The 57,671-nt window shown below is 46.1% G+C and carries 48 protein-coding genes, 1 tRNA gene and 1 pseudogene (1 of these 50 running past the window's edge); 34 read left to right on the forward strand and 16 right to left on the reverse strand.

Features of this window, described 5'->3' with window-relative positions; all coding sequences use genetic code 11:
• Positions 1–179 precede the first annotated feature (179 nt).
• The gene (locus NF543_RS10435) at positions 180–977 is read left to right on the forward strand and encodes a cold-shock protein (protein ID WP_257668071.1); all 798 of its coding nucleotides are present in this window, start codon (positions 180–182) and stop codon (positions 975–977) included.
• A gap of 25 nt (positions 978–1,002) precedes the next feature.
• On the opposite strand, the gene NF543_RS10440 is transcribed toward NF543_RS10435, so the two are convergent.
• A complete protein-coding gene (locus NF543_RS10440) occupies positions 1,003–1,647 on the reverse strand; it encodes a TonB-dependent siderophore receptor (protein WP_257668072.1) in 645 nt (214 codons plus the stop codon).
• Here NF543_RS10440 and NF543_RS10445 point away from each other — a divergent pair.
• Positions 1,597–2,475 (forward strand): annotated as a pseudogene (locus NF543_RS10445) (IS256 family transposase); the annotation flags it as partial. The gene NF543_RS10440 and the pseudogene NF543_RS10445 sit on opposite strands and share 51 nt — an antisense overlap.
• A gap of 494 nt (positions 2,476–2,969) precedes the next feature.
• Here the strand turns inward: NF543_RS10445 and NF543_RS10450 are convergent.
• The 3 genes from NF543_RS10450 to NF543_RS10460 all read right to left on the reverse strand — a co-directional run bounded on the left by NF543_RS10450 (position 2,970) and on the right by NF543_RS10460 (position 4,600).
• Positions 2,970–3,605, reverse strand: a complete 636-nt coding sequence (locus NF543_RS10450; protein ID WP_257668073.1) for an NAD(P)-dependent oxidoreductase — start codon at positions 3,603–3,605, stop codon at positions 2,970–2,972.
• Between the two features lie 9 nt (positions 3,606–3,614).
• On the reverse strand, positions 3,615–4,067 hold the full coding sequence (locus NF543_RS10455) for an antibiotic biosynthesis monooxygenase family protein (RefSeq protein WP_257668074.1): 453 nt from the start codon (positions 4,065–4,067) through the stop codon (positions 3,615–3,617).
• An 80-nt stretch (positions 4,068–4,147) separates the two neighbouring features.
• Complete coding sequence (locus NF543_RS10460; protein ID WP_257668075.1) at positions 4,148–4,600, reverse strand: MarR family winged helix-turn-helix transcriptional regulator; 453 nt, start codon at positions 4,598–4,600, stop codon at positions 4,148–4,150.
• Between the two features lie 318 nt (positions 4,601–4,918).
• Between NF543_RS10460 and NF543_RS10465 the strand changes: the two genes are divergently transcribed.
• Both NF543_RS10465 and NF543_RS10470 read left to right on the forward strand, forming a co-directional pair.
• Positions 4,919–5,065: a hypothetical protein gene (locus NF543_RS10465; protein ID WP_257668076.1), complete on the forward strand. Its 147-nt coding sequence runs from the start codon at positions 4,919–4,921 to the stop codon at positions 5,063–5,065.
• Between the two features lie 354 nt (positions 5,066–5,419).
• Positions 5,420–6,925 (forward strand): MFS transporter, encoded by a 1,506-nt coding sequence (locus tag NF543_RS10470; RefSeq protein WP_257668077.1) that lies wholly within the window; start codon positions 5,420–5,422, stop codon positions 6,923–6,925.
• A 226-nt stretch (positions 6,926–7,151) separates the two neighbouring features.
• On the opposite strand, the gene NF543_RS10475 is transcribed toward NF543_RS10470, so the two are convergent.
• The 4 genes from NF543_RS10475 to NF543_RS10490 all read right to left on the reverse strand — a co-directional run bounded on the left by NF543_RS10475 (position 7,152) and on the right by NF543_RS10490 (position 11,086).
• Positions 7,152–8,033: a site-specific integrase gene (locus NF543_RS10475; protein ID WP_257668078.1), complete on the reverse strand. Its 882-nt coding sequence runs from the start codon at positions 8,031–8,033 to the stop codon at positions 7,152–7,154.
• A 94-nt stretch (positions 8,034–8,127) separates the two neighbouring features.
• Positions 8,128–8,334: an Arm DNA-binding domain-containing protein gene (locus NF543_RS10480; protein ID WP_257668079.1), complete on the reverse strand. Its 207-nt coding sequence runs from the start codon at positions 8,332–8,334 to the stop codon at positions 8,128–8,130.
• Between the two features lie 419 nt (positions 8,335–8,753).
• Positions 8,754–8,840 (reverse strand) — tRNA-Ser (locus NF543_RS10485).
• Positions 8,841–8,938: 98 nt separating this feature from the next.
• Positions 8,939–11,086, reverse strand: a complete 2,148-nt coding sequence (locus NF543_RS10490; RefSeq protein ID WP_257668081.1) for an HD family phosphohydrolase — start codon at positions 11,084–11,086, stop codon at positions 8,939–8,941.
• Positions 11,087–11,267: 181 nt separating this feature from the next.
• Between NF543_RS10490 and NF543_RS10495 the strand changes: the two genes are divergently transcribed.
• From NF543_RS10495 to NF543_RS10505, 3 genes are all read left to right on the forward strand, one after another.
• Positions 11,268–11,474: a hypothetical protein gene (locus NF543_RS10495; protein WP_257668082.1), complete on the forward strand. Its 207-nt coding sequence runs from the start codon at positions 11,268–11,270 to the stop codon at positions 11,472–11,474.
• A gap of 119 nt (positions 11,475–11,593) precedes the next feature.
• Positions 11,594–12,274, forward strand: coding sequence for a ribulose-phosphate 3-epimerase (rpe, locus tag NF543_RS10500; protein WP_257668083.1), 681 nt, complete (start codon positions 11,594–11,596; stop codon positions 12,272–12,274).
• 195 nt (positions 12,275–12,469) lie between these two features.
• A complete protein-coding gene (locus NF543_RS10505; protein WP_257668084.1) occupies positions 12,470–14,740 on the forward strand; it encodes an aconitate hydratase in 2,271 nt (756 codons plus the stop codon).
• 59 nt (positions 14,741–14,799) lie between these two features.
• Here the strand turns inward: NF543_RS10505 and NF543_RS10510 are convergent, their stop codons facing one another.
• Positions 14,800–15,642: an MBL fold metallo-hydrolase gene (locus NF543_RS10510; protein WP_257668085.1), complete on the reverse strand. Its 843-nt coding sequence runs from the start codon at positions 15,640–15,642 to the stop codon at positions 14,800–14,802.
• Between the two features lie 249 nt (positions 15,643–15,891).
• Here NF543_RS10510 and pckA point away from each other — a divergent pair, with 249 nt between their 5' ends.
• The 9 genes from pckA (at position 15,892) to NF543_RS10555 (ending at position 24,785) form a co-directional block, all read left to right on the forward strand.
• Positions 15,892–17,514 carry a phosphoenolpyruvate carboxykinase (ATP) gene (gene pckA / locus NF543_RS10515; protein ID WP_257668086.1) on the forward strand — a complete coding sequence of 541 codons (1,623 nt, stop codon included), beginning with the start codon at positions 15,892–15,894 and terminating at the stop codon, positions 17,512–17,514.
• Between the two features lie 274 nt (positions 17,515–17,788).
• A complete protein-coding gene (locus NF543_RS10520) occupies positions 17,789–18,919 on the forward strand; it encodes a phosphotransferase enzyme family protein (protein ID WP_257668087.1) in 1,131 nt (376 codons plus the stop codon).
• 28 nt (positions 18,920–18,947) lie between these two features.
• Positions 18,948–19,592, forward strand: a complete 645-nt coding sequence (locus NF543_RS10525; RefSeq protein ID WP_257668088.1) for a carbohydrate-binding family 9-like protein — start codon at positions 18,948–18,950, stop codon at positions 19,590–19,592.
• A 222-nt stretch (positions 19,593–19,814) separates the two neighbouring features.
• The gene (locus tag NF543_RS10530) at positions 19,815–20,063 is read left to right on the forward strand and encodes a type B 50S ribosomal protein L31 (RefSeq protein ID WP_257668089.1); all 249 of its coding nucleotides are present in this window, start codon (positions 19,815–19,817) and stop codon (positions 20,061–20,063) included.
• Positions 20,064–20,143: 80 nt separating this feature from the next.
• On the forward strand, positions 20,144–21,334 hold the full coding sequence (locus tag NF543_RS10535; RefSeq protein WP_257668090.1) for a putative sugar nucleotidyl transferase: 1,191 nt from the start codon (positions 20,144–20,146) through the stop codon (positions 21,332–21,334).
• Between the two features lie 38 nt (positions 21,335–21,372).
• Positions 21,373–22,140 carry a triose-phosphate isomerase gene (gene tpiA, locus NF543_RS10540; protein ID WP_257668091.1) on the forward strand — a complete coding sequence of 256 codons (768 nt, stop codon included), beginning with the start codon at positions 21,373–21,375 and terminating at the stop codon, positions 22,138–22,140.
• Between the two features lie 24 nt (positions 22,141–22,164).
• On the forward strand, positions 22,165–23,007 hold the full coding sequence (gene prmA, locus NF543_RS10545; protein WP_257668092.1) for a 50S ribosomal protein L11 methyltransferase: 843 nt from the start codon (positions 22,165–22,167) through the stop codon (positions 23,005–23,007).
• A 2-nt stretch (positions 23,008–23,009) separates the two neighbouring features.
• Complete coding sequence (locus NF543_RS10550; protein ID WP_257668093.1) at positions 23,010–24,368, forward strand: UDP-N-acetylmuramate--L-alanine ligase; 1,359 nt, start codon at positions 23,010–23,012, stop codon at positions 24,366–24,368.
• A 78-nt stretch (positions 24,369–24,446) separates the two neighbouring features.
• Positions 24,447–24,785, forward strand: coding sequence for a helix-turn-helix domain-containing protein (locus NF543_RS10555; RefSeq protein WP_257668094.1), 339 nt, complete (start codon positions 24,447–24,449; stop codon positions 24,783–24,785).
• 205 nt (positions 24,786–24,990) lie between these two features.
• On the opposite strand, the gene NF543_RS10560 is transcribed toward NF543_RS10555, so the two are convergent.
• From NF543_RS10560 to NF543_RS10575, 4 genes are all read right to left on the reverse strand, one after another.
• A complete protein-coding gene (locus NF543_RS10560) occupies positions 24,991–25,188 on the reverse strand; it encodes a hypothetical protein (RefSeq protein WP_257668095.1) in 198 nt (65 codons plus the stop codon).
• 169 nt (positions 25,189–25,357) lie between these two features.
• Positions 25,358–25,918 (reverse strand): SMC-Scp complex subunit ScpB, encoded by a 561-nt coding sequence (scpB, locus tag NF543_RS10565; protein ID WP_257668096.1) that lies wholly within the window; start codon positions 25,916–25,918, stop codon positions 25,358–25,360.
• A 13-nt stretch (positions 25,919–25,931) separates the two neighbouring features.
• Positions 25,932–27,056 carry a CofH family radical SAM protein gene (locus NF543_RS10570; protein ID WP_257668097.1) on the reverse strand — a complete coding sequence of 375 codons (1,125 nt, stop codon included), beginning with the start codon at positions 27,054–27,056 and terminating at the stop codon, positions 25,932–25,934.
• A 39-nt stretch (positions 27,057–27,095) separates the two neighbouring features.
• Positions 27,096–28,253 carry a PQQ-dependent sugar dehydrogenase gene (locus NF543_RS10575; RefSeq protein WP_257668098.1) on the reverse strand — a complete coding sequence of 386 codons (1,158 nt, stop codon included), beginning with the start codon at positions 28,251–28,253 and terminating at the stop codon, positions 27,096–27,098.
• 485 nt (positions 28,254–28,738) lie between these two features.
• Here NF543_RS10575 and NF543_RS10580 point away from each other — a divergent pair, with 485 nt between their 5' ends.
• The 5 genes from NF543_RS10580 to NF543_RS10600 all read left to right on the forward strand — a co-directional run bounded on the left by NF543_RS10580 (position 28,739) and on the right by NF543_RS10600 (position 37,248).
• Positions 28,739–29,323 carry an RNA polymerase sigma factor gene (locus NF543_RS10580; protein ID WP_257668099.1) on the forward strand — a complete coding sequence of 195 codons (585 nt, stop codon included), beginning with the start codon at positions 28,739–28,741 and terminating at the stop codon, positions 29,321–29,323.
• A gap of 106 nt (positions 29,324–29,429) precedes the next feature.
• A complete protein-coding gene (locus NF543_RS10585; RefSeq protein ID WP_257668100.1) occupies positions 29,430–30,482 on the forward strand; it encodes a FecR family protein in 1,053 nt (350 codons plus the stop codon).
• 479 nt (positions 30,483–30,961) lie between these two features.
• Positions 30,962–34,453, forward strand: a complete 3,492-nt coding sequence (locus tag NF543_RS10590) for a TonB-dependent receptor (protein ID WP_257668101.1) — start codon at positions 30,962–30,964, stop codon at positions 34,451–34,453.
• A gap of 53 nt (positions 34,454–34,506) precedes the next feature.
• Positions 34,507–36,240 (forward strand): RagB/SusD family nutrient uptake outer membrane protein, encoded by a 1,734-nt coding sequence (locus NF543_RS10595; RefSeq protein ID WP_257957469.1) that lies wholly within the window; start codon positions 34,507–34,509, stop codon positions 36,238–36,240.
• Between the two features lie 12 nt (positions 36,241–36,252).
• A complete protein-coding gene (locus tag NF543_RS10600) occupies positions 36,253–37,248 on the forward strand; it encodes a sugar phosphate isomerase/epimerase family protein (protein WP_257668103.1) in 996 nt (331 codons plus the stop codon).
• A 62-nt stretch (positions 37,249–37,310) separates the two neighbouring features.
• On the opposite strand, the gene NF543_RS10605 is transcribed toward NF543_RS10600, so the two are convergent.
• A complete protein-coding gene (locus NF543_RS10605) occupies positions 37,311–38,408 on the reverse strand; it encodes a mandelate racemase/muconate lactonizing enzyme family protein (protein WP_257668104.1) in 1,098 nt (365 codons plus the stop codon).
• On the reverse strand, positions 38,405–39,415 hold the full coding sequence (locus NF543_RS10610) for a D-alanine--D-alanine ligase family protein (RefSeq protein ID WP_257668105.1): 1,011 nt from the start codon (positions 39,413–39,415) through the stop codon (positions 38,405–38,407). The genes NF543_RS10605 and NF543_RS10610 overlap by 4 nt, the downstream gene beginning before the upstream one ends.
• Before the next feature lie 320 nt (positions 39,416–39,735).
• Here NF543_RS10610 and NF543_RS10615 point away from each other — a divergent pair, with 320 nt between their 5' ends.
• A complete protein-coding gene (locus NF543_RS10615; RefSeq protein WP_257668106.1) occupies positions 39,736–40,983 on the forward strand; it encodes a DUF819 family protein in 1,248 nt (415 codons plus the stop codon).
• A 137-nt stretch (positions 40,984–41,120) separates the two neighbouring features.
• Positions 41,121–42,017, forward strand: a complete 897-nt coding sequence (locus tag NF543_RS10620) for a helix-turn-helix domain-containing protein (RefSeq protein WP_257668107.1) — start codon at positions 41,121–41,123, stop codon at positions 42,015–42,017.
• 47 nt (positions 42,018–42,064) lie between these two features.
• Here the strand turns inward: NF543_RS10620 and NF543_RS10625 are convergent, their stop codons facing one another.
• Positions 42,065–42,697, reverse strand: coding sequence for a DUF6266 family protein (locus tag NF543_RS10625; RefSeq protein WP_257668108.1), 633 nt, complete (start codon positions 42,695–42,697; stop codon positions 42,065–42,067).
• Between the two features lie 99 nt (positions 42,698–42,796).
• Here NF543_RS10625 and NF543_RS10630 point away from each other — a divergent pair, with 99 nt between their 5' ends.
• The 11 genes from NF543_RS10630 to NF543_RS10680 all read left to right on the forward strand — a co-directional run.
• The gene (locus NF543_RS10630; RefSeq protein ID WP_257668109.1) at positions 42,797–43,000 is read left to right on the forward strand and encodes a hypothetical protein; all 204 of its coding nucleotides are present in this window, start codon (positions 42,797–42,799) and stop codon (positions 42,998–43,000) included.
• A 117-nt stretch (positions 43,001–43,117) separates the two neighbouring features.
• Positions 43,118–44,278, forward strand: a complete 1,161-nt coding sequence (locus NF543_RS10635) for a serine hydrolase domain-containing protein (RefSeq protein ID WP_257668110.1) — start codon at positions 43,118–43,120, stop codon at positions 44,276–44,278.
• Positions 44,279–44,298: 20 nt separating this feature from the next.
• Positions 44,299–45,513 carry a dipeptidase gene (locus NF543_RS10640; protein WP_257668111.1) on the forward strand — a complete coding sequence of 405 codons (1,215 nt, stop codon included), beginning with the start codon at positions 44,299–44,301 and terminating at the stop codon, positions 45,511–45,513.
• A gap of 12 nt (positions 45,514–45,525) precedes the next feature.
• Positions 45,526–47,160 (forward strand): serine hydrolase, encoded by a 1,635-nt coding sequence (locus NF543_RS10645; RefSeq protein WP_257668112.1) that lies wholly within the window; start codon positions 45,526–45,528, stop codon positions 47,158–47,160.
• 296 nt (positions 47,161–47,456) lie between these two features.
• Entirely contained in the window at positions 47,457–49,121 is a 1,665-nt protein-coding gene (locus NF543_RS10650; RefSeq protein ID WP_257668113.1) for a serine hydrolase domain-containing protein, read from the forward strand.
• 47 nt (positions 49,122–49,168) lie between these two features.
• Positions 49,169–49,732 carry a collagen-like protein gene (locus NF543_RS10655; RefSeq protein WP_257668114.1) on the forward strand — a complete coding sequence of 188 codons (564 nt, stop codon included), beginning with the start codon at positions 49,169–49,171 and terminating at the stop codon, positions 49,730–49,732.
• A 50-nt stretch (positions 49,733–49,782) separates the two neighbouring features.
• Entirely contained in the window at positions 49,783–52,875 is a 3,093-nt protein-coding gene (locus tag NF543_RS10660; protein WP_257668115.1) for a SusC/RagA family TonB-linked outer membrane protein, read from the forward strand.
• A 47-nt stretch (positions 52,876–52,922) separates the two neighbouring features.
• A complete protein-coding gene (locus tag NF543_RS10665) occupies positions 52,923–54,365 on the forward strand; it encodes a RagB/SusD family nutrient uptake outer membrane protein (protein WP_257668116.1) in 1,443 nt (480 codons plus the stop codon).
• Positions 54,366–54,431: 66 nt separating this feature from the next.
• Positions 54,432–55,640: a serine hydrolase domain-containing protein gene (locus NF543_RS10670; RefSeq protein ID WP_257668117.1), complete on the forward strand. Its 1,209-nt coding sequence runs from the start codon at positions 54,432–54,434 to the stop codon at positions 55,638–55,640.
• A gap of 129 nt (positions 55,641–55,769) precedes the next feature.
• Positions 55,770–56,870 (forward strand): dipeptidase, encoded by a 1,101-nt coding sequence (locus tag NF543_RS10675; RefSeq protein WP_257668118.1) that lies wholly within the window; start codon positions 55,770–55,772, stop codon positions 56,868–56,870.
• Positions 56,870–57,671, forward strand: partial view of a serine hydrolase gene (locus tag NF543_RS10680; protein ID WP_257668119.1) — the 5' portion only. It continues 785 nt past the right edge of the window; the window shows 802 of its 1,587 coding nt (coding positions 1–802); its start codon is at positions 56,870–56,872; its stop codon lies off the right edge, out of view. The genes NF543_RS10675 and NF543_RS10680 overlap by 1 nt, the downstream gene beginning before the upstream one ends.

A 57,671-nucleotide genomic window follows, 5' to 3' on the forward strand; every position in this document is an offset into this window, starting at 1 on the left:
ATATTACTTTGCGGCGGAATATCCTGTCGGGCGTTTGCCGATGGGCATATATATATATACGGATGGTGAAGCCCAGAACATGACCTGACTCCACAAAATCACTGGCACCGATAACCAGGTGCCGATCTTACGCAAAGCAGCTACTCGCTTCCCCATTCCGCCTAAATACATCAGTGTATATGCTGCTTGGAAAAATAACTTGGTTCAATAATGACAAAGGCTTCGGAATGCTGGCATGCCCATTCGGGGATGAGGTGTTTGTGCATACAAAAAATTTCAGGACGGCTTCGGGTGTACTCAGCAAGAACCAATTCTTGTTTTTCAACAAGAAGCATGACCCGCAGCGAAACCGGAGCGTGGCGATAGATTGCCGAATGGTAAGCGGATTGGATGGCTGGGCGGGCCTTGTGGGAATGCTTTCCGGGGATCAACCCACTAATTTCCTTCCATTACTAGAGCAAGCAGCCGTCCAACTGATTAAGGGCAAAAACCCCGAAGCCATTTTTGATTTGGTAGCAGGATTTTTCGACAATGGGCTGGAAGAGTACCAATTCCCGGGCTATTGTGCGCTGGTGGAAAGAACTATAGTACAATATCTTGGGGAAGCCAAAGGGCAGGAACTGATGGAGCGCTTAGTCCGCCATTTCAATGAACACCTGACCATGGAACTGCTGTTTGAAGTATGGCTGACCCGGTGCTTCCGGTATATCGGATACACGGCGGAAGGTGACTATGAGATTCCCCGTGACGTACTGGAAGAATTTTCACCGGAACTCGGCCTACCGGAGCTGGAACGGATACGGCACTATTCCTTCGGGGAGGAATGCTGCGCCGTACTTGCGTTGGAAAGACTGGAAGGCGCAGTAGGAGGAGCCGTAGAGGAAGTAAAAGAGGTACATGCATATCTGGAATATTTGGGTGAAGCGGACAGGAAGCGGTGGATGAGGCAACATCCAGACTTTAAAATTTATAGCTGAAACTGGCCGCAAAATTCCTTAAACGTTAAGGATTAACGGACCAATAACCGATATAGTACTCCTTATTGGTCAAGTTGTTCAGATTAAATGAAATCCGGTAGTGATCCAGGTTATAAAACAGGCCCGCATTGAGCAATAGATAACTCGGCAGGTCAAATTCTCCGGTTATGCTATTATCTATAACCCGGTATTTGCCAGCATAATTTCCGCCAAAACCGATGCCCAAGTTATGTAACTTACCGTTGGGGAATTTATAGCTTGCCCATAGGTTAGCCAAATTTTGCGGACCCTGTCCACCAATACTCCTGCCAGGCTCGCTATAGAAGTCATCTTCATCACCTGCTATAACCTCCGTTTCATTATGGCTATATCCAGCTATCAGATGGAGCCCAGTGAAGGGACTGGCGTTCAGTTCGAACTCAAATCCCTTGCTTCGGACCTTTCCTCCCTGTAATGCATTGTTGATATTTGCAGGATCCGGTGATACCCTATTTGATACCTTAATGTTATACAATGAAATAGTGGTGCTCAACTTATCATTGAATAAGTTGGTTTTTATTCCGTATTCAAGCTGATCGGCCCGTTCGGGTCTGAACGATTTTATTCGATGATTGCTGCCATCATCGGCATGTACGGTCTTGGGATGAGCCTTAGAGATATCTCTGCGCATATTAAAGAGATGTATGACATGGACATCTCACATGATGCGTTAAGCGGTATAACGGACCGGGTAGTGCCGCTGGTCAAAGAATGGCAAAGCCGTCAATTAGAGGAGCTTTATTGCATCGTTTGGCTTGACGCGATGCATTATAAAGTAAAGGACGACGGGAAGGTGAAGCATCGCGCCGTCTATAATGTCTTGGGTATCAACCAGGAAGGCAGAAAGGATTTATTGGGCGTATATGTATCGGAAAGTGAAGGTGCCAATTTTTGGCTTAGTGTACTTACCGATCTCCAAAACAGAGGGGTAAAGGATATTCTGATTGCCTGCATTGATAATCTAAATGGCTTTGAGCAAGCCATCCTGAGTGTTTTCCCAAAGACGGAAGTTCAGACTTGTGTGGTTCATCAAATCCGCAATTCTTTGAAGTATGTAGTTTCCAAAGACCAAAAGGAGTTCATGGGAGAATTGAAGTCTGTTTATAAAGCGACAACTAAAGAACTTGCTGAATTGAATCTGGAAAAGCTGGGTGAAAAATGGGGAAAGAAATACCCACTCGTTATGCGTTCCTGGCAAGAAAACTGGCCTAAGCTTTCGACCTTTTTCAAGTATTCGGAGTCGATACGGCGTATTATTTACACCACCAATACCATAGAAGGTTTTCATCGTCAGGTGAGGAAAGTCACCAAAACGAAAGGGGTATTCCCCTCTGACGAGGCACTGCTAAAATTGGTCTTTTTAGCTTACCGGAATATTAGTAAGAAATGGACACAGCCTCTGCAAAACTGGGGCCTTACCGTATCCCAACTGGCTATCCATTTTGAGGGAAGGCTGAATTTAATGTGCCGACTTGGGCTGACGCCCAAAGGTTTTCTAAGGCATAAAACCGAAAGAATGACTTATTTATTAACTTTACGAAAAGAAGCCAACTCAAAATTAATTGAATTGGCTCATTCTAACGGATCAAGATATTCCTTGAAAAGTTGCTCCTCAGCAGAGCTTTTCTCCGCTTCTCTTGATCTTGTAAATGTAATAAATTTAAACGCTGACACAGTTTAAATTACACTCCCCTAACAGGCGAACAATGGTAGGTTTTGGTACGTAATTCTGATTGTATCTCACTAAGGTATTGATGTAACCCCCCTACTTTCAATATCATCAAAACTGACCTTATCTACTCCGGTAGTTTACAAGCTTTCCCTCGACTGTTGATCCAACTTGTATGGCAGTGTTTGCGCACGTCAACACACTTCCCAAATCTACGGTTACACATCTCGAAGCTACTACGGGAGCTGCGAAATAACATATGGCATTTAAAATTTCTATTTTTGTTAGTAAGAGATTTCTATTTTGGCTTTGAAAGTTTTTTCGTCTGTTAAGTGATTCACGATATAATCTGCAAGGTCGGCACGGGAAATTTTGGACGGGTTTCTTAAAGGCTCGTTGATTGTCGTTCTGTATTTACCAGTAAGCCTGGTGTTTCTTAACCAGGGTGAACGAATAACGGTCCAATTCAGATTGGTCTCAGTTAGCAGTTTTTCCATCTTGAGCATGTCAGCATAGGCATATTTAAATATTCGCTGCAAAATATTTTTTACAACAAACTTCATTATGAAAGAACTTTTTGGAGGGACAGTTACCGCACCTGCTGAAATACAAATCATGCGATTGATATCTTCTTTTTGCATTGCTTTAATAATATTGCCAACACCTTCGGAATAAATGGTTGTCGGCTCTCTTTGCTGAGTTCCTAAACAAGAAATGACTACATCTTGTTCCCGGATTGCATTTTCAAAGGAGTTTGGCTGAAGCACATCGCCTTGGATAATTGTTAATTGCTGATGTTTGAGAGTGAACGCATCAGGGTTTCGGACAACACCAGTAACCTGATGTCCTGCTTCCAATGCTTGTTTAACAACCAACCTCCCTGTGCCACCTGTAACTCCAAATACAATTATTTTTTTCATGCTATTATTTTAATTTTCTGCATTTTTATAAATACCTCTGTCAATTGTGATGTTTAATCTTTTAAGCGTGTCTTGAAGGTTAAATCCTTGTTTTTGGTATTCAGCCTGAACTGCTTCTTTCGCTTTTTTTATGGCATCAGTGCTTTCCCAAGCCGCAACAGTTATACAAATTAAATTTCCATCCTCATCGGTTCGTTCATACACTTTATCTTCAATAAAACCCGGAAGTTTTTTAATGAAATTCCTGTTGAAGTTCAACATTTCAGTAAACTCCTGTTTGGCTTTTGCAGGGACAATCAATTTGTCAATTAAAATTTGTTCCATAGTGTCTGATTTTTTTGTTTGAAAAATTTCCATTTTTACATCTGTTTTTGAATTGCCCTTTTGAGAATAAATGTTAGCAGAAAATGTGGTGAAGATTCCCAATAGCAGAATAAGATTGATTGGATTTGTACTTTTCATATTCTATTTATTTAATGATTAATAATGTTAAAAATATATATTTAGATTTTTACACTTGTTTCAATTCAATAAGGTTTGGTTTACTTTTCTTCGGCATGATCATTTTCATTTAAGAAACCTACGTTTTTAACCATTCTCCGTAGAATTTGAAAAGCCTGTACCCGTTCTTCATCGGAAAAGTTATTGAGCAGCAATTCTGTCCAGTTAGAAAAAATATTTCTTATCAATTTTTCTTTCTCTGCACCCGTTTTAGTAAGATAAAGTTTTCTAATTCGTAAATCATTTGGATTAGGGGTTTTCTTAACATACCCACTTTTTTCCATTCTTTTAATAAAATACGAGATGGTCCCCTTGTCCATCTGAAAGTAATCAGTCAAATCTCCTTGGGTAGCTCCAGGATAATGAGCTAAATAAGTGAGTATTTTGACCTGTCCCCTGTCCATGCCTAATGGTCGGAGCTCTTTTTGAAAATATACGTGTGATTTTCGATGTAAAACTGAAATGAGTTTACCAATAGATACATCGTCAGCCATATGTCTTCCTTTTTGTTGGATATCCAATAAAGTTAATCAGTAAAGTTGGATATCCAACAATAATTTAAGTTTTTCTATGTGAATGTAGATAGTAAAGCCTTGGTTACTTGAGAATGGTGGGTATGCCTATACGTTAGGTGTTGTTCACAATGACCGCTAATACACAATTAACCGTTTCTATTAATAAAACACCTTAATTCTAAAAAGTTACAGTGTTTACTTAGGATAAGAAAGTTCTGACTAATTCATTATTTCATATATCGCTCATTATTTTGTATATCAAAAATTGATTGCTTTTATCAGCAAAACACTTGGGATATGGATTTAAACAACTACAATTTTGAACCAGGCGAACAACGGGGAAAGAAAGTTATCTTCATTCGTTTTCCCTACAGTACACGATTAAGGGATGAATTCAAAAAGCGTTTCCCATCGGCAAAATGGAGTCGGACCAACAAAGCCTGACGCTTGCCGGATTTTCCGGTCAATGTCGGGTTTATTCTATTTTGATAAATAGCTCCTATTTATGTTTGCTTCGGCTATAAAGAGGTGATATGTCACATTCCCCCCTCTAAATAGTCGTTTTTACACTCCTTATATGCAAAATAGATCACTGAACTTTGTCATAGAACAAACAAGGTCATCAAAATAGATAAAAATGGACAATAAACTTCAATTCGATTTCCTTGTAAACAAGGAGGACAACACCGGAAAATATCATGTAATGGAACATCTCTTTTGAAGGCAGTTTCCTGAGGTAGTCATCAACCCCATTCCTGTCTTATTCAAATTAAACACCTAACAAAAAACTAACGTGTTATGAAAGAAGAGATTGCCATAAAAAAAGCAGGAACAAAGGAGTGGATCGGGCTTGCCATTATCGCCCTGCCGTGTATGCTTTACTCCATGGATCTCACTATCCTTAACCTGGCAGTGCCCAAGTTGAGCGAGGATCTTCAACCCACCAGTACACAGTTATTATGGATTATAGATATTTATGGCTTCGTCATCGCGGGACTGATGATCCCGCTGGGAGCATTGGGTGACAGGATCGGTAGAAAAAAATTGCTGTTAATCGGTGCCGCTGTCTTCGGACTGGCTTCTGTATTGGCCGCCTTTTCAAACAGTGCCAATTCCCTGATCGCATCAAGAGCCATTTTGGGTGTGGCCGGCGCTACGCTGGCGCCTTCTACCCTATCCCTCATTAGAAGCATGTTTGAAGATCCAAAACAGCGAACCCTGGCTATCGGAATATGGATTACCAGCTTTTCCATCGGCGGTGCCATAGGTCCGGTGGTCGGTGGGATCATACTGGAATTTTACTGGTGGGGAGCTGTCTTTCTGGTTGCTATTCCAATAATGATCCTATTATTGATTTTGGGTCCGTTCCTGCTTCCTGAATTTAAACATCCCGATCCGGGGAAAATGGATCTCATCAGTGCCCTAATGTCATTGGCTGCTATTTTGTCCGTAGTATTTGGCATCAAGGTGGCTGTAAAGGAAGGGCTTCACTTTCAGCCGGTTTTCTTTATACTACTCGGCATACTGATTGGCTGGCTGTTTATACGACGGCAACAGAGATTGGATAATCCCCTTATCGACTTAAAGCTATTTGATAACCGAAAATTTTCTACCTCTTTAAGCCTGAACCTTCTGGCCGCATTTATGCTTTTCGGGATGTTTTTATTTATTGCACAATATTTTCAACTGGTCATGGACTTTTCCGCATTCGAAGCAGGTTTATGGGGCATTTCTTCAGGGGTTGGGTTTATCATCGGTGCACTCACTACCCAATATCTGACCACTAAATTCAGGCCCGTGTTTATCATGACTGCGGGTTTCGTCCTGGCCGCTCTGGGTTTTGGGTTGCTGCTTTTTCTCGGAGGCGGCTTTGATCTGTTTTTTATCGTAAGCGGTTTTGCCATCTTTTCCCTTGGGATTGCATTGGTCTTTACATTGGTGACAGATGCCATTGTGGGAAGTGCCCCGCCTGAGCAAGCCGGCCTGGCCTCATCAATGTCAGAAACAAGCTCAGAATTGGGTGGAGCGTTGGGCATTGCAATTTTAGGAAGTATTGGCACGCTGGCTTACAAAAACAAAATATTCAGATCTGATTTTCAAAACGAATTAAATATTGACGATTCCCTGGGAGGTGTTATCGCTCGTGCAAATCAGTTGTCGGCAGATCGGGCATCAGACCTTATTGTCATAGCAAAAGAAGCTTTTACCAATGGAATGCATTGGACAGCAGGAATATCTGTGATTCTATCGTTAACACTTGCCTTTTTATGTCTGAACATATTAAGAAAAGTGAAGCCAATCTAAAAATAAATAGCTTCATAACAATAATCCATATGATTTTTATAAAAATCTATCGTGAACATAATATTGCATTAGTCGCCATATGGTGAGAAGCTTTAAAGTTCCCCAACTTTCCTGACCGCCAATTTCTTCAAATCCTGTATAAAATGGTTCGAAAATTGTTCTGTGAAGCGCAACAGAGCAGATTCGAATTGTCATGGATTTTTATCAAACATAGTTGCGTTTTTTTTCAACTTGGGTAAATTCCTACTGCTTTAGAATTTAATTTCTCCTTTAATGTCTTCATGTCCTGACTGATTTTAATATCGATGATTTTGGCGTAATGCTGGGTCTGTTTCAATGATTTGTGGCCCAACATTTTTGATACTGTTTCGAGCGGTACTCCATTTGAAAGCGTTATTGTTGTGGCAAACGTATGCCGGGCAATATGAAAGGTGAGCTCTTTTGAGATGCCACATAGCGTGGCAATTTCTTTAAGGTAGGCATTCGTTTTCTGGTTTGTCAGAATGGGTAAAATTTGAGCACTATCTTTGCAACGTGGATGTTCACGGTATTTTTCTATTATTGCGATGGCCTGAGGGAGAAGGGGTACTCTTGTTGGCGTTTGCGTTTTCTGTCTATTGAGTGCAATCCAAAATTCTCCATCCATTCCTTTGGCGATTTGTGTCTGATGGAGGTTGTAAACGTCAATATAAGCCAAGCCGGTAAAGCAGGAGAATACAAAGATATCCCGGATCAAGTTTAGCCGTTCCACTTTGAAATCTTTTTTTTGGATTGTATCCAATTCTTCCGATGTCAGGTATGGACGAATAACCTCTTTCTTTACTAGCTTAAATCCAAAAAATGGATCTTTAGGAAGCCTGCCTAAATTAACGCAATGAAGGACTATTTTTTTGAAATTGGCCAGATACTTCATCGTCGTATTGTGGTTGCATTTCCTTACGGTCTTTAACCAATATTCGTATTCGCTAATGAACTCATAATCCAACTTTTTCAATTCAATATCATCCAGTCCATACTTCCATTTAATGAACTGCCTGGTATGGCTTAAAGAGGTCTCGTAGCGCTTTACCGTTCCGGGTGCAAAATCTACACCTTTGAGATTTTCCATCTTGTTATTATGCTCTTGAAAGATTTCTAGCACCATTCTTCTATCCTCAGTGATGCCATGAACCAAACAATAGATTTTCTCTGGGGTTATATCCTCATCCCGTTCCAGCAGGTTTTTTTTTTGCTTGATACACTTTTGCTGTTATCAGGTCAAGGAAGTTATTTAAGGTCCGGGCATCCTCTTTATTGTCGGATGCCCTACCGGAATTTTGATTCCAGCGGTGGATGTACCACAATTGTTTGGTCGAAAATTCTCTTCGGGTACCGTTTACCGTAACCCTTGCATAAACATGTCGTTTCATTCCCTTGCTGTTTTTCGAAGATTTCAAGAAAAACAATAGCCCAAAACTCAATTCTAACATAACACAAACCTTTTAAGTTAAACAAAGTTCGGAATGATGTTACGCTGAAACAAGATGTAAACCCTATGAACAGGTTGAAGAATAACAGCTTATGTTGTTAATCGTGGCAGTTTTTAACTCGAAGCGGATTGCCACGAATGACGCATATTATTTTAGAGTGTTTTTGAAAAAAATGCGTTATATGGCAAAAAAACAAACCCTGCAAATGAATGATTTGCAGGGTTTAATGTTTTTTGTTGGGCTTTCTAGTGGAGGCACACGGATTCGAACCATCCGTTTAAAGCCCCGCTGGGCTTGATTTTGCCCAAATTAAAATCCATTTTGCCACTAAAGACGCACCAATATTGGATTTTTCTAAGCGGAGAGAGCGGGATTCGAACCCGCGGTACCGTTTCCAGTACGACAGTTTAGCAAACTGTTCCTTTCGGCCACTCAGGCACCTCTCCGTTTTGCGATTGCAAACCTAATACAAAAAAACGAAATTCGGAATACCGGAAAGTGAAAAAATCAATTTCTTTTCCAAGCTAAAGATGGGGTTCTTGTATCATTGTTGTCCGGTATGCTGCGGAGTATCTGTTTCCGTTCTTAAACCCGATTTGCCTTTTTTGCTGGCATCGTAATCAATACGTACATGATATATACTTTTCAGCATGTCTTTGAATATCTCGCTCACCAACGTGATGTCCTTAAGGGTGATGTTGCTATTTATGAGTTGTTTCTGGTTTAATTTGGATTCAATGATTTTATCTACTAAGTCATTGATACTTTGTGCATTTGGTTCTTTGAGACTCCTTGATGCCGCCTCAACCGAATCGGCCATCATTAATACCGCGGTTTCACGAGAGAACGGAATCGGTCCGGGATAATGGAACATATCCTCATCCACAAACTTCTCAGGGAATGATTTGATGTAAGACTGGTAAAAATAATCTACTCTTGTGGTACCGTGATGGGTGCGGATGAAGTCAATGATTACTTCAGGCAACTGATGCTTTCTTGCTAACTCAATGCCCTTCGCCACATGTGAGATGATAATCTGCGCACTTTGTTCGAATGAAAGCCCGTCATGCGGATTGTATCCCTTGGTTTGGTTTTCGATAAAATACTGAGGATTTGACATTTTGCCGATATCGTGGTACAGTGCGCCAGCCCTTATCAGTAGGGTATTACCACCGATCTTGTAAATGGCCGCTTCGGCGAGGTTGGCCACCTGCATGGAGTGTTGGAAAGTACCAGGGGCTTTGTATGACAGTTCCCGAAGTAATTTGGAGTTGCTATTAGTAAGCTCCATAAGCGTCACGTCCGATATGATACCAAACACGCGTTCGAAAGCATAGATAAGCGGATATGCCAGCAACGTGAGCAACACGCTGAATACAAAAGGGGTAATGTCAGACCAATAGAAGTTGCCAAAAGATCCATCACGCATGAGTCCCATCCCGAGATAGGCGACTAAATAGGTGCCCAGAATAATAGCGGATGAAATAAGAAATTGCTCCCGTTTTACCAATGTCTTGATGCTGTATATGGCCACCATACCCGTGGAGAATTGCAGGAATACAAACTCAAAACTGTTGGGCACAAAAAATGCGGCCAGCAAAACCATCAATAAATGGATGTTGAGCGCTAGGCGCGTGTCAAAAAGTATCCGTATGATGACCGGTACAATACAGTAAGGGATGTAATAAAGGCTCGGGAGCTTGATGGTGATGGCCCATGACAATACCAATAGCATGCTGGTAATGACAATAAGGATTAGGAAAATCAGTCGATTATTGTAATAGATATCTTTTCGGAAGAGGAAAATAAACACGAAAAGCAGCGAGACCACCAAGGCGACGATGAAAAACTGGCCCAGCATGACCAATGTCCGATTGCCCCCAATACGGGATTCTTCTTCGTAAGCCTTGCGAAGGGATTCAATTTTCTGATAAATTTCATTGTTGATGGTTGTGCCGTTTGCCACGATAAGTTCGCCACGTTGCACCATGCCCCTTGTGGCAGAGATACTAGACAAGGCATCTTGCTCCAAAGTCGCAGTAAGCGGTTCATTGAACACATAATTTACCGTGATATAATTGCTTATCACATCGATAAGCCAATCCTTTTGCTTGATGGCCGATCGTTTGCCGACCGCCTTGCTTACATATTCCATTGCCGTTTCCACCGTAAATACGGTAGCCGTATTGCTCTGTTTTGCTACGTTATCGGTGAGTAGGGTGAAATTGTAATGGGTATGTTCTCCCTGGAACTTGTTGTTCAACGCGATTACTCCCTGGTTATAGATTTCCGTGATGAGTTGTTTGCCAACTTGTTCATAGGTGTTGAGGTTTTCACCTAGCGTGTCTAATCCGGCAGTTTGCCATTTCTCGGGCAAATCCGTTTCAAACTGAGTGAGTTGCTGCTCAGCGGTTTGAAGGTTCTGATCGTAGATTGGGTATACGGATTTCAATACATTTTCACGGTCCCTGTCAAGCTCAGCCTGTGTTTTTAAAACCGCAAAATTATAAGGGGATACCAAATCCTCGTGCATCCATACCTTGCCTTTTTCAAATTCGTACCTGAAACGGGGCTGTTTTGGCAAAAAAACCGTAATCAGAACGATACTGGCCAATATCATCCCATATTTTAGTAGGAATGCATATCTTCCGTCCGCGTCGGCCGACTTGTATTTGATCTTCAATCTTGCCACCTTATCGTATTTTATCCCAAACCTAATAAAAATTTCCTATGCAGGACAAGAAATGGGAAATTACCTGCTGCAAATGTACGCAAAGGCAAATTGATAAGGTTTAACAGTATGGTAAATTTTGGTTAATGGTGAGTTGTTATTCGCATGATAACTTACACCCATGGAACTAAAGCGTCATATCATGACAAAATCTAGCATCGAGATTACCGATAAAGTGTACCTGATTAAATTGCACAAGGCCGAATTTGAATACCCGCTGGTGCGAAAACTGTTGAATAAACTGCTAAGTGGCAACTTGCATCATGAGGAGGATCCTGGTGAAGAAGACATTACAGACAGGTATTCGCCTGAATTAAGTGAACGCTTTGACTTCCTTGCAGATAAATAGTTATCGTGACGGACAACGGCGGTATACCGCTACATGGTCGACTTTGTCAGTTTTCTATATTTTTTCGGTTCCCTGAAAAAGAATCACTGGCAATTCGTTATCTTTGCTAAAAAAGCGCTATGTCCAGACGCAAACACCTTGTTGCCCCTTCCGTATTGTCTGCGGATTTTGCCCATTTATATGATGATATTGCGATGATCAATCAAAGTGATGCTGATTGGTTCCATATTGATATCATGGATGGGGTATTTGTACCTAATATTTCGTTCGGATTTCCAGTGCTGGCCTCCATAGCACATTATGCAAGGAAGCCATTGGATGTACATCTGATGATTGTAGAACCCGACAAATATATTAAGCAATTCAAAGAAGCCGGTGCCGATAACATCACGGTGCACTTTGAGGCATGCACGCACTTGAACAGGACCATTCATGCCATAAAGGAATTGGATTGTAATGCTGGCGTGGCTATCAACCCACATACCCCCGTTTCGCTTCTCCATGAAATTGTAGAGGTTGTGGATGTAGTATGCCTTATGTCTGTCAACCCTGGATTTGGTGGGCAGAAATTCATTGAAGGCACATACCGAAAGATAAAAGAATTGAGAAGTTTGGCTGCAGGAAGGAATGACAGCTTGCTGATTGAAATCGATGGAGGGGTAAGCAGCCATAATGCTTTGGCACTATTGAAAGCAGGCGCAGACGTATTGGTCGCTGGTAATTTTGTTTTTGCAGCTAAAAATCCCATTCATGCAATCGCGGAGCTGAAAGGGATTACTCCTGATTTGGTTTCCGCCTAATCACCAATTATCTCAAACAGTGTAAGTCGTGGGCGCGTATTTTGTTTAGAATATTTCCAAATTAAATGGGTGCGCTACCAATCCTCGTTAAAACATGTTTTTTTTGTAAATTCGCAGCAATTTTACGGAAAATAACAGCACATTAACCCTGTTATTTTGCTTCTTTTCATATAATTCAACTAGTATAATTGATAAATGGCATTTGATATTGATATGATTAAGAAGGTCTACTCACAATACGGAGCACGGATTGCCGCTGCCCGTGAAGTGGTAAATAGGCCTTTGACACTGACCGAGAAAATTTTATATGCACATTTGTGGGATGACAATGCAAAGCAAGGATATGAACGCGGAGTCTCCTATGTGGATTTTGCCCCTGACCGTGTGGCCATGCAAGATGCCACAGCCCAAATGGCCCTGTTGCAGTTTATGCAGGCCGGGAGGCCGAGGGCTGCTGTTCCATCCACTGTCCACTGCGACCATTTAATCCGAGCCAAAGAGGGGGCAAAAAAGGATTTGGCAGTAGCCACTTCTGAAAGCAGGGAGGTGTTTGACTTCTTGGCATCGGTATCCAATAAATACGGTATTGGTTTTTGGAAACCTGGAGCTGGTATCATCCACCAGGTAGTGCTGGAAAACTATGCGTTTCCCGGAGGCATGATGATTGGCACGGATTCGCATACCGTCAATGCTGGTGGATTAGGTATGTTGGCCATCGGGGTAGGTGGGGCAGATGCTTGTGATGTCATGGCCGGATTGCCGTGGGAGCTTAAATTCCCGAAACTGATTGGTATCAAGCTGACAGGCAAACTCAACGGTTGGACAGCACCCAAAGACGTAATCCTTAAAGTGGCCGGTATCCTCACCGTAAAGGGCGGCACGGGCTGCATTGTTGAATATTTTGGAGAAGGAGCGATATCCATGTCCTGTACGGGCAAGGGCACCATCTGCAATATGGGAGCCGAGATCGGAGCTACCACCTCTACTTTTGGGTACGATGAGTCCATGGAACGTTACCTGCGGGCGACAAACCGTGCCGACGTGGCCGACGCCGCTAACTCCGTCAAAGAACACTTGACCGCCGATCCAGAAGTGTATGCCAATCCAGCGAATTATTTTGACCAAGTCATCGAAATAAACCTTTCCGAATTGGAACCCCACCTGAATGGCCCATTTACCCCTGATTTAGCCACACCGGTGTCGAAAATGAAAGAAGAGGCAAGTAAGAACGCGTGGCCGCTAAAAGTGGAATGGGGATTGATCGGCTCATGTACCAACTCCTCATACGAGGATCTATCGCGTGCGGCCTCCGTGGCCAAGCAAGCGGTGGAGAAGGGATTGGTGACTAAGGCCGAATTCGGTATCAACCCCGGCTCTGAGCAAGTACGCTATACCGCTGAACGGGATGGCCTACTCGATACCTTCACAGATTTGAACGCTACGATTTTCACCAACGCCTGCGGACCCTGCATCGGCATGTGGGCACGTGTAGATGCCGAGAAGGCTGAGAAGAACACGATCGTCCATTCGTTTAACCGGAACTTTGCCAAACGTGCAGATGGCAATCCAAATACCTATGCATTTGTGGCATCACCGGAATTGGTTGCAGCCATTGCGATTTCGGGCGACCTGTCGTTCAATCCACTTACGGACACCTTGATAAATAACAAAGGTGAAGCCGTGAAGCTGGATCCACCTATGGGAGATGAACTTCCTCAAAAAGGTTTTGATGTGAAGGATCCAGGGTACCAGGCTCCGGCTGAGGATGGAAGTGAGGTGGTGGTTGCCGTATCACCAACGTCTGATCGTCTACAGTTGCTCGATCCCTTCGCTTCATGGGAAGGCACCGACATCAAGGGACTGAAACTGCTTATCAAAGCCAAGGGTAAATGTACCACTGACCATATTTCCATGGCCGGGCCGTGGCTCAAATACCGGGGGCATTTGGATAATATCTCCAACAACCTGCTTATTGGTGCCGTTAATTACTTCAACGACAAAACCGATTCCGTAAAAAGCCAGTTGACCGGTGAGTATGGACCAGTACCCACTACACAGCGTGGTTATAAAGCAGCCGGGATCGACTCTATCGTTGTGGGCGATGAAAACTATGGCGAAGGCTCTTCACGCGAACATGCGGCTATGGAACCCCGCCATTTGGGTGTATGTGCCGTATTAGTCAAATCGTTTGCCCGTATCCACGAGACCAATTTAAAGAAACAGGGGATGCTCGCATTGACCTTTGTGGATAAGGAAGATTACGACAAGATTTTGGAAGACGATACCATTGACATTGTAGGGCTCACCGAATTCGCACCCAACAAATCATTGACATTGATGATTCATCACGCTGATGGTTCGATTGATGAAATCAACGTGAACCATAGCTACAATGAACAGCAAATCGGTTGGTTCAAAGCGGGAGGTGCGCTTAATATCATCCGCCAAAGCCAGTCTATGGCATAATATGAAGCACTAACTAAACTAAACGGAAGCTGTCCCGATGCATATTGGGACGGCTTTTTTCATAACCATTCATTGAGCGAAAACGTATCCTTGAGCCGATATCCTTTTTCCGTGAGTTGTATGGTACAGCATTCATTTACAGGATCATGTTCCAGAAATAAGGTATAATCATGGTCTACAGCCTCCTGCCAATAGCGTTTACGCTCCTCCATGGTGGTCAGTGGGCGCACATCATAGCTCATTACATAGGGGAGGGGGATATGCCCGGCCGAAGGCAACAAGTCTGCCATATAAAGCAGCGTTTTGCCGTGGTAACTGATTTGAGGCATCATCATGGCATCCGTATGGCCATAGGCAAAGCGAATAACGATGTTTTCGGAAAACCGGATGCCATCTTCTACATCAACGAATCGAAGTTGCCCGCTCTCATAGATGGGTAAGATGTTTTCTTGCAAGAAGGAAGGTTTTTCCCGGTGGTTAGGGAATAGGGCCCAATCCCAGTGCTGCTTGTTGCTCCAGTAGGTGGCATTTTTGAAGGCGGGCTCCAATGCTTCGCCCTTTCTGACGATGGCTCCGCCCACATGGTCGAAATGGAGATGGGTCAGGAAGACATCGGTAATGTCATCCCGATGAAACCCATGGGCAGCAAGTGAACCATCCAGCGTAGCCTTACCGTGACGGTAGTAGTGGCTGAAAAATTTCTCATCTTGCTTGTTGCCTATCCCCGTGTCTACCAAAATCAGCCGTGGGCCATCCTCAATGAGCAGTAGTCTTGTCGCCCAAGTACACATATTCCTTTCGTCTGCCGGATTCACGCGTTGCCATATCGATTTGGGTACAACCCCAAACATCGCCCCGCCATCAAGTTTGAAAAATCCAGTATCAATGCTATATAATCTCATGGTTGTATGTTCATTTGGCTAAATGATAAAGGTAAAAATTACAAGCCGAATACGTAAACGTTTGCATGAAAATATGTGCATAAATTTTTATATCTATAGGCTAAAACGATAAACTGATTTGTGTTTCAGTTGATTACCTTAGTGTATATTATACAAAAAGCTGATTTTCAATGTTTTTTTGCTTTTATATGTGAATTTTTAATCCCTACCTTTGTCGCATTAAATGCAAAAAAAATATAAATAATCGCTATGAATGCTCCAAAAAAAGCAATTCCAGAGCTGGATTACCTTTTCATCAAGAACAAAGAAAAGGTACACTATCAAAAAAGCGTTGCCGAACTGGTGGAAAACGCAATTATCAATAACGAAGGAAGCCTCTCAGATACAGGAGCGTTGGCCGCTGATACTGGGCGCTTTACTGGACGGGCACCGCATGATAGGTTTATTGTTCAGGATGGGCTGACCGAAAAAGCCGTATGGTGGGGCGCCATCAACCAGCCCATATCGGAAGCATCATTCGAGTGCCTGTTTGAGCAGGTAGCCTCGTATTTCAACGACAAGGACATCTTCGTGCGGGATGCCCTTGCCGGTGCCGATCCTAATCATACCATCGGCATCAGGGCCATTACCGAAACATCATACCAGAATATCTTTGTAAATAACCTATTCATCAGGCCTGCCTGTCCTGATCCCATGGCGCGTCCCGAATGGTCAATCTTGGCTGCGCCGGGTTTTAGTTGTGAGCATCCCGAGCAATTTGGCTTGCACAATCCCAATTTTGTCATTATCAATTTCACGCGGAAAGTGATTTTAGTGGCAGGGACTGGCTATACTGGTGAAATAAAGAAGGGCATTTTTTCTGTATTAAACTTTATCCTGCCACTCCAAAAAAAGGTGCTTTCCATGCATTGCTCGGCCAATACTGATGAGCATGGGCATGCGGCGCTTTTCTTTGGCCTTTCTGGTACGGGAAAAACCACGCTCTCGGCCGACAAGGACCGGTTCTTGGTGGGGGATGATGAGCACGGTTGGGATGCAAACGGGATTTTCAATTTTGAGGGCGGATGTTATGCCAAGTGCATAGGACTTGATGAAAGCAAAGAGCCCGAAATTTTCCAGGCGATTCGTTTCGGTGCCCTTATCGAGAATATCAATTTCTTTTCCGGTACCTGCATCCCTAACTATGAAGATACCACGAAAACCGAAAACACCCGGGTAGCTTATCCCATCCACCATATCACAGGCAGTGTGGCATCTGGCCGGGCACAAGCACCGAAGAATGTCTTTTTTCTTACGGCGGATGCATTTGGAGTAATTCCACCGGTATCCTTACTATCCGTTACCCAAGCCATGTACCATTTCATATCCGGATATACAGCCAAAGTAGCAGGTACTGAGGTGGGGATCAAGGAGCCCAAGGCTGTTTTTTCTGCTTGCTTCGGCGAGGCTTTTTTACCATTACACCCATCGCATTATGCCGAGCTGTTGAGAGAAAGATTAGCGGGCTCCGACATCAATGTATGGCTTATCAACACCGGATGGATTGCAGGTCCATACGGTATCGGGCGCCGGATTAAACTGGGCTATACACGGGCCATCATCAAAGCTGCGTTGGATGGTGCACTTAAAGAATCCTCCTATTCGGTCCATCCAGTATTTGGGTTGCACTATCCCACTACTTGCCCAGATGTGCCTGACGCTGTGCTGAACCCCGTACGATTGTGGGCCGATGAAAACGCCTATTATGCTCAAGCCAACCAATTGGCGAAACTTTTTATCGAAAACTTCAAAAAGTTTGAGGATATGGTGAACAAAGATGTACTGGCGGCATCACCTGTCGTAGTTGCATTGGAAACAGGCACAATGGTTTAACGTAAATTTAAAGATTACTTATGTATCCCCATAAGCCCTAAGGCCTACGGGGATTTTTTATTTATAACAGCTCTTGCAAGCTTCATTGCCGCTTAAAACTTAGCGCAGCGATTTCATTGATACCGCTAAAGAGCAAACAATGTATCAATAAGCACTTTATTCTAATGAAAAATAGCGCAAACGATTGTTTGATGAAATCGTTCCATTATTAATATGCTATTTTGCATATTGCGTCTCGTTTTATAGCAGAAGACCGTATTGTCCTTTTATTTTTATGAATTCGTTTAATCCAAAACAGGTTTCCACCTTGGCAGGTGAGTTTGATATTGAAGGGAATGTTACCAGTGTTTCGCCTTTTGGGTCGGGGCACATCAATGATACCTATCGTGTTACGACCGATTGGCCCGGAACAAAGAACTACTTACTTCAGCGGGTAAACCACCATATTTTCAAAGACGTAGCAGCTGTGATGCAAAACATACAGTTGGTGACGCAACATTTGAAAGAGAAATACCGGGCGCTGGATGGCCATGATAAACACCTTGAAGAGAAGGTGCTAACGCTCATACCAACCCGACAAGGTGAATCATGCCATCAGGATGCGACAGGGAACTTCTGGCGAATGTTTATTCTATTAGTAGATACACGAAGCTATGATATCGTGCAAACTCCCCGACAAGCAAAGGAAGGGGGACGAGCATTTGGGCAATTCCAGCGTTTATTGGCTGATTTGGATGTTCGGTTTATCCATGAGGTACTGCCAAATTTCCACCACATCGGTAAGCGATTGGATAAACTTAAAAATGCTATTGACAGGGATGTGGCAAACAGGGTATTTCTAGTAAGTGATGAATTGCGTTTTATTATGGATAGGGAGAAGCGCATGCATACGATACTTGATACCGCATCCCAAGGGCAGCTTCCCGTACGTATTACACACAACGACACGAAATTCAATAACGTGCTGCTTGATGAACACGACAACTTGCAATGCGTGATAGATTTAGACACCGTGATGCCGGGATATGTGGCTTATGATTTTGGTGACGCAATCCGAACCATCATCAATTGTGCTGCGGAGGATGAGGCCGATCTAGACAAAATCAAATTGAATATCCCGCTATTCCAGGCTTACACGGAAGGGTATTTTGAAGAGGCTCATCCCTTTTTGATACCAAGCGAAATCGACTCTTTGATAGAGGGGGTACTCCTGTTACCTTACATGCAGGTTGTACGGTTTCTCACGGATTTTTTGGAGGGCGACCATTATTATAAAATCCAACATCCCAATCACAACCTACAGCGTACCAGGGCACAGCTTAGATTGGTGGATCAACTTGAAGCGCATGAATTGGAATTACGGGGAATCATCACTCGTGTGGCGGATAGCTATCAACATGTATGATGGCTGGTCGATTAAGTAAATTATTTATATGAAGAAATTGCTTATTCCTTTCCTGGCGGATGTGAACCATGGTTCATCCCCGAATGCTATTGAAGCTGCGTTGACCCCATTGGATGCTACGAATCTGATGGAAGTAGCGTGGCCAGCCTATCCCTACAAGCCTACTGTATATTTCAAGATAGCTCATACGGTGGATAGTATTTTGCTCAAATACGTTATAAAGGAGGAGCATGTCAAAGCTGCGTACCGCAACACAAATGACCCAGTCTATAAAGATAGTTGTGTAGAGTTTTTTTTATCGTTTGATGGCGTTCATTATTATAACCTTGAATTCAATTGTATGGGAACGGGGTTGATCGGTCACGGTAATGCCGATAAGGGAAAGCGTAGGAAACTGCCTAATGGCACCGTCGAAAAGGTAAGGACCCATAGTCGCATCCATGCCAAAAACCATGGAGATACGGATACAACATGGCATTTATTGCTGGATATCCCGTTTACTGTATTTGATGCCGATACTATAAATTCCTTAACTGGATTAAAATGTACGGGCAATTTCTATAAGTGTGGTGATGAATTGCCTGCGCCGCACTACGTTTCCTGGAACAGGATAGATTATCCTGTTCCCAATTTCCATTTGCCAAAATTCTTCGGCGACCTGCAATTCCTATAATCTGGATTAGGGTAAAGGGGTACTTATGGTGGGCTAGGATATGGTCAACCATGGAAAACCTTGCAGAAAATTGCCGAAATACTATTGCAAATTACATAGGAATAAACTACCTTTGCAACCGCTATTGGAGATTGTTGTGATAGATAAACGAAACCTCCAGCCATTGCCGAGGTTTGTTATACTAAATGGCAGGGAGCGTAACTGAAAAAAATAATTATTCTAATGAAGAAAGATTTGCATCCATCGAATTACAGGTTAGTGGTTTTCAAGGACATGTCAAATGATTATGCTTTTATGACAAAATCATGCATCGAGAGCAAGGAGACTGTCAAATGGGAAGATGGGAACGAATACCCGTTGGTAAAACTGGAAATTTCGCATACTTCTCACCCTTATTATACTGGTAAGATGAAATTGGTTGATACCGCAGGACGTATCGATAAATTCCGCAACCGTTACACTAAGAAGTAAGGCGGTTTTTCCACAAAGAAATATTAGTCCCGATATTTTATCGGGACTTTTTTATTTTAGCCATGCTAAATTAATAAGCTATGCATGTTGTTCTGTTTGATAAAGCCAACTGGCGGAAGGGACTATATCCCTTAACATTGACGCGACCTGTGGCTGACTTGCGTGTCGGGATATTGACCATTGCCGAGAAATGGGCGAAATGGTTGGCATCCCCATTTTCATTCCTGAGCGAAGATTACTTGGCTGGAAAGTACCCTTTGGGTCAGATTGTGGATGATGTACTGCTCGTTAGCGGCAATTGCTGCCCAGATAGTCGGTTATCTGATGCAGTACTGGCCCTTCGTACTGGGGAGGCGCTGATGGCGGGAAACGATTTTATCGCACTACGTATGGATAGTGAGGCGCTACAGCATGCGGATTCGATGGAATTGAATAGCTATACCCTTATTTCCTATACGCATGATTTTGTAAAAATAAACTATCCCGAAGATTTATTCCTGAATAACGGTGAGCAAATCCGTTCTGATTTTGAGCTACTCACCAAAGGAAGAACTTCAGCGGAACTATCGGACAGCAATAGGTTCATTGGTAACAATTTCTTTGCCGAAGAGGGTGCCAAAGCCGAATGTGCTACATTCAATAGTACCATGGGTCCCATTTATTTGGATAAAAACAGCGAAGTATGGGAAGGCAGCTTGATCAGGGGGGCATTCGCATTAGGTGAAGGTTCACAAATCAAGATGGGAACCAAGGTATATAGCAACGTTACAGTTGGGCCATATTCCCGAGTTGGCGGTGAGCTCAATACCTGCGTGATATGGGGCAGATCTTCCAAGGGACATGATGGTTACCTAGGAAGCGCGGTGATGGGCGAATGGTGTAATTGGGGGGCTGATACCAACAACTCAAATTTGAAAAATAATTATAAATCCGTACGTTTATACGATTATAGCCATTCCGGATACCGTGACACGGGATTGCAGTTTTGCGGTACCATCATGGCTGACCACGCGAAGTGTGCCATTAATACGGCATTCAATACAGGGACCGTGATAGGAGTGGGGGCTAGTATTTTCAGTACGGGTATGCCACCTACATTTGTCCCCGATTTTTCATGGGGAGGTGCCGAAGGTTTCACCACTTACCAGTTGGACAAAATGTTTGAAACAACCAAATTAGTTTATGACCGGCGCAATCAAGAATTTGATGAAACAGAAAAGAAACTGCTAGAGACTGTATTTGAGTTGACCAGGGAGCACCGGAACTTTTAAAATAGAAATTTAACTACATTAAATAGAATATCAATATTATGCGGAAAAAAATCGTTGCCGGAAATTGGAAAATGAATCTAGACTACCAGCAGGGAGTTACCCTTTTTTCAGAAATTGTAAACATGGCCAAGGATGAAGTGATGGGTGACCAACAGGTGGTTGTATGTAGCCCGTTTATCCACCTACATAGCATCTTTCAAATGGCCAAAGGCGCAACCCACGTTGCAATAGGAGCACAGAATGTATATTTTGAAGACGCTGGAGCATATACTGGAGAGGTATCGGCCGCTCAAGTGAAATCCGCAGGTGCGGCGTATGTGATTTTAGGACATTCAGAGCGCAGGGCGTATTTCCATGAGGATGACCATATGTTGAGTAAGAAAGTGGACGCCGTCCTTAAACAGGAATTGACCCCCATTTTCTGTATTGGTGAAACCCAAGAAGAACGAGAATCCGACCGTTATTTTGATATAATTAAGAAACAGTTGAAAAATGGGGTTTTCCACCTTCCAAACGATGCATTTGGCCATGTCATATTGGCTTATGAACCCGTTTGGGCTATAGGTACAGGACTGACCGCATCACCAGAACAAGCGCAGGAAGTGCATGCATTCATTCGTAACGAGATTGCCAACCAATACAATGCGCATATTGCTGAGGATACGACCATATTATATGGTGGAAGCTGTAATCCAAAAAACGCTCCCGAGCTGTTTTCGCAGACCGATATCGATGGTGGGCTTATTGGCGGCGCATCGTTGAAATCACGTGATTTCATTGACATCGTGAAAGTATTCAACAGCTAAAGTTAACGGTAGGTTACGTGCTTAATGAAATACAGCGAAGTCATATTTACATGCGAAGGCGGAGAAGATTGGCATCGGGATCTATTGATTCACGACTTGGCAAACATGGGTTTCGATACCTTTGAGCACCGAGATAAGGAGTTTGCCGCCTACATAGCTTCCGAACAGCTTGATTTGCATTCCTTGGAATCATTGTTGATACATCAACCTGTTGATTTTGGTGTCACTTATGTGGTTAATGAAATTCTCCCACAGAATTGGAACGAGGTATGGGAAAGTAACTTTGAACCGGTTGTGGTTGCGGATCAATGTTACATACGCGCCACTTTTCATGCACCAGAGCCATCTTATCCATACGAAATCATCATTGACCCCAAGATGGCATTCGGCACAGGTCATCATCAAACAACCTCGTTGATGATACATTATATGCTTGAGACAACGTTTTTTGGGAAAAGTATACTGGACATGGGCTGTGGTACAGGTATATTGGCTATTTTAGCCGCTAAACTTGGTGCATCAAGCGTACTGGCCATCGATAACGATCCCGTAAGTGTTGCGAGTGTAGAGGAAAACAAAGCATTGAACGGAGTTGAGCATATTTTGACCCAATGCGGCTCCATTGACTTGGTTGCAAACCAGCAATTTGACATTATATTGGCAAACATTAATCGCAATATTTTATTAAATCAATTGGGCACTTACTCCCAAACCTTGAAAATAGGCGGGATATTGTATATGAGTGGATTCTATGATGGGGATGACTTGAAGACATTGATAACAGCCTGTGCAAAGCATGAGCTGGATTACGATGGACACAAGGAGATGGACGGCTGGGTAGCCGGACGGTTCATTAAAAAGGAATAGTTATGCGAGTACACTTTATTGCCATTGGAGGCAGTATCATGCACAATCTTGCCATTGCATTGGCCAAGAAAGGGTATATGGTAAGCGGTTCCGACGACCATATCTATGAGCCGTCGAGAACCAACCTTGCCAAGGAGGGGTTGCTTCCAGCATTAGGGTGGTACCCGGAAACCATTACTGCGGATATTGACGCGGTGGTATTGGGAATGCATGCCAAAGCCGATAATCCCGAGTTGCTGAAAGCCAAGGAAATGGAGGTCCGCATTTATTCCTACCCCGAGTTTATCTATGAGCAAACAAAAGAAAAAATAAGAGTAGTGATAGGGGGGAGTCATGGTAAAACTACCATAACGAGCATCATCATGCACGTACTTAAATCAATAGGAAGGGATTTCGATTATTTAGTAGGAGCAAAGCTTGATGAATTTGAGTACATGGTGAGGCTTACCAAGGATGCACCGCTCGCCATCATTGAAGGGGATGAGTATTTGGCTTCACCGGTGGATCAGCGGCCAAAGTTTCACCTGTATAAACCTAACATTGCCTTAATAAGTGGAGTAGCATGGGACCATGTCAATGCATTCCCTACGTTTGATAATTATGTGGAACAATTTAGATTATTCATTAAAAGTATTGAACCTAAGGGGACGTTGGTATATAACAAGGAAGATAAGAAGCTTCAGGAGATTGTCCTTGAGGACCAGTCCAAGATAAACAAACATGGCTACCGAACTCCTGAGTATACCATCAACAAAGGAATTACATACATGCATACACATATCGGTAATATTCCGTTACAAGTCTTTGGCAAGCATAATTTGTCTAATATAGCGGCGGCATTTACGGTCTGTGAGTGGTTAGGGGTTAGCCGTGAAGAGTTTTATACGGAGATAAAACAATTTAAAGGAGCTTCGCGACGTTTAGAGTATGTGGCAAGTGATAATGATAGTGTCGTTTATCAGGATTTTGCACATACCCCCACCAAATTAAGGGCAAGCATTCATGCTGTTAAAGAACAGTTTCCGGGCAAAGCATTGGTAGCCATCGTTGAATTGCATACCTATAGCAGTCTCAATGAAGCATACCTGAATGAGTATAAGGGTACCATGCAAGATGCAGAATACCCTGCAGTATTTATCAATAAGGAAGCATTGAAACAAAGAAACGCCGATACCATTTCGGAAGATACACTGAAGAAAGCATTCGATCAGCCCAATTTGGTGTACTTTAGTGATATAGAAGGCATAAAGAATTACCTTGAGAAGATGGATCCGGTTGGAAAGAATTTATTATTCATGAGTTCAGGAAACTATGGGGGTATCAACTTAGTTAATTTTGCCGATAAATTCCTATTAAAGTAAAACTTTAGCTATCTTAGTTTCCCAATAGGAAAATAAATTCAAGACAACTACTTAAATTTTAACATACTATCTTACCAAATGAATGCATTAGGAAAAAAAATCAGACTATTAAGACACCAAAAGGGATGGAGTCAAGAGGATGTAGCCAAACGGCTTGATATATCCATACCAGCTTTTTCCAAGATAGAAACAGGGATAACAGATGTAAATCTATCGAGACTTGACCAAATATCTAGACTATTTGGTTTAACCATGGTTCAATTATTGGCTACCAACGATTCGGAAGAAGAGAAAAAATACGTTTCGGAATTGGCCGTGGCTAACAAAAAGCTTCAAGATCGTGATACAGAAGTGATAGAATTACAAAAAAAGGTAATCGATCTTTACGAATTGCTTCATAAAAAATCTACTGTGTAACCCTCTATCACCAGGAGGACCTTTAAAAAAACCAATCACATCTACTGTGCTCTCCTTTGACATGGTAGATGTGATAGAATTAAATTTTCGGATTCGAGATAAATCTCACTATTATACGATGGTGAGATGACATAGGTATGGCCTTGGGATGCCCATATACGTTGTGGTAAGTAATGGTTGCTTTCGAATATGAAGTTTTTTATTGTCAATAATCGTCGTCGTCATCGAAGTCCTCGAAATCGTCTAACGAGTCAAGCTCATCCAATTCAAAGCTATCCTCGTCATCGAAAAGATCATCCGAATCATCTTCATCTTCATCTTCGGGCCCACCATCATCAAACGTAAGCCGAATGTCATCTTCCAAAACCGCTAATTCATTGTCATGCATCATTGGCGTTTCCATAATCATCCTTGATTGTGTATTGTAGTTTTATTTAGGATAAAAATAACAAGTTTTTGATTTCAAATCATTTTTTTTACAAAAAAAATGTTAGCTGCAAAAGGCTAGTAATGAATGGGGTTAAATATAAGGTGCACCATGGAACTCATAAAGCCATTGGCGATGGATCATTTCAATCGCTTGTTTCGCCTATCGCATTGTCTTCGGGTACGATTTCCTTCAACTTCGGTAAGTCGGCGGTACTGTCAATGCCAAAGTGGTCCATAAACAAATCGCTCGTACCATATAGGATTGGCCTTCCCAGCGCATCTGCCTTGCCTACAATTTTTACCAGCTCCTTTTCGAGCAGACGTTGCAAGGAATAATCGCAATTCACGCCGCGGATTTGTTCGATTTCCAATTTCGTGATGGGCTGGCGGTAGGCCACGATCGCCAAAGTTTCCAAGGCGGCTTGGCTCAGTTTCTTTTTCGCGCGGTGCGTCTGCAGCAGGTTAATGGTTTCGTAATATTGCGGTTTGGTCAAAAATTGATATCCGGTATTTACTGATTTCAATTCCAGCACATGGTTTTCTTGAAGGTAGCGGCTTTTTATTTCGTCAAGCGCAGCATGGATGGTCTGTTCATCGATATCGATGCCTATGGAAGCCTCGATAACATGCTTGATTTCTGCCACATTGATGCCGTATTCGGAAGCATACACAAGGGCCTCTATTTGTTGACTTAAGTTTTTCAAGCGTATTTAGGAATTAATAATCGATGACTTGCTCCTCCATGGTTTCCGGTATTTCCCTGAAATCATATTTCTGCGTACGCAGTTGCGGTTGAAAGCCGGCCTCCCGGATTGCATCTTGTATGGACGAGGATGTAAACCGATGTGGTGCGCCAGCGGCAGATACCACATTCTCCTCGATCATAATGGATCCGAAATCATTGGCACCTGCATGCAGGCAAAGCTGTGCTACTCGTTTCCCTACCGTAAGCCATGAGGCTTGGATGTTTTTGATGTTAGGTAACATGATGCGGCTTAACGCAATCATCCGGATATATTCTTCACCAGTTACATCATTGGTAATGCCCCTCAGGCGTTTGAGCAAGGTGCCGTCATCTTGGAAAGGCCATGGGATGAAAGCAATAAATCCGTATGTACCCGCTGGCCGTTCCTCCTGTACCTGCCGTATCCATACCATATGTTCAAATCGTTCTGCAATAGTCTCGATATGGCCGAACATCATGGTGGATGAGGTGGGTAAATCAATCTTATGGGCAGCACGCATCACATCGAGCCATTCTTTACCACCGCATTTCCCTTTTGATATGAGACGCCTTACCCGGTCATTTAATATCTCTGCGCCCGCTCCAGGCAGTGAATCAAGACCGGATTCTTTCAGAGCAATGAGTACATCAAGATGACTCATCCCCTCCAATTTGGCAATATGGGCAATTTCGGGTGGGCCTAGTGAATGCAACTTCAATGTCGGATACAAGGTCTTCAACTCCCTGAAGAGGTCGGTGTAAAACTTCAATCCCAAATCGGGATGATGCCCCCCTTGTAAAAGCAATTGGTCACCTCCATAGCGGAATGTTTCTGCTATCTTCTGTTTGTATGTTTCAATATCGGTGATATAACTTTCCTCATGGCCGGGCCTACGAAAGAAATTGCAAAATTTACAATTAGCGATGCAAACATTAGTCGTGTTGACATTCCGGTCGATTTGCCAGGTCACTTTGCCGTGGGGTACTTGTATCTTGCGCAATTCATCCGCCACAAAAATAAGGTCGGCCGTAGACGCATTGTTGTATAAATAGATCCCCTCGTCAATCGAAAGAAAGTCGAAATCAAGGGCCCGCTTAAGCAATTTGTCAGTATTCATGATAAGCAAAGATACACAGTTTATAAATAAACCTCAAACCTATGGGGTTTTGGCAGGTGCCAACTTAAGCAACATGCCCGGGCCTTCGGTAAGCACATAAATATAACCATCGGGACTTTGGGCTATTTGGCGCACACGTCCAATATCTTGGAGTAATTTTTCTTCATGCGTGTATTTCCCGTTGGAAACTTCTATACGGGCCACATGCATCAATGCCAGTGCCCCTGCAAATATATTTCCTTGCCATTCAGGATATTTATCCCCCGTATAGAATAATAGCCCGCAAGTGGCTATGGATGGTGTCCAATAATGAATAGGCTGCTCCATCCCTTCTTTTTCCGTAAGGTCCGAAATGATGGCTCCGCTATAGTCAATACCATAGGTGATCACAGGCCATCCATAATTCTTTCCTTTTTCAACGATATTGAGCTCATCACCACCGCGCGGACCGTGTTCAGTAGCATAGATGATGTCTGTGGAACTATCGTATACAATACCTTGTACGTTGCGGTGCCCATATGACCAAATGCTAGGTTTGGCAGTTGGGTTATCTACAAAGGGATTATCGTTGGGAATACGTCCATCATCATGCAGCCGATGCACCTTGCCCATATCATTCGAAAGATTTTGGGCATTTTCCTTGGTGCCACGTTCGCCGGTACTGAAAAATAAGTATCCATTATTGTCAAAAATAATCCGGCTGCCGAAATGCACTCCCGAGGTGGATAATGGCATAGTTTGATATAACTCTTCCAGATGAGTTACCTGGTTGCCCTCCAGCTTGAAGCGAATTAGTGTGGTACTACCCCCATCTTGTCCCGGTTTGGCATAGGTGACATATACCCATCCATTATCTGCATATTGCGGGTGCAGCTGGATATCCATCAAGCCACCCTGCCCGCGTTCATAAGTTTCCGGAAATCCAGTAAGCTTTTGGCCAGTGTATTTCTCGTTTTCAAACACCAATATTTCGCCTTTGCGTTCCGTCACTAATAAACGACCATCGGGCAGCCAAGCCATACCCCAAGGATTGTCAAGCCCGGTATGGAGCGTATCAACGTAGAAACTAGCCTTTTCAGAAGTGATTGGTTCGCCTGTTCTGTGTTCAGCGTCACCGTTGTGCTGTCCATTGCTTTCGCAAGCAGCTAATAAGGCACCGGCAACAAGTGTGCTTAATAATAGATGGTATGGTTTCATTCGAAAAATAATTATGTGGGACAGTACCAAAGTATGCAATTGCTTTTTTTAATAATCAAAGATATGAAACCATCATGATTTTTCAAACCACACAGTGGGATGAATAAATCTGATAGCTTCATCACAACTGAAAAAGCAAATTTAAACAGATGAAACCTGCATGAGCTACCGCTCAAAAAAGGGCATGAATAAGACAGCTCATGCAAGCTTCATTGCCGTTAAAGAACAATTTATTCTAATGAAAAATAGCTGCATCAATAAGAGGAGGGTGCAGATTAGATTTCCGTTTGTGGCCTAAAAAGGTTCACGCAAAGTCACAAAGACGCCACCTTAGTGCCCGCTGTTAAAACAATATTAAAATAAAATAATGTAAACAACTGTAAATAAATGATTAAACGTTTCATTGTGCTGAATGCATGCCGCTACTATTGCATATCTGTAACCAAATTGTTATGTTTGTGTCTGCCAATTTGCAAAGGATCCTGTTGAAAAATAAGCCTGCCATCGAAACAGATACTGATTTGCTTGCCAAAATAAGCAAAGATGACCAAGTTGCTTTTAAGGAGCTGTACAAGCGATATTGGAAGCAATGTTATCAGCAGGTTTTGCGACGGTCGGGAGACACTATGCTTGCAGAGGACCTTACACAGGGTGTATTTGTATCATTGTGGGAAAAAAGGAAGTCGGTGACCGTCAATAATGTCTCTGCATATTTGTTTACGGCCTTACGCTTTAGGTTTATTACCTATTTAAAGTCGCAGATCCACGAAGAAACATACACTTCTCATTCCCTTCTTGAAGCATGTGATCCTCCTAATTCTGTGGAGATGGCCATGCGTATCAAGGAGTTAAATGAAGCTATTGATAAGGGTGTGGCCATGATGTCGCCTAAAACAAAAGCCATATACACCCTCAGTCGCACGGAACATTACTCCGTGAAAGAAATTGCCAATAAACTCAACCTATCCGAAAAGGCAGTGGAATACCATATCACCCAGTCGCTTAAGACCATGCGCCTGGCACTGAAAGATTTCCTACCCCTTATACTGCTTCTCCAAAAATTATTTTAATTATTTTTTAGGGATAGTTCCCTTTTGATAGACTACTATATAGAAGGGTGCTGTTGTAAGCATTACTAACCGAGTTATTGATATACACATTAACCCATGTTGAATCATGAGTAGGGAAAATTTCCACCGCCTATTGCAACGGTACTTGGACGGTCAATGTACCCCAGACGAAGAGCAATTGGTGCATCATTGGTACCAAATACTTGATAAAAACGATCAAAACGAGATTACTCCTGCCAACGTGGACGCCATCGAAGATGCAATATGGGATAAAATTAACCAGCAAATTAATATTGGCCAAGCGGATACAAGTGTCAGGCAATTGGAATCAAACCCGAGGTCAAAGCGTGTCCGTTTTTGGTTGGTTGCCGCATCTGCCGCCGTGTTTTTGGTGGCCTCAAGCACTTTTATTTACCTTAGGATTGTTTGTTACCCTGTAAAACCTTCATTCGTGTCACAAGGGACCATGCCTGAGCATGACATCATCACGGTGAGGAATGACACAGAAAAACCCATGAAAGTCATTTTGGCCGACGAATCCTTTGTAGAACTGTCTCCGGGGGCATTATTTGAATATCCCAAGCGCTTTAAGACAACGGATAGAGAAGTACGATTGGTAGGAGATGCCTTTTTTGCGGTGGCTGCTAATGAGGAAAATCCATTTTGGGTATTCCATGAGGGAATGATTACCAAAGTACTGGGCACGAAGTTCAAAATAAGGGCCCCTAACGGGAAAGCCAATGGGGAAGTTATTGTATACGCTGGCAAGGTAGACGTATATTACAATGTGGATAGGCAAAGTTTTGTGAAGCGTATCCTATCCACTCCGGAAAAAGCATCCATCACGACCAATCAACGGGCCGTACTGCTCCCGAAGACCCTTAAGGAAACGGTAGTAGAAAACCCATTGCCCATCAGCAGGGAAGTGGATGCCATTCGGAATGAGACCTTCAGGGATATCCCTGTACCGGCTTTGGCTGAAACACTCAGCGGACTGTACGGGTTGGACGTGGTTGCTGGTGATAACTTGGAGGGCATTACGTTTACTGGTGATATCAGCGGCGTCGGCCTGTTCAAGCAGTTGAATATCATCTGTACCGTTACCAATACACATTATGAGGTCGTCGGTACCACCATTTTTTTGAAAAGAAATCATTGATCACAACCACACACAAATTTTTATACCAAACACACTAACGCATTAACTGATGAGAAACTACAAAACTTAACCAATTTTAAATCCAGCAATAAGCGAATATTGCTAGCCGAAGCACTGGAATAAACCCTGCTCTAGCATGCTGATTTTATTATTTTGAAAACCCGCAATATGCGGAAAGGGGAGCTTTTGGACCTGCCTGCCCAAAAAAAGCTGTGCACCGCGATATGTAAACACGATGGTTGGGAATGGTGTGGCAACTCCTATTGAAATGATTTAATGTAAAACCAAAAAATTATGACGATGAAACAATCACAGACTTAACCCCACAAAAAAACCGGCAATATGGGGGTATTGCCGGTCATGAGCTCCGGAATCGATTCATTCCGGAATGATTTACAGTTCAAAAAAATCCATTAACGAACCATAAATTTATCAAAAGTATGAAAAAAGAACGAATTATTGCTTTAACGATAACAGCGATGAGACTAACCTTTTTATATGCCCTTATCACATCAATTGTTGTATTCTCTTCCTATGCGGAAGATGCAGATGCGCAGGGGGCCTTGGATAAAAGGATTGCGTTTTCTGCCCAACGAATATCCGTCAAGGATATGATCAAGGAGCTGGAAAACCAGTCAGAAGTCCATTTCATCTATAGTGCTTCTACGATTAAAGCAGATAGGAAAATTAAGATTGCGCGTATGGATAGCGATTTGTCCGCCATACTCGAAGAGGTGTTGAAACCTATGGGAATTGCATACCGGATAGAGGATGGCAAAATACTGCTATTCAGTGCATTTCAGGATTTTAATATTCGAGGTACCATTACCAGTGTTGAAGACAATTTACCCATATCAGGCGCCGCTATAAAAGTGAAAGGCACCTCAAAGGGCACCAGTACCAATGACAACGGTCAATACACCTTATTGGTGAAACCCAATGATGTAGTGGAGGTAAGTTATATTGGCTTTGCATCGCAAGAATTTGTCGTAGACAGCAACCAGCATGTTTACAATGTTGCGCTGCAGGAATCGCTTAGTACGTTGGATGAGGTGATCGTGACCGGCTACTCCACCCAACGTGTGAAAGACTTGACGGGATCGGTTGCCGTAGTGGATGTGAAGGGCCTGAAACAGCAACCCGCAGCCAGTCCTGTCGAGGCTCTTCAGGGAAAGGCCGCTGGCGTACAGATTATTAATAGCGGGGCACCAGGTGCCACACCGCAGATCCGCATTAGGGGCTTCAGCACCATCAATAATAATGATCCCCTATATATTATAGACGGCATGCCTTATGAAGGGAAGCTAAGCTGGTTGAGTGCCAACGACATCGAAAGCATGCAGGTGCTGAAAGATGCCTCGGCAGCTTCCATATATGGCGCTAGGGCCAATAACGGCGTGGTGATCGTTACCACTAGGCAGGGGGGCAAAGGTTCACCCAAGATTACGCTGGATACCTACTACGGTACGCAGGCGCCGAACCGGAGCCGCTTCCCCGAAATGCTAAATCCGCAGCAATACGGGGAGTATGTGTACCGGCAGCAAAGAAATGCGGGTGGGACTCCGGGTACGACCGGAACCACCGGCCAGAACTATGGCTCAGATCCAGATCATCCAACACTGCCCGAATACCTCCTGGCCGGAACCAAAATGGGACATCAAATCACCGCGGCGGATGCCGATCCCTCGAAGTACCGTTATGTGATGGATCCCGCACAGTATTACACCATTGTTCCCGCCAATCAGGCCGGCACCAACTGGTTCGATGAGATTACGCAAAACGCTCCTATACAGACTTATCAGTTGAGCATCCTAGGCGGAGGCGAAAATGCAGTATATGTACTGAGTGGAAGCGCGTTCAAGCAGGGGGGGACGTATCAGCATACCGGGTTCGATCGGTACACCATCCGCAGCAACACCAAGTTTACCTTTTTGGACAACCGGCTTACGATCGGCGAAAACATGCAGTATTCCGCTACCAACGGACATGGCTTCGGCGTCAATGAAAATCGATCCGGCGCTTACCAGGGAGAAGACTCGGCGATTGGCTGGGCATATCGTATCCAAACCATTGTGCCGGTGTACGACATTATGGGCAATTTTGCGGGTACAAAGGGTAGCATGATGGGGAATGCCGACAACCCGCTGGCGGTGCTATACCGGCAGAAGGACAATACAAACAAAAGCGGCCAGTTTTTCGGGAGTGCTTTTGCCGATTTGGAGCTAATAAAAGGGCTCAATTTTCGCACGACCTTCGGACTACGCCACGAAAACTTCAACGGCAAGTCCATCGGATATCCCAACCCGGAACGCTCGGAGGGTAGCTTTACGAACAATACCTTGAGTGAGTACCGGGGAACCAATACCGAGTGGACGTGGTCGAACACCGCCACTTATGAAAACACATTTAATGGAGTGCACAGGCTTAAGGTCCTTGCCGGAACGGAGGCAGTGGAGTCAAACTATCACCAGTTGACCGGAAATGGAAACGACTTCTTTGTATCCGGCGATCTCAATTATTATTACCTCAATACGGCTGCAACCACTGTTGGCGGCAGTGAGGGGAGTGAGAGTTCCTTGTTCTCCGTTTTCGGACGGGTCGAATATGGGTTCGACGACCGATATTTACTGTCAGCCACGGTGCGCCGCGACGGATCGTCCAATTTCGGGCCTGAAAACCGTTACGGTACGTTTCCCGCTGCCGGTGTCGCCTGGCGGGTATCTAATGAAAGCTTCCTGAAACCGGTTTCCTGGGTGAATGACCTCAAGATCCGGGCTGGCTACGGCGTAACGGGAAATCAACGTATTCCTTCATTCCAGTTTATGAGAAGGTATGCTTCGGGGGTCAATCCGTCGTTTTACCCGATTGGCGGGGGCAATGGCCTGAGCAGTGGATTGTGGACCAGCGACTACGATAACCAGGCTGTAAAGTGGGAAGAGCTGAAATCAGTAAACGTAGGACTTGATTTTACGTTGTTCAACAATACGATCGATGGCGCGTTTGACTGGTTTGACCGACGCACCAGCGACGTACTGTACCCGGTACCGCAACCCGCTGCCGCCGTGGGTACAGGGAACTCGCCGTATGTCAACTCCGGCGACATGCAGAATGCCGGTATTGAACTGGCCTTAAACTATCATTATGTAGGCCATACGGGTGAAGATCCCTTCCGGTTTGATGTGGGCGTATTCTTTTCCAAATACACCAACAATATCATTGCACTAGCGCCGGGCGTCAGGGAGCAGCCCTACCTCACGCTACGCGAGGTGACAACCTCGGTATTAAAGGCCGGTGCGCCGTTTGGCGCTTTTTACGGCTATGATATGGTGGGGATATACCAGAGCGAGGATGATATCGCGAACAGTGCTTCGTATGAAGGAGCCCGTGTGGGTGGCCCTAAGTTTGCAGACATTAATGGGGACGATGCGATCGATGGGGATGACCGGACAATCATCGGGAACCCGCACCCGGATTTCATTTATTCGCTCAACTTGGGTGCGGCCTACAAGCGGTTTGATATCAGTATGTTCTTTAACGGGTCACGGGGTAATGACCTGTTTGATCTCACCCGTCAGTATACCGACTTTTATGCATTTCCGGGTTCGGTGAGTACCCGTACACTGGATGCCTGGAGCCCGAGCAATCCGGGGAGCATGGTTCCTTCGGCCTATGCCAATGCACCCACAATCGAGCGGCAGTCTTCCAGCTACTATGTGCAAGACGGAAGCTTTTTTCGGATGAAGAACCTGCAAATCGGGTACACCCTGCCTACGGATCGTATGTTTCAGGGCCGGGTGTCCAATCTAAGGGTATATGCCAGCGTTACCAATCTGTTTACCATTACCGGCTATAGTGGCATGGATCCGGAGGTGAGCCAATATGGGTCTACGGGCTTTACCGGCCCCGGGGTAGACATGGGGGTTTATCCTGTGCCGCGCCAGTATCTATTGGGGCTGAGTGTTACGTTTTGAGCGATGGACGCATTTAGATTTCGGATTACAACCATGAACAATAAAACTTTTCAATGATGAAAGCACGATATAAAATAATTGTAGTCTCGGTGATGATGATGGCTATCGGAGGATGTAGCTCGGATTTCTTAGACCGCACACCACAGGGACAATTGATAGACGAACAGCTGAATAGCACTAAGGGAGTGGAGTGGCTGCTTACTGGAGCGTATGGTTTGATGAACGGCAACCGGGATGGAACCTGGGGCAATTACGGGTCTGCCCCCAGCCAATGGCTTTACGGCGATGTAGCCGGTGGAGATGCACATAAAGGAAGCGAAGCGGGCGACCAGGGTACGATGCTCGAAATCGAACAGCATACTGCTATTCCGGTCAATGAGCACCTAGCTACCATGTACCGCAATTATTACGAAGGCATCATTCGGTGTAACACCACGCTGCGCCAGCTGAAGATTGTACAGGAAACCGCCGACGAGAAATTCTCGGACGAGCGGGCTACTGAAATTGAAGCGGAAGCGAAGATGCTCCGGGGGCATTACTATTTCTTCCTTTGGCGGGTGTTTAAAAATATTCCGTATATCGACGAAAACGTTTCGACCGCCAATGCCGCCAAGGTCCCGAATGATGCCGATATCCTGCCTATGATTGATGCCGATTTCCAGTTTGCCGCGCAAAACCTGACGGACGCGAAGCCGTTGGGTGATGTAGGAAGAGTAGACGGCATTGCCGCCAAAGCTTATCTGGGGAAGCTGTACCTATATCAGGGAAAATTTGCCGAAGCGCTTGTGCTGTTCAAAGAGGTCATCGATGCCAGGCCAAATCTGGAAAGCATGGATTTCCTAGATAATTTTGATATCAATAAGGAAAACGGGCCGGAGACGATTTTTTCTGCACAGCATGCCATCAATCCGAACGGGAGTGGTGACAATGCCAATGTGGGTGATATGCTAGCGGGGTTGCAAAATTCGCCAACCCCAATGAACTGCTGTGGCTTTTTTAATCCCTCATTTGATCTGGTCAATGCGTTTCGGGTCACGGCATTGGGACTGCCCATGCTCGATGGCTCATATCGGAATAATCCCTATAAATCGGATTTTGGGTTGACCGGAGGCGCCAAAGAAAATTACGAGGTAGATAAAACCCTTGCGTTGGATCCGCGGCTGGATTACACCGTAGGGCGCAGGGGTGTGCCGTACCACGATTGGGGGATTTTCCCAGGCGATGCGTGGCTTCGTGAACCGGCCTCCCACGGACCTTTTGTGTCCTACAAACGATTGTTGGACAAAGCTGATTTTACGGGAAACCTGGATAACGGCGGTAATGTGACCGCATTGGATGTCCAGATCATCCGCCTGGCAGATGTATACCTGATGGCGGCGGAATGTGCCGCGGAAACGAACGAATTGGCCTACGCACTGACCCGGGTCAATAATGTTCGGTACCGGGCAGCCCAGCTTCCAGCTAAAAAAATCGGTGGCACCAATGCCGCCGCGTATAACGTAAAACCCTACCCGGCGTTTGCTTCGAAGCAGTACGCTCTGGACGCCATTCGTTTCGAACGTAGATTGGAATTGGCGCTGGAGGGGCACCGGTACTTTGACCTGGTACGTTGGGGCACAGCCAAGGATGTGCTGGAAAGTTATTCGGCTTTTGAAGCGGGCTTCAGCGAAACCTTCAAAAGGCTTTACGGCGGCCTTAATTTTGGAGAAAAGAATACGATGTTCCCTATACCACAGGAACAAATTGATAGGAGTGGGGGTACATTGGTGCAAAACGATGGCTATTGAACGGGAGCAACGATGAGTACGAGAAGAAGATTCGTTAAGCAACTAGGTATGGGTATCGCCTCCATTACCGCGTATCCTGTGGTGCATCCCTTGCTTTCTTGCAATGATATGCACACGGGGGCGAAAGAAACGGCAGATAGCGGTGAACTGTTCTTTAAGATATCGCTTGCGGAATGGTCATTGAACCGGGCAATTTTCGGCGGCCAGCTCGACCATTTGGATTTTCCCCTGCATGCGAAGGAAAATTTCGGAATAAATGCCGTGGAGTATGTCAACCAGTTTTTTATCGACAAGGCGAAGGATCGGCCATACCTGGCGGATCTCAAAAGTCGATGCGACGACAATGGCATCACCAGCGTACTCATCATGTGCGATCTAGAAGGAGATCTGGGCGATGTTGACGAGGCCAACCGGAGGCAAGCGGTAGAAAATCACTACAAATGGGTGGAGGCCGCGCAGTTTCTGGGATGCCACGCCATCCGCGTAAACGCAGCAGGGGAGGGCACGGCCGATGAAGTGGCCCGGTATGCCGTTGAAAGCTTAACCGAGCTCGCCACGTTTGCCAGTGACTACGGCATTTCCGTCATCGTGGAAAATCACGGCGGCTATTCGTCGAATGGCAAGTGGCTGAGCGAGGTCATGCAGGCCGTAGACCTCCCCAATTGCGGGGCATTACCCGACATCGGCAATTTTTGCATCAAGCGGAGCGAACCGCTGGAGCAAACGACAGAAGCTTACCTCAATACCGAGTGCTTGGAGGAGTATGACCGCTACCAAGGCACGGCCGACCTGATGCCTTTTGCAAAAGGAGTGAGTGCAAAGACCTATGATTTTGATGAATCAGGAAATGAGACCACCATTGATTACCGCCGCATCTTGCAATTGGTAAAGGATGCTGGGTTTACCGGATATGTCGGCATTGAATACGAAGGCCACAGCCTCCCTGCCGATGAGGGCATTGCCAAAACAAAGGCCATGCTGGAGCAGGTGGGCCTTGAATTGTCATAGTCTCCCGTTATGTATACCTATGAAACCGGGGTGCCGTATGTGGCATTCCGGTTTCATATACTCTAAACCACCCACTTTTCGCATTGTTGTAAAAACCGCTCATCGATATCGGCACCAATACCGGGCTGATCCACAATATGGAGCTGGTAGTTTTGGTATCGAACGCCGCCCACAACCGGATCTTCAAGGAGCCCAAGTAGCGGACTATCCATGTCATAAAAGGTAATACCGGCTGAGGCGTAAACTAGGTGTAGGTTGGCGGTTAACGCGAGCCTGCTCTCCAGCATACCGCCGATCATACAAGGAATGCCGTTTCGGTAAGCCACGTCGTGTATCTTCATGGCTTCGTGGATGCCTCCCGATTTGGCCAGCTTGATGTTGATATAGTCACAACTCTGGGTGCGTATGAGTCTTTCAGCATCATGCGCGTCATAGCAGCTTTCGTCGGCCATGATTTTAATAGATACCGCCGCCATCAATGCAGGAAGTAGGTGGTCATTCCAAGAACCCATGGGCTGCTCACAAAATTCAATATCCATAGGTTCCATGGCCGTGAGCGCTTTCACGGTATCATCAAAGCTCCATCCCTGGTTGGCATCAAGCCTAATCTTGATAGTAGAGCCGATTGCCTGTCGGATGGAAGAAATGCGCCTAATATCTTCCTCGACATTTTTGCCCAGTTTGACTTTGATTTCGCATGCGCCTTGCTTGGCATAAGCTATAGCTGTGGCGGTCATTTCTTCCACCGTTCCAATGCCAATGGTAATATCGGTTTGGATAGGACGTGCACTGCCACCTAAAAACAGATACAATGGCGTCTCAGCATTTTTTGCTCCCAGGTCATGCAGCGCCATATCAAACGCACTTTTAATCGTTGTATTGTCGCTGCAATATTGGTTTAGGTCGTTCAGTCGTCCAGTAATATCACTGGCATCCTTACCCTTCCAAATTCGGGCAAAGTCTCTTGCCATGACCAAACAGGTTTCCTGTGTTTCACCTACAATGGTAGGAAAGGCCGAGCATTCGCCTACGCCATACAATCCGTTGTCGGTATGCACACGGATAAAGACATTCTGTGCGTGACGCATGGTGCCGGTAGCGATGCTGAAGGGAACGATGCGGATGCTTAATCGATAGATTTCGATAGATTTGATGATCATACTGGAATTTGATTTAATGCCTCATCCACTAGGTGATTGAAAAACTGTTTGACATCGATGCCCGCTGCGCGAAGTTGTTTGGGGACAAAACTGTCGTTGGTTTGTCCAGGAATGGTATTTACTTCTAGGAAGAATAGGTCATCACTTTCTTCTTGGAGAATAAAATCGATTCTCACTACCCCTTTGCATGACAATTTGTCGAAGATTGCGCGTGCTGCACGTTGCATTTTCCCCAGCGTAACGATGGTTAGAGGGGCAGGCGTGATGTCTATGGGTACCATTGAATGGTATTTCGTTTCGAAGTCAAAATACCTGGCCTCGATTTTCACTTCAGAGGGGGGGAGAACGGTGATGCCAGATGCATCGCGATACACACCAACGGAAATTTCCCGGCCGGCGATAAACTCTTCCATGATGATTTGCTCCCCGAAATCTTCGGCAAAGGCCTTGTCCAACGCTTTGGGAAGCTCTTCGATGTGGTCTACCCGCGACATACCGATGCTACTGCCTCCTGTGTTGGGCTTTATAAATAAAGGAAATAGCAAAGCACCGGAGCGAATGGCTTCGTGTGCCGTTTCTTTGTCTTTTATCAATTGTGATTTTGCCACATGCACTTCGGCGAGGTCGGCCACGATAGCCTTGGTAAAGGATTTGTTCATGGTGATGGCTGCGGCAAGTTGGCCGCATGATGTATATGGTATGCGTAGCATATCAAAATAGCCCTGTAAGCGGCCATCTTCGCCTGGCATACCATGGATGCAGATGAAGACTATATCGAAGCACATCGGCTCTCCCTCAGTCCGGATCGAAAAGTCATTCTTATCCACGCTATATTCCCGTCCATCATCGCCGAGGTAATACCAGCGGTTCCGCGCAATATAAATGGTGTACACCTCATAGCGCGATTTGTCGAGCTGGATGGCTACATTCGCAGCACTTTTGAGCGATACTTCCCATTCTCCAGTGTACCCGCCAGTAACCAGGGCAAGCTTTTTTTTGGTTCTCATAATAATTAGAGTCTGTCTATAAAATAAATTAATAATAGAATACAGATACGACGGATTTACATAGATAATTATCAAAAATCGGAAAGTATCCGCCGTATCTGTGTCATCCGCGTTCCATCGTTCAACTGAAGTTGACCCTACAAAAGTAAATGGAGCTATTTGGCCGAAATGGTCAGTGATTAATTGGATATAATCAATTTTTACTCACTATATGGAGGGTGAAATAGATTTTTCGGCAAGTATATTAATTACGGTTTATAGTAGATTAATTTGTGATGGTTATAATGCACCGAAACCACTATCATTGTGGTGTGAAAGCTATGCAGACTAACCCGATTTTTGAGCATGATGCTGTTGTGCTCGCTATTTTATTGTTGATTTTAGCTATTGTGCTGAAAACCTCTTCCATGAACCATCCTTTTTTTAGACGGTTTTACACGTTCGTACCACCGATTCTCCTGTGTTATTTTGTGCCCGGCATTCTGAATACCACCCACGTTATTTCCGGAGATCAGTCGGCGGTTTATACCGTGGCATCGCAATACCTGTTACCAGCGAGTTTAGTATTATTGATTACGGGCGTTGATCTCAAGGAAATATGGAAGCTACGGCGTAAGGCAGGGGTGATGTTCTTTGCATCCACATTGGGCATTGTAATTGGTGGGCCGTTGGCCATTATTTTGGTTGAGATGCTAGTGCCCGGAGTTATTGTGGGGGGAGATGGCGCGGATGCTTCATGGCGTGGCTTGGGTACCGTAGCCGGTAGTTGGACGGGCGGTAGTGCCAATATGGCCGCGTTGTACGAAGTATTTAAACCGGATGCCAAATTGTATTCGGGAATGATTGCACTCGACGTACTGATCGCGAATCTGTGGTTAGCACTGATGCTTTATGGCGTGTCGAAGCAAAACGCAATCAATAAGTGGCTGCGTGCAGATGACCACGATATGGACCACCTCCTAGACAAACTGAAGGCCGGGGAAAAGAAGGAGGGTAAAACACCGACGATGCCCGACCTTATGGTTATTCTTGCCCTTGGTTTGGGCGCGACGGGCTTGGCCCATTTTCTGGTTGGCCATATTGTACCTTGGATCGAGCGTACAGCGCCTCATTTGGCTAAATTCAACCTAACCTCGGAGTTCCTATGGCTAATTATATTAACGTCGACTTTTGGTATCTTACTTTCATTTACCAAGGCACGGAAATTGGATAAACTGGGATCGACGGCTGTGGGCAATGTTTTCCTATATATCCTGATTGCGTCCATTGGTATGAAAATGAATATTATGAACATGTTTGACAATCCCGGACTATTGGCCGTGGGCCTGATCTGGATAGTTATCCATGCTGCGATCATTCTTTTTATTGCCCGCGTTTTCCGGATCAGTTTCTTCTTTTTGGCTGTTGGTAGTGAAGCCAATGTGGGCGGAGCGCCAACGGCCTCGGCCGTCGCAGCGAGTTTTAATCCATCTTTGGTGCCTGTGGCTGTGCTGATTTCTGTATTGGGTTACGCTATAGGGAATTATGCAGGCTACCTTTGTGGCCTACTTATGCAGTGGGTGAGCTGATTCACAAATTATCCGTATATTTACAGTTCAGATCCAAGATTTGCGCTAACCCAATTTATAAAAATAAGCTGTTTCTTAGCGGGAGTATTGTATTAGGTGGTAGACAACGTGAAATCGAAAGATAAAATTGAACGCAAATGAAAGTTTTACACCAAATGACCATGTATGATCCGGACGAACAATCCATTGTTTTTCAGGATACCTATCCAGTGCCTTATTTGCACCGGCATAGGGAAATGCAGTTCGTATGGGTAAGAAAGGGACATGGCAACGTCATTATTGGTAACCACATCCAGTCTTTCAAGCCTGGAGAGATTTATATTGTAGGCGCTAATCAGCCCCATTTGTTTAAGGCCGCTGATGCTAACCAGCAAAGCATAGGTGTACTTTGTCTTTATATTGACCACCATAAGACCTTTGCAAATGTATGCGACCAAATTCCTGAGATGCATGGCATCATCAATTTTCTCAAGGAAACGGACAGTGGACTGCAGGTGCCACAGCGTTATGTAGAGGCCGTGGGGGAGGAAATCCTAGTCATCAAGGAAAAAACTGGTATCGAGCGGCTCATCTATTTCCTTCGCTTGATTAAAATGCTGATGGATATCAATGCCTGGCAAGACTGGAAACCATTGTCCTCAGTACTGAACAATTATTCCGTTGATGTATCAGACCGACTGAATACCATCTATCGCTACTCGCTGGACCATTATATGGACGAAATTTCCCTGGAGGAGGTTTCTTCCTTGGCTTGCATGACACCTAATGCCTTCTGTGCGTATTTCAAGAAATACACACGCAAAACCTATTTTGCTTTTTTAAATGACCTCCGGATTTCCGAAGCCTGCAAAAAATTGCTTAGTGGTGAGTACTCTACGATAGCCGCAGTAGCATATGCATCTGGTTTTGTCAATACCATCACCTTTAACAGGGTATTTCGTAAAGGCATGGGCATGACTCCAAGTGAATACGTGGATCAGTTTAAGGTCAAGCACAAAGCAATGCCCCCTTTTTCTCCGGATGCCTTTTTTTAGCGGAATCATGATGATACACGACGTTTGCTGTTCGGAAACCGGAACCCCTACCGCTCAATCGTCCCCAGAAACTGGCTGTTCGAAAACCGTTTGTCGCCTTGGTCACCTACGCAAACATACACCAATAGCCGGCTTCCTACCGGTTCGGGAGCAACATCCAAACCCATATTTCCCGCTATCCGGTAGCCCGCTGCGATAGCAGCGAACCGACCCGTAAAATTGTAAGCCACTAAGTACACTTGGTCATCATTGAACGCCCCTTTCCTGTCTGCATCGGGCCCCCAGCGTAACCGGAGTTGATCGCCGTCAACACCGATCCCGTCAACATCCAGTCCCTTCAGCGTTCCCTGCGATAGCCGTACATTCGACGGGTCGATCTCGAAATGGGGGTACTCCCCACCCAGGGCATTGTGGTAAACATGGGACACGGCCCGGTTCATCGCATCCGTTTTGTTGTGCTGGCCATACGGCGATGCGAAGCCGAGGTGGATGAGCTCGCGTAGCGGTGACAAAAAGTCCATCACCGTTTTCATCTTTTCGCGCGCCGCCAGCTGTTTTACCGAGGGCGGTTTGGTGGACTTCCTGGGTCGGCTACGCACATAGAAACCGAATGGTCCGTTGCAACCCACCAGATCACCGATGGTCCCCGAAAACGCGAATGAATCATTGAATTTTGCCATGTTATTTTCTTTTTGTTTCGGACAAACATCGCATTCCGGTAGCCAGCAATCAATAGACGGGAGCCGATTGTCCTTTAAGTGTCCGACAAAACCCGCATTTTGTCCAAGAACTGTCTGGGGATCGCGCCTTACCCAGCCTGTACCTCTTTTGGGAGAAACCATACATTTGGGAGCCAACTGGATGCAGGCTTGGTGTCCGTGTTTGGCTTCAAGGTAGCATCAAATTGGCATGGAGTCGGCTTCAAGATGGCATTCAGTACCCAAGCCATCTCGAAGCGGAATACAGGATGGTGGAAAAGATGATAATATTTGATACCTTTCCAATAGATGAGGTAAAACGATGGGCGCAGTCAAATGCTACTTTTGTTGAACAAATCGCTACTTGATGGCCTTTTACCTTGATATACGTCGATTATGGATATGAACAAGCGTATTTTTATAGCCACTCTTGCATTGCTAACATTGGTGTGTACAAACCATTTGGCGTTGGGCATGCCGCGTACTGATACCTCTTATATAAAGGAAGTAGATGAGGCCGTTGGTCGTTTCATGGCCGAGTACGGTGTGCCCGGGGCGGCCGTGGCCATAACCAAGGATGGGAAATTGGTGTACGCTAAGGGGTATGGGTATGCAGATACGTTGCGTAAGGAAAAAGTGCATCCAGGTAGCCTGTTCCGCATTGCCAGTATTTCAAAACCCATTACAGCCACCACCATCATGAAACTGGTGGAGGAAGGGAAACTTTCGCTTGACCAGCGGGTGTTTGGCCCGGAGGGCGTTTTGGGCACACGCTATGGTACAGCGCCATACAAACAACCGATACCTGACATTACAATCAGACACCTTTTGCAACATACGAGCGGAGGTTGGGGAAATGCGCGGTCGCGGGGTAGGGACCCCATGTTTCTGGATGCGACGTGGTCAATGGACAAACTGATTGACTATACGTTAGACAGTATCCCACTAGATCAAGCACCCGGGGAACGGTATGTATATTCAAATTTTGGATATTGCCTTTTGGGCCGGGTCATCGAAGCGGTGTCCATGCAGCCGTATGAAGAATATGTAAAGAAAACGATTTTACTTCCCCTTGGTATCACCGACATGCGCATTGGTGGCAATACGTTGGACATGCGTTTGGAAAACGAAGTCGTATACTACGGGCGGAAATCGGGCGGGTTGCACCCTTATATCTATAACATTACACGTATGGATGCCCATGGGGGGTGGGTGGCTTCAGCTGTGGATCTGGTACGCCTGTTGGTACATGTGGACGGATTCGCTACCAAAAAAGATATCCTCAGCGCTTCCAGTGTCAGACAGATGGCCGAGGTGTCTACTGCAGCAGACAACACCACGTATGCTCACGGTTGGCGGGTGGATGAAGAAAACAACTGGTGGCATAGTGGATCATTGCCCGGTACCGGAACACACCTATCCAGAAGGGCCAATGGATTTAATTGGACGGTGTTGACCAATACAAGACTATCTGGAGGGAGTTTCTTCGCGGACTTGGAGAGCCTGCTAAACGATATTATTGCCGATCCGGCCATTGTTTGGACGGATACCGACGGTTTTTGAACTCCAATAAATTCTTTACCATGGCACATGAACATATAGCAAGAACGTTTACCTTCCCCTGCGTCTTATTGATCACGGTGTTGCTTTCCTGTGGGGAATCGCCCAACAAACAGTCGCACACGATGGTGGTGGATGTCCATAACGATGTCCTTTCGGGCGCCGTGCTGAAAGGCTATGATGTTTCCACGCACCTGGATACGGGCAATACGGACTTAGTACGGTTGAAATCGGGGGGAGTGGGGCTACAGGTTTTTGCTGTCTTTGGCGACCAACGGTATACAGGGAAAAAAGGGTTTGACTATGCAAGCAGGCAGATCGACTCGCTTTATTCCATTGCACAGAGGCACCACGATAAAATCGGGGTTGCACATACGGTGCCGGAGGCTCGGGAAATCGTCGCCCAAGGCAAGATTGCAGGGATGATCGGTTTGGAAGGCGGGCACATGATCGGCGAAAACCTTGACAACCTCGACAGTTTGGCCAAGCGGGGGCTCGTTTATATGACGTTGACATGGAATAACAGCAATACGTGGGCTACGTCATCTGCCGATGAAGAAGACGTTGACAAAAAGCTGGAATGGAAAGGGCTGACTGATTTTGGTAAGGCCGTGATTGCCCGAATGAACGAGTTGGGAATAGCCGTTGATTTGTCGCACGTGGGGATGCAGACTTTTTATGATACCATCGAGGCTTCCAAATTGCCTGTGTTGGCATCGCACTCCAATGCCCGGTCACTTTGTGATGTGCACCGCAACCTAACCGCTAACCAAATAAAAGCCATTGCAAATACAGGAGGTGTGGTATGCGTAACGTTTTATGCGCCGTTTTTGGATGATACATACGGCGAACGTATCGAACAGGCAATGGAGTTGCATCCCGAAGTGGTCGATTCGCTGAAAGCGGCTGGTGTTGATACCAAAGATCAGCTAATCGCCGCATTCCTTTCGGCGAGGCCCCTCGTAGGCGATGAATTGAGGCCCCCTATTTCCCGAGTTGTGGACCATATCGATCATATCGTGGCTGTCGCTGGCATAGACCATGTAGGGATCGGTGCCGATTATTTTGGATTGTCTACGTTCCCCTACCCGAAAGGCATGCACGATGTGACGGGGTATCCGTTGCTTGCCCAAGCACTTGCGGACCGTGGATATACCGAGGAGGAAGTAAATAAAATATTGGGGATGAACGTGTTGAGGGTGCTGGATGAAAATATTCAAGCAAAATACGATAAGTGAAAGATGTATACTATGAAACCTATCACAACCGATATACCATTACGAAAGCATTTTGTACGGATCGCGGTGTTTGCAATTCTCTTAGTAACCCCCTCACTATTCAACGTCTCCTTAGCGCAACAAAGCGAACTTGATTTACTTCCGGAAGATTTGGATCAATATATTGCGCAGGTACTGGAGCGCTTTGAGGTGCCCGGTGCCAGCGTATCGGTTGTGAAAGACGGGAAAACACTATTAGCAAAGGGCTATGGGGTGAAAGCCATCGGGAAGCCCGACCTCGTCGATGACCAGACGTTGTTTTGTATTGCCAGCAATACCAAAGCTTTTACTGCCACACTATTGGCGATGCTGGTTGAAGAAGGAACAATTGGTTGGGATGACCCGGTCATCGATCACCTGCCTTGGTTCCGGATGGCCGACTCCTATACCACCAACCATATGACCATCGAAGACCTGTTGGTGCACCGGAGCGGACTGGGGTTAGGTGCAGGTGACCTGCTGCAATTTCCCCCGACCACGTATACCAGGCGGGAGATTGCCGAGCGGCTAAAGGACATCCCGTTGTCGTCCAGCTTCCGGCAGCGCTATGCGTATGATAATATTCTGTACCTGGTGGCAAGCGAACTAGTTCAGGAGGTGACGGGAACCACCTGGGAGGAAAACGTGGAGACCCGCATTTTTGATAAACTGGGCATGAAACAGAGCGTTCCCAGGATATCCGCACTGATGCAGAAGCCGAATATTGCCTATCCGCACACACCGGTCAACGGAGTGGTGACGTTGGGGAAAAACTTCCCCGACATCCGGATGGGCGACGTGTCCAACGCGGCAGGGGGCATATCCTCGAATGCTCAGGATATGGCGAAGTGGTTGCTATTGCAGCTGGATTCCGGTTTGAATCGTGTGTCGGGTGAGCGCCTATATAGCCCAGCGACCGCCGAACGGCTATGGACGGCCGTTACCCCGATGCCGCTGTACAAACCGATCGCCCCCCTGGTACCGCTGACCCAGATTTATTCCGGTTATGGTTTGGGTTTCAGGGTTCATAATTTCCGCGAGCACAAGCTGGTCACCCATACCGGAGGTCTCAGCGGGGCCTACTATTCGCGTGTTGCCTTGCTTCCCGAATTGAATTTGGGGGTTGCGGTACTCACCAATCAGGAATCAAGCGCGGCATACGATGCCATTGTGCATGATATCTTAGACTACTTTTCGGGTGAAAAACAGCGGTTTGACTGGTTGGAAGGTCATACGAAACTGGATTCCCTACGTAAATTACGGATTGCCGATTGGGAACGCTCCAGCGCGGACCAAAGGGACAGCACATCCAGCCCCTCACTATCGTTGCGTGCTTATGAAGGAACCTATCGCGATGCTTGGTATGGCGATGTCTCGGTTACCTTGGTAGGTGGCAAGTTGCGCATCAATTTTGAACAAACTCCCGCGATGGAAGGCCTTTTGGAACATTGGCAGTACGACACATTCGTGGCTAGGTGGGACGACCGTAGCCTGAAATCCGACGCCTTTGTCTCGTTTGTGATTGACCCCGATGGCAAAGTGGAGGAGGTCAGGATGAAAGCCTTTTCCCCCGCCGTTAATTTCAGTAGGGATTTCCATGATTTGGAACTTTTTCCCGTGGAAAACTGATTTTTTTAAACTAATTTGCTTCTCGACTTCGATAAGTGCTCTTTTTATGGGTGCTTTTTTCGTGTATTTAGTGCTTGTTTTGTTATTCCTGTTTTGACAAGTAGCTTAGCAATTGATTGACTAGGAACTGCCAGCCTATACGCTCCGCTTTTATCTCCAAAACGATTAATATTTGATTATACATGATTAACACGCGTAACGGCGAGGAAAACGTAGCCTTTATCTTTGCTTAATATAAAATCGGTTGTCTATTTACCATTTCCGATAACCACCCTCACGGGGATACGATAACGATTATGAAGAGAAGATTGAAAAGTACATTGTTGGTTTTGCTTTTATTTTCCCACGGCAGTTACGCACAGTTTGTCTTGGACCATCAAGGCACGTTGTTTCTGGATAGTGTCATGACGAACGATCGTACAGGTAAGCCGGGTGCTGTCTTAGCAATTTCTGTAGGCAATGAGTTGGTTTACGAAAAGGGGTTTGGTTTGGCAAGCCTGGAGTGGGGTATCGAGATGCCGACCGATGCCGTGTTTGAAGCGGCTTCGGTCTCCAAGCAGTTTACGGCCACCGCTGTTCTGAAACTGGTGGAGCGGGGGCAGCTTTCGCTGGACGACAATGTCCGCGAGTTCGTGCCGGAGCTCCCCGACTACGGCCACACCATTACGATCAGGCATTTGTTGACCATGACCAGCGGTTTGCGGGACTGGCGGAATACCACCTACCTGCAAAGCAAGCCCACTTACGCAGCGGCGTACAGTCAGGATGAAGCGACCGCCACGATCTGTAGGCAGCAGGCATTAAACTTCGACCCCGGAGCGCGTTATTCCTACTCAAACTCGAATTATGACCTCCTGCACGTGATTGTCCAACGGATCACGGGAGAATCGTTCGTGCAGTTCACCACGCGGGAGGTGCTCGATCCGGTCGCGTTTATGCAGGCGCGATGGCGGGACGATCCCCACCGCGTGGAGGCTAAGAAAGTCCGGTCTTACGCGTACGATACCCGTACGAAAAAATATAAGACAGCCGATCTCATGGAGCGCACACACGGTGCAGCCGGCATGCTGGTGACGGCAGCCGATCTGATACGGTGGAATAACCACTGGGCGGCCGGACGGTTTGGCGAGAAGATGGCCAAACTCCGGCTCACCCAAGGGGTTTTGCTTGATGGAACGGAGATCGACTATGCGTGCGGCGGCGTACGGGTCACTGAATTGGCCGGGTTGACCGAGGTATCCCACAGCGGGCTGCTGGCCGGATACCGTGCCTGGGTATCCCACTATCCGAAACTCGGCGTGTCGATTGCCTGCCTGACAAATGACCGCTCCTTTCAGATGGCTACAGTACGCAACGCGATGGGGCAATTGATGACAGGGCAACCCCTGTCGGCCCCGAAAAAAGGGAAAGGGCCGGTATCCGATGTCGTATTGAGTGTCGAACGGCTGCGCGGCCTAGAGGGCGTTTACAAAGCTGAAAACCATTACCAGAGCTTCGAAATTGAAATTTCGGGCAATGTACCGGTTATCGGTAAGGACACCCTGGTTGCGCTGGCCAGGGATACGCTGCTTCGGGGGCAAACCCGCTATCGGGTAGACGCACAGGGAACCATCACGGTTCAAGCCTCTGATGGGCAGTTTGTGTATTGCAAGGTAAGCGACTACCAGCCCGGTATTGACGATTTGCAACCGCTGGAAGGTACTTATTCCTGCGCAGACTTGTCTTTGGAACTACGTATACAGGTCGAGGACGGAAAACTATATGCTTGCCGATCGGACACCGACAAAATGCTGCTTAAACCCACTTACAAGGACGGCGATGAAGTTGGTTTCTACACCTTGTCTAATCAATTGCGAACGCTTTTTGCGTTTGTACACCATCCAGACGGCAAGGTTGGTTTAACAGTCAGTATTCCTCGGGCTGAGCATTTCACATTTACCAAATACAAAGACCAAGAATAACACGAGCACTAACAATTAAAGCCAAGTAAACAATAAAAATGAAGAAGATGAAAAAGATCATTACACAAATTTTGGGGGCAGCGTTCTGTATCCTAATGCTTGTCCAGTTGACTTCCTGTGAAAAAGAAGGTCCCATGGGTCCTGCAGGACCCATCGGTGAAGCCGGCCCGCAAGGTGATCAAGGGGAGAAGGGTGATAAGGGGGATGTTGGCAATTTTGCCCCTAAGGTATTCGAATTCGAAAATGTGACCATCGCGCCGGGAATCGGCACAAACCGGTTGTTTGATTTTGATGTGACAAAAGAAGAGTTCGAACAGAGTATGACTATCCTTTATCTCGCTATTGGCACAAACAATTCAAACTGGCTTGTGATGCCTGGTGTCGGGAGCGGTGGCCAACATGCCTATCGATTGTGGTACGCATTCCTCAATGAGGGTGCCAATTCCCGCGCCATCCTGCAACGGGTTGCCGGTCCGGAAGATCAATCACAGACCTATACTGTGGCACGCATTGTCGTCATACCGCTGAATATGGCCACTGCGATGCAAGCGAAGGGGATCGACATGGGCAACTTCGATGCCGTTAGCGCCTCTCTAAGGACTCACGAATAGCAGCTTGAAGGGGAAGGATGCAGCGGGTATTGAATATAAATCGTAAAAACATGATGTCTAAAATACATAATTTTAAGTTACTACGAATCGGAGCGCCATTATTCCTGTGGATAGGATGCCTTTACGGAGGAAATGCTTTGGGTGCGCGAAACTTGGCAGGTGTGGAAATGGTCAAAATGCAGCAGTTCAACGCACAGGGTATGGTAACCGATGCGGCGAGTGGCGAGCCTTTAAGTGGCGTGTCGGTATCGATAAAGGGAAGTAGTCGAACCGCCATTACAGACAGCCGTGGCATTTTTACCATCGAAGTGCCGACCAATCGGTCAGTATTGGTGTTTTCGTATATCGGTTTTACCGCGCAAGAATACGTGTTGGCGGGAAGGCTGACAGGGCTTGAAATCGCCATGGAACCATTGGTTCATGCACTTGACGAAGTGCAGATTACCGTTCCCTACGGTACGGAGACGAAAGCATCCATCACAGGGGCAGCGGTGGTGGTCAAAAGTGAACAAATTGCAGACCGGCCACGCAGCACATTCCAGACCTCCTTGCAGGGCAATGTGCCCGGGCTGCAGATCATGGAGTCTACCGGGCAACCCGGTGCGGCACCCACCGTCAGGTTGAGGGGGCTTACTTCTTTTGACGGGATAAATAGCCCGCTGTATGTGATAGACGGGGTGCCCATGCTCACCCAAGGGGTTGCGGGATTGGCATTTTCATCCAATACCGCTGCAGGTATCAATCCAAATGACATCGAAGACATCACCGTGTTGAAAGATGGTGCAGCCTCTTCTATCTATGGATCCCAAGGAGCAAACGGTGTGATCATGATCACGACCAAAAGCGGAAAGGCTGGAAAAACCCGGATTAACCTGTCGGCCAATTTTGGTCAGAACCGGATGGCTTTTTCCGATCGTGCGAAACCCTTGAATACCGCCGAAATGTCAGCACTGCTGATCGAAGGGGTAATCAATAGTTCCATCAACCCAACCGTGGCAGGCATCACCACCCCAGAGGCTGCGTACCAGTATTTGGTGAGTCAAGGGCTCAATCCCGATGTCAATACCGATTGGGCGGATGTGATTACCCGAGTGGGGCATTACTCGCAATACAACCTTTCGGCTTCCGGGGGCAACGACAAGACTGATTTCTACCTTTCGGGTGGCTACTACAAGCAAGATGCCGTGACCAGGGGGCAAGGGTATGACCGCAAGACAGGAAGAATAAATATTAACCACAAGGCCAACGAAAAACTATCTTTCAATGCTAGGGTTGCCCTGACAGCCCAGCACTTGAACACCATCCCCGGGACGGGTACGGGCCAAAATCCGGTTAGGAGCCTTTACCGGTTTGTGCCCTGGCTTGCACCATTGGATGAGAACGGGGAGTACAATCCTCAAGTCACCTACAATCCCTTGATCGTGCAAAATGAAAACAAGTATGAAACCGAAATTTACCAAGCGGTCGGTAACGTAGGGGCATCCTATCAGTTTACCGATTACCTCACGTACGACGGGAAGGCCGGGATTGATTTCAGCTATTCAGACGATTACCGATACTGGAGTCCTGACTGGCCCGATGGCCGTGGGGTGAATGGCCGCGGTATGGAATACAGTCGGACGTGGAATAATTGGACGGTGAACAACGTGCTCCGGTACAAGGACGACTTCGGTGATTTTGGACTGTCGGCGGTATTGGGGCAGGAAGCATCTAAGCGCAACTTGAAAAGTGTAAGTACCCAAGCCCAGAATTTCGTTGCGAAAGGCCTCTACACCTTGGCCAATGCTTCCGAACAATACATCGCATGGAGTTCTAAATCACATGCGACCATAACATCCTATTTCCTGAACACCAGCGCGAATTACCAGCAGAAATATTTCCTTAACGCAACTGCACGGCGCGATGGATCCTCACGTTTTGGCAGCAAGGTAAGATGGGGTAATTTTTGGTCGCTCGGTGCTTCTTGGAACATGCACCGCGAAATGTTCATGGAAAGTGTTGATTTTGTCGACCAGTTGAAATTCCGGATTAGTTACGGTACCAGTGGTAACCAGTTAGGGCCATACTATGAGGCGTTGGGCGGCTATGCTACGGGGCAGAATTACATTGGCGAACCCGGCTTTGCCATGGGGCGGATAGAGAACGGAACACTTCGTTGGGAGCTCAACAGACCCTTGGATGTGGGGTTGGAGTTTTCGGTGTTGAACAACCGATTGAGTGGTACTTTTGATTGGTACACCCGGCAGACTTCTGATCTGATCCAGGATATGCCCGTGTCACGTACCAACGGTGTCACCAATGTGACTTTCAATGTGGGCGGAATGAAAAATTATGGCGTTGAAATCAGCCTGAGTTCGCATAATATTGTAGGGGACAGCGGAGGATTTGACTGGCGCACGGATTTCAACATCACGACGTTAAATAACAAAATAACGGATATCCAGGATGGCCGACGCCTCGAAAGCTTCTATGTACGTGAAATTGGCGGGGATTATTACCAATATCGGCTTCGCGGATATGCTGGCGTGGAGCGGACGACCGGGCAGGCGCTGTGGTTTACCGATAGTACGCGGACTGCCACGACAACGAATTTCGACGATGCCGGTATTTATAAACAAGAGGGAAAGAGTGCGCTTGCCGATTTTTATGGCGGATTTACGAATACGTTTTCCTACAAAGGGTTCTCGCTATCTGCCTTGATTTATTTCAACTGGGGCAACTCCATTTACGACCAATGGGCTCCATATACCCACTCCGATGGATCAGCGATGTTGGGCGAGGCCGCGTTGATGAGCAGGATGGTGTATCGCCACCGTTGGCAGCAGCCGGGGGATGACGCGAGCTATCCCAAAGTCGTCTATGGCGGAACCCAGTCTGGTCAGAATGATCAACACTCTACCCGATTTTTGTACGATGGCAGTTACATCCGGTTGCGCGATGTTACGTTATCCTATTCGCTTCCCGTGCAGCGTCTACAGTTGCCATTGGCCAGTGCCAGTATCTATTTCCGGGCAAATAACCTGTACACGTGGGTGAAGGACGACTTGCTGCCCTACGACCCTGAAGTCGGGTATAGTGGGCTTTATGACCAGAACCTGCCGATATCCCAGCAATTTGCTTTAGGCTTGGATATATCTTTTTAGCAATCGGTTTGGTGAAGACTAAGAAAAGGAACATAAAAACAATCGTTATGTATAAAAATAAAAGCTTAAGGAATATAGGCGTGGCGCTAATGGTAGGATGTATGGCGCTTACCGGGTGCAGCGGGAGTTTTCTTGATGAGCGGGACCCCCAGTCCGTCGGATTCGACCATATTGAGGACTTGGCATCGCTGACTTCGGCAACCAATGGGGTTTATAACAGTTTTTTTCAGCACAATTATTACGGACGGACTTTTGTCGTTTCGCCCGAATTGTTTGGCGATAATTCATTCATGAGTATGCGGAATGGCGGCCGACTCGTGAACCACGACGCATTCACGGTGACCAATGGCGATGGCTACGTGTCTGGAGCATGGACGCTGATGAACCGTGTGGTGGCTAATGCCAACTTGGCTATCTATGCCGGCGGGCAATTGACTTTTGCTGACGGACAGCAGGTAGCGGCCAACCAGATCATGGGCGAACTATATGCCTGCAGAGCACTGGCTTGGTTTGATATGGTGCGTTATTTCGCACAACCCTACAACTATACCGAGGATGCCTCCCATTTGGGGATACCTTTGGTGACCAAACCTCCGGGGGAGATTATTTCACCCTCCAGGGGCACGGTGGCCGAGGCCTATGCCCATATCGTGGCAGACCTGTTGCAAGCGGAGACTTTGCTCAGTACCGCGAAAAAGAACGGACATTTCAATAAAGCCGCCGGGCAGGCCTTGTTGGCAAAAGTATACCTGTATATGGAGGATTGGGAAAATGCCGAGGTATATGCCACGAAAGCCATCGATGACGGTGGGTATTCTTTGTTGTCCAATTCGGACTATGTAGGCAGTTGGGGAGAAAAATTCAGTGCGGAGTCTCTATTTGAGGTAGGTATGCTACCCGCCGGTGGCAGCAACAACGCCGCGAATAGTATCGGTTATTTGTCCGAACAGGGTGGGTATGGCGAATGGCTAGCCACACAAGACCTGTATGATACCTACTCCTCGACCGATGTGCGCCGCAACTTGATTGAACGGGGTGCACGGGTTGGCGCTGAAACCGATGCATATTTCATTAAGAAATACCCGGCAGGAGCTTCATCGCGGGATGACAACATCAAGGTGCTCCGTTTATCGGAAGTGTACCTGATCCGTTCGGAAGCTCGGGCTGAGCTAGGAAAGACACAACCCGATAAAACGGCCTTGGCGTTGAGCGATTTGAATATGATCGTAGACCGTGCGGATCCGGGGGCGAGTGTGTCCGGCCTCCAGGGACAAGCGCTGGTTGATCGTATCATACTGGAACGTAGAAAAGAATTGGCGTTCGAGGGAAATCGGCTGTTTGATATTAATCGAAAGAAAATGCCACTGGTGCATATTCAAACCAATCAGGTCCGTACGGTTGATTACCCAAGTAACCGGTTCATTATGCCGATTCCCTATGCGGAGCGCAATGCCAACCCGAATATCCAGCAAAACCCAGGGTGGAATTAGCCAAGATCAGTAGGACTACGATATGATTGCGAAAGAAATTGATTTATAAATTATTGGATTAGCATGATGGATAAAAAGAAAATACAGTGCTTTGGTATTCTCCGTTTTGGATATGTGCCGTTGCTCGCCCTGTTATTGGTGTTCGCTTCCTGTAGCAAGGACGACCCGCAACCTGTTTTGCCAGAATTACCGGAGCCCGGTGGTGGGAATAGTGATTTTGATCTTGCTGCTGTGGATGATCCTATTACCGATTTCATGGCCCGCTATAACGTGCCGGGGGCTTCCGTGGCTATCAGCAGACAGGGTAAGCTTGTGTACGCCAAGGGATATGGCTGGGCCGATAGTGAAGCGGCAACCCCCGTAGATACGTCAAGCCTTTTCAGGATTGCGAGTTTATCCAAGTTCGTGACCAGTGTGGGGATCATGACCATGATTGATAAAGGACAGTTAAGTATGAGTGACAAGGTATTCGGTCCCGGGTCGATTTTGGGTACCGAATTCGGGGATCTGCCTTATCCGCAACACATCACCGACATCACACTGCGTAATGTGCTCCAGCATGAAATAGGGGGGTGGAATAATACAAGTGGCGACCCGGCTTTTCAACAATCCGCAATGGATTCTCGGCAATTGATCTCGTGGACGATAAACAATCGTCCGCTTACCGAGTCCCCTGGGACGAAACTGGATTATTCGAATCTAGGATACCTCATCCTGGGCCGCATTATCGAAGAGGTGAGTGGCAAATCGTATGTGGAATATATCCAGCAGGAAGTGTTTAATAAGGCTGGCATCAAAAACATGCAGATTGCCGGTGGCAGCCTGGCCGATCGAAAACCTAATGAAGTGAAGTACTACGGTCAGCATGGGCAAAATCCGTATGGATACGCCACTGGTGTGATCCCGAGGTTGGACGCCTGCGGCGGATGGATTGCCTCTGCCATCGACTACCTGAGGATGGTGGTGCATGTGGATGGGTTGCCATCCCCCTCGGATATATTGAGTCCATCCACCATAGAAGTCATGTCTACCCCTTCGGAAAATTCGGTATACGCCTGCGGAATACGGATCAGTGCGGTCAATAAAAATTGGTGGCACGGTGGAGGTCTTTCGGGTACACGTACATGGATGGTGAAAGCCTCCAATGGGTTTGCATGGACGATCTTTTTCAATACCCGAAATACCAGTGAAGGGTTTGACAATGCCGTGAACGAGCTGGTGTGGCCCGCGGTCAATAATGCGTCCACAAATTGGCCCGATGTAGATTTGTTTTAATGGTTTGCGAACTGCTGTCGGGTAGATCCCCGTCGGTACCCATCGAAGCTTTTCGCCGAATCGTTATCCCACAGCCGGATTTTTTTAAAGTTGTTTAACTTTGTCCATATGCCAACAACTTTTCAGGTTATGATGACAGACATGCACAACGATGCAATTCCGACCTTGGTGATGAGCGGAAAGGCGAATATGGCCACACGAAATCGGGTGGGAAATACCGATTTACCTCGATTAAAGGAAGGCGGGGTGGGGTTGCAGGTCTTCGTCCTGTTTTGCGATGGTTCCTATGGTCCGGGTAATGCGTTCCAATATGCCAATCAAATGGCCGATGCGTTGGATCGAATGGTGCGGAAGCATCCGGATAAAATCCAATATGCCACCACGGTGGCTGACGCCGTGCATCTAAAAGCCGAAGGCAAAATAGCAGCGCTGATGGCAGTGGAAGGCGGCCATATGATCGAAAACCGGATGGATTACCTCGAACAATTGGCTGGACGGGGCGCCAAGTATCTGACCTTAACCTGGAACAACAGCACCGAATGGGCCACTTCGGCTGCAGATGAAATGCGAGGGAGCCGCAACTTCTGCGGACTTACCGCATTCGGGAGGCAAGTCATTAACAAAATGAATGCACTTGGTATGATGATCGATCTTTCGCATGCCGGTGAACAGACGTTTTATGACACACTGCGTGTAACTGAAAAGCCAGTATTGGTTACCCATAGCAACTGCTATACCTTGGCTCCCCATTATCGTAACCTGAAGGACGACCAGATCCGGGCGATCGGCGACAATGGCGGCGTTATCGGGATCAATTTTTATTCCGGTTTTGTAGATAGTGGATACCAAGACCGGCTTGAGAAACTACTTGTCAAGTATCAATCAAGGTTTGACCAGCTTGTCAAAGAATCATCTTCCAATCGGATGTACGCGGTTCGGGAGCTGCTGAACGAATTGCCTCCAGAAGAGGTATTAACGATCCGGCCGCCACTTGCTCGGTTGATTGATCATATCGACCATATCGTTGCGCTGGTTGGTATTGAACACGTGGGGATCGGGAGCGACTTTGATGGTGCCGAATCGTACGTACGGGAATTGGATGATGTCGCTGCATTTCCCCGGCTCAAGGGCGGTTTGCTCGCACGGGGGTATCATGAGCGCGACATCGAAAATATTTTTAATGCTAATTTTGAACGGGTGTGGAAAGCCCATGAATTAAACAGTATGTGATGAACTACGGAAAAACAATTTTGCTGTTTATGTTGGTAATAGGTTGTTATACAAGTGTTTGCGGACAACAGAAGACACAGGTGTTACCGGCTGATCTTGACCAGTATATTGAAAAGGTGTTGACGACCTTTGAGGTTCCCGGCATGGCATTGGCGGTGGTGAAAGATGGCAAAATCGTATTGGCCGAAGGGTACGGAGTGCGTAAAATGGGAACACATACTCCGGTAGACGCCCATACCCTGTTCCCCATCGCTTCCAACTCCAAGGCATTTACAGCTACAGCGCTGACGTTGTTGAAAGAGGAAGGGAAATTGGTATGGGATAAGCCTGTTGTGGAGTACCTGCCTTGGTTTAGTCTGTCCGATCCACTGGTTACGCGCGAATTGAGTGTCCGCGATCTGTTGGTACATCGGAGTGGCATTGCTCCATATGCCGGAGATCTACTCCAGTTTCCGCCGTCAACTTACACACGCAGGGAATTGGTCGAACGGCTCAAGTACTTGCCACTATCCACTAGTTTCAGGAGTACCTATGCATATGACAATGTACTGTATCTAGTGGTGGCGGAACTTATTAAAGCCGTTTCGGGGGAAGAATGGGAAGATTTTGTGAAAGAAAGAATTTTCAGCAAAGTAGGGATGACAGCGACCCTATCCCGTTTTTCATTGTTCCAAAAACAGCAAAACGCAGCTACATCGCATGCGCCTGTGGGGGGTAAAGTGCAACCATTGGAACACTTTTTCGAACAAGGGTTGGGCGATATTTCCAATCCCGCGGGAGGTATCGTATCCAATGTGTCAG

The sequence above is a fragment of the Parapedobacter tibetensis genome (assembly GCF_024704835.1).
Taxonomy (GTDB): domain Bacteria; phylum Bacteroidota; class Bacteroidia; order Sphingobacteriales; family Sphingobacteriaceae; genus Parapedobacter; species Parapedobacter tibetensis.

Bases quoted from the DNA above. Each gene is read 5' to 3' on its own strand.
- rpe (WP_257668083.1), top strand. From the start codon at position 11,594: ATGTCCAGACGCAAACACCTTGTTGCCCCTTCCGTATTGTCTGCGGAT.
- NF543_RS10460 (WP_257668075.1), bottom strand. From the start codon at position 4,600: ATGGCTGACGATGTATCTATTGGTAAACTCATTTCAGTTTTACATCGA.
- NF543_RS10625 (WP_257668108.1), bottom strand. From the start codon at position 42,697: ATGGCAAAATTCAATGATTCATTCGCGTTTTCGGGGACCATCGGTGAT.
- NF543_RS10600 (WP_257668103.1), top strand. From the start codon at position 36,253: ATGAGTACGAGAAGAAGATTCGTTAAGCAACTAGGTATGGGTATCGCC.
- tpiA (WP_257668091.1), top strand. From the start codon at position 21,373: ATGCGGAAAAAAATCGTTGCCGGAAATTGGAAAATGAATCTAGACTAC.
- pckA (WP_257668086.1), top strand. From the start codon at position 15,892: ATGAATGCTCCAAAAAAAGCAATTCCAGAGCTGGATTACCTTTTCATC.
- NF543_RS10570 (WP_257668097.1), bottom strand. From the start codon at position 27,056: ATGAATACTGACAAATTGCTTAAGCGGGCCCTTGATTTCGACTTTCTT.
- NF543_RS10650 (WP_257668113.1), top strand. From the start codon at position 47,457: ATGAAGAGAAGATTGAAAAGTACATTGTTGGTTTTGCTTTTATTTTCC.
- NF543_RS10495 (WP_257668082.1), top strand. From the start codon at position 11,268: ATGACAAAATCTAGCATCGAGATTACCGATAAAGTGTACCTGATTAAA.
- NF543_RS10640 (WP_257668111.1), top strand. From the start codon at position 44,299: ATGGCACATGAACATATAGCAAGAACGTTTACCTTCCCCTGCGTCTTA.
- NF543_RS10575 (WP_257668098.1), bottom strand. From the start codon at position 28,253: ATGAAACCATACCATCTATTATTAAGCACACTTGTTGCCGGTGCCTTA.
- NF543_RS10475 (WP_257668078.1), bottom strand. From the start codon at position 8,033: ATGGAAAATCTCAAAGGTGTAGATTTTGCACCCGGAACGGTAAAGCGC.
- NF543_RS10615 (WP_257668106.1), top strand. From the start codon at position 39,736: ATGCAGACTAACCCGATTTTTGAGCATGATGCTGTTGTGCTCGCTATT.
- NF543_RS10535 (WP_257668090.1), top strand. From the start codon at position 20,144: ATGCATGTTGTTCTGTTTGATAAAGCCAACTGGCGGAAGGGACTATAT.
- NF543_RS10530 (WP_257668089.1), top strand. From the start codon at position 19,815: ATGAAGAAAGATTTGCATCCATCGAATTACAGGTTAGTGGTTTTCAAG.
- NF543_RS10465 (WP_257668076.1), top strand. From the start codon at position 4,919: ATGGATTTAAACAACTACAATTTTGAACCAGGCGAACAACGGGGAAAG.
- NF543_RS10605 (WP_257668104.1), bottom strand. From the start codon at position 38,408: ATGATCATCAAATCTATCGAAATCTATCGATTAAGCATCCGCATCGTT.
- NF543_RS10665 (WP_257668116.1), top strand. From the start codon at position 52,923: ATGTATAAAAATAAAAGCTTAAGGAATATAGGCGTGGCGCTAATGGTA.
- NF543_RS10670 (WP_257668117.1), top strand. From the start codon at position 54,432: ATGGATAAAAAGAAAATACAGTGCTTTGGTATTCTCCGTTTTGGATAT.
- prmA (WP_257668092.1), top strand. From the start codon at position 22,165: ATGAAATACAGCGAAGTCATATTTACATGCGAAGGCGGAGAAGATTGG.
- NF543_RS10620 (WP_257668107.1), top strand. From the start codon at position 41,121: ATGAAAGTTTTACACCAAATGACCATGTATGATCCGGACGAACAATCC.
- NF543_RS10660 (WP_257668115.1), top strand. From the start codon at position 49,783: ATGATGTCTAAAATACATAATTTTAAGTTACTACGAATCGGAGCGCCA.
- NF543_RS10525 (WP_257668088.1), top strand. From the start codon at position 18,948: ATGAAGAAATTGCTTATTCCTTTCCTGGCGGATGTGAACCATGGTTCA.
- NF543_RS10645 (WP_257668112.1), top strand. From the start codon at position 45,526: ATGAAACCTATCACAACCGATATACCATTACGAAAGCATTTTGTACGG.
- NF543_RS10440 (WP_257668072.1), bottom strand. From the start codon at position 1,647: ATGCGCAGAGATATCTCTAAGGCTCATCCCAAGACCGTACATGCCGAT.
- NF543_RS10455 (WP_257668074.1), bottom strand. From the start codon at position 4,067: ATGAAAAGTACAAATCCAATCAATCTTATTCTGCTATTGGGAATCTTC.
- NF543_RS10435 (WP_257668071.1), top strand. From the start codon at position 180: ATGCTGCTTGGAAAAATAACTTGGTTCAATAATGACAAAGGCTTCGGA.
- NF543_RS10590 (WP_257668101.1), top strand. From the start codon at position 30,962: ATGAGACTAACCTTTTTATATGCCCTTATCACATCAATTGTTGTATTC.
- NF543_RS10480 (WP_257668079.1), bottom strand. From the start codon at position 8,334: ATGAAACGACATGTTTATGCAAGGGTTACGGTAAACGGTACCCGAAGA.
- NF543_RS10550 (WP_257668093.1), top strand. From the start codon at position 23,010: ATGCGAGTACACTTTATTGCCATTGGAGGCAGTATCATGCACAATCTT.
- NF543_RS10470 (WP_257668077.1), top strand. From the start codon at position 5,420: ATGAAAGAAGAGATTGCCATAAAAAAAGCAGGAACAAAGGAGTGGATC.
- NF543_RS10610 (WP_257668105.1), bottom strand. From the start codon at position 39,415: ATGAGAACCAAAAAAAAGCTTGCCCTGGTTACTGGCGGGTACACTGGA.
- NF543_RS10510 (WP_257668085.1), bottom strand. From the start codon at position 15,642: ATGAGATTATATAGCATTGATACTGGATTTTTCAAACTTGATGGCGGG.
- NF543_RS10635 (WP_257668110.1), top strand. From the start codon at position 43,118: ATGAACAAGCGTATTTTTATAGCCACTCTTGCATTGCTAACATTGGTG.
- NF543_RS10520 (WP_257668087.1), top strand. From the start codon at position 17,789: ATGAATTCGTTTAATCCAAAACAGGTTTCCACCTTGGCAGGTGAGTTT.
- NF543_RS10595 (WP_257957469.1), top strand. From the start codon at position 34,507: ATGATGAAAGCACGATATAAAATAATTGTAGTCTCGGTGATGATGATG.
- NF543_RS10505 (WP_257668084.1), top strand. From the start codon at position 12,470: ATGGCATTTGATATTGATATGATTAAGAAGGTCTACTCACAATACGGA.
- NF543_RS10675 (WP_257668118.1), top strand. From the start codon at position 55,770: ATGATGACAGACATGCACAACGATGCAATTCCGACCTTGGTGATGAGC.
- NF543_RS10450 (WP_257668073.1), bottom strand. From the start codon at position 3,605: ATGAAAAAAATAATTGTATTTGGAGTTACAGGTGGCACAGGGAGGTTG.
- NF543_RS10585 (WP_257668100.1), top strand. From the start codon at position 29,430: ATGAGTAGGGAAAATTTCCACCGCCTATTGCAACGGTACTTGGACGGT.
- NF543_RS10560 (WP_257668095.1), bottom strand. From the start codon at position 25,188: ATGGAAACGCCAATGATGCATGACAATGAATTAGCGGTTTTGGAAGAT.
- NF543_RS10655 (WP_257668114.1), top strand. From the start codon at position 49,169: ATGAAAAAGATCATTACACAAATTTTGGGGGCAGCGTTCTGTATCCTA.
- NF543_RS10555 (WP_257668094.1), top strand. From the start codon at position 24,447: ATGAATGCATTAGGAAAAAAAATCAGACTATTAAGACACCAAAAGGGA.